Source organism: Coprococcus sp. AF102-57 (genome assembly GCF_027686195.1).
In the GTDB taxonomy this organism is placed as follows: domain Bacteria; phylum Bacillota; class Clostridia; order Lachnospirales; family Lachnospiraceae; genus Allocoprococcus; species Allocoprococcus comes.
In genome coordinates, this window is the sequence record NZ_JAQCSY010000021.1 from 1 (window position 1) to 57671 (window position 57671).

General features: G+C 41.7%; 54 protein-coding genes (1 of these 54 running past the window's edge). 50 read left to right on the plus strand and 4 right to left on the minus strand.

From position 1 onward, the window contains the following. Window positions 1-224 precede the first annotated feature (224 nt). The 8 genes from PGZ10_RS12680 to PGZ10_RS12715 all read left to right on the plus strand — a co-directional run bounded on the left by PGZ10_RS12680 (window position 225) and on the right by PGZ10_RS12715 (window position 8041). On the plus strand, window positions 225-1253 hold the full coding sequence (locus PGZ10_RS12680) for a zinc-dependent alcohol dehydrogenase (protein ID WP_270541570.1): 1029 nt from the start codon (window positions 225-227) through the stop codon (window positions 1251-1253). 9 nt (window positions 1254-1262) lie between these two features. Further along, complete coding sequence (locus tag PGZ10_RS12685) at window positions 1263-1655, plus strand: VOC family protein (protein WP_021652508.1); 393 nt, start codon at window positions 1263-1265, stop codon at window positions 1653-1655. Window positions 1656-1673: 18 nt separating this feature from the next. After that, window positions 1674-3038 carry an MFS transporter gene (locus PGZ10_RS12690; RefSeq protein WP_118199219.1) on the plus strand — a complete coding sequence of 455 codons (1365 nt, stop codon included), beginning with the start codon at window positions 1674-1676 and terminating at the stop codon, window positions 3036-3038. Next, window positions 3022-4002, plus strand: coding sequence for a carbohydrate kinase family protein (locus tag PGZ10_RS12695; protein ID WP_270247526.1), 981 nt, complete (start codon window positions 3022-3024; stop codon window positions 4000-4002). The genes PGZ10_RS12690 and PGZ10_RS12695 overlap by 17 nt, the downstream gene beginning before the upstream one ends. Before the next feature lie 263 nt (window positions 4003-4265). Then, window positions 4266-4439, plus strand: coding sequence for a hypothetical protein (locus PGZ10_RS12700; protein WP_270541571.1), 174 nt, complete (start codon window positions 4266-4268; stop codon window positions 4437-4439). A 218-nt stretch (window positions 4440-4657) separates the two neighbouring features. Further along, complete coding sequence (locus PGZ10_RS12705) at window positions 4658-5656, plus strand: aldo/keto reductase (RefSeq protein ID WP_117556454.1); 999 nt, start codon at window positions 4658-4660, stop codon at window positions 5654-5656. An 84-nt stretch (window positions 5657-5740) separates the two neighbouring features. Further along, window positions 5741-6688 (plus strand): hypothetical protein, encoded by a 948-nt coding sequence (locus tag PGZ10_RS12710; RefSeq protein ID WP_270247528.1) that lies wholly within the window; start codon window positions 5741-5743, stop codon window positions 6686-6688. Between the two features lie 30 nt (window positions 6689-6718). Beyond that, window positions 6719-8041 (plus strand): MATE family efflux transporter, encoded by a 1323-nt coding sequence (locus PGZ10_RS12715; RefSeq protein WP_117823773.1) that lies wholly within the window; start codon window positions 6719-6721, stop codon window positions 8039-8041. A 40-nt stretch (window positions 8042-8081) separates the two neighbouring features. Here the strand turns inward: PGZ10_RS12715 and PGZ10_RS12720 are convergent, their stop codons facing one another. Next, window positions 8082-8972, minus strand: coding sequence for an AraC family transcriptional regulator (locus PGZ10_RS12720; RefSeq protein WP_008369393.1), 891 nt, complete (start codon window positions 8970-8972; stop codon window positions 8082-8084). Window positions 8973-9130: 158 nt separating this feature from the next. Here PGZ10_RS12720 and PGZ10_RS12725 point away from each other — a divergent pair, with 158 nt between their 5' ends. Beyond that, a complete protein-coding gene (locus PGZ10_RS12725) occupies window positions 9131-10816 on the plus strand; it encodes an alpha-glucosidase (RefSeq protein ID WP_118219720.1) in 1686 nt (561 codons plus the stop codon). Here the strand turns inward: PGZ10_RS12725 and PGZ10_RS12730 are convergent, their stop codons facing one another. Beyond that, complete coding sequence (locus tag PGZ10_RS12730) at window positions 10817-11098, minus strand: hypothetical protein (protein ID WP_270247529.1); 282 nt, start codon at window positions 11096-11098, stop codon at window positions 10817-10819. It abuts the gene before it with no gap. A gap of 267 nt (window positions 11099-11365) precedes the next feature. On the opposite strand from PGZ10_RS12730, the gene PGZ10_RS12735 reads away from it, so the two are divergent. The 10 genes from PGZ10_RS12735 to PGZ10_RS12785 all read left to right on the plus strand — a co-directional run bounded on the left by PGZ10_RS12735 (window position 11366) and on the right by PGZ10_RS12785 (window position 22655). Beyond that, a complete protein-coding gene (locus tag PGZ10_RS12735) occupies window positions 11366-12355 on the plus strand; it encodes a guanosine polyphosphate pyrophosphohydrolase (RefSeq protein ID WP_118199213.1) in 990 nt (329 codons plus the stop codon). Window positions 12356-12489: 134 nt separating this feature from the next. Beyond that, the gene (gene rlmD / locus PGZ10_RS12740) at window positions 12490-13653 is read left to right on the plus strand and encodes a 23S rRNA (uracil(1939)-C(5))-methyltransferase RlmD (RefSeq protein WP_117556469.1); all 1164 of its coding nucleotides are present in this window, start codon (window positions 12490-12492) and stop codon (window positions 13651-13653) included. A gap of 310 nt (window positions 13654-13963) precedes the next feature. Beyond that, complete coding sequence (locus PGZ10_RS12745; RefSeq protein WP_270247531.1) at window positions 13964-15886, plus strand: ABC transporter substrate-binding protein; 1923 nt, start codon at window positions 13964-13966, stop codon at window positions 15884-15886. Window positions 15887-16090: 204 nt separating this feature from the next. Then, on the plus strand, window positions 16091-17071 hold the full coding sequence (locus tag PGZ10_RS12750) for an ABC transporter permease (protein ID WP_008369366.1): 981 nt from the start codon (window positions 16091-16093) through the stop codon (window positions 17069-17071). Window positions 17072-17082: 11 nt separating this feature from the next. Further along, window positions 17083-18840 (plus strand): ABC transporter permease subunit, encoded by a 1758-nt coding sequence (locus tag PGZ10_RS12755; protein WP_117556473.1) that lies wholly within the window; start codon window positions 17083-17085, stop codon window positions 18838-18840. A gap of 8 nt (window positions 18841-18848) precedes the next feature. Beyond that, window positions 18849-19844, plus strand: a complete 996-nt coding sequence (locus tag PGZ10_RS12760; protein WP_008369363.1) for an ABC transporter ATP-binding protein — start codon at window positions 18849-18851, stop codon at window positions 19842-19844. After that, on the plus strand, window positions 19834-21306 hold the full coding sequence (locus PGZ10_RS16635; protein WP_117823777.1) for an ABC transporter ATP-binding protein: 1473 nt from the start codon (window positions 19834-19836) through the stop codon (window positions 21304-21306). The genes PGZ10_RS12760 and PGZ10_RS16635 overlap by 11 nt, the downstream gene beginning before the upstream one ends. Window positions 21307-21324: 18 nt before the next feature. Then, window positions 21325-21537 (plus strand): hypothetical protein, encoded by a 213-nt coding sequence (locus PGZ10_RS12775; protein ID WP_008369357.1) that lies wholly within the window; start codon window positions 21325-21327, stop codon window positions 21535-21537. Window positions 21538-21568: 31 nt separating this feature from the next. Beyond that, a complete protein-coding gene (locus PGZ10_RS12780; protein ID WP_117556479.1) occupies window positions 21569-22246 on the plus strand; it encodes a GntR family transcriptional regulator in 678 nt (225 codons plus the stop codon). Window positions 22247-22412: 166 nt separating this feature from the next. Beyond that, a complete protein-coding gene (locus PGZ10_RS12785; RefSeq protein ID WP_008369354.1) occupies window positions 22413-22655 on the plus strand; it encodes a hypothetical protein in 243 nt (80 codons plus the stop codon). Window positions 22656-22849: 194 nt separating this feature from the next. Here PGZ10_RS12785 and PGZ10_RS12790 read toward each other — a convergent pair whose 3' ends face one another. After that, window positions 22850-23473 (minus strand): HAD family hydrolase, encoded by a 624-nt coding sequence (locus PGZ10_RS12790; protein WP_270247532.1) that lies wholly within the window; start codon window positions 23471-23473, stop codon window positions 22850-22852. A 117-nt stretch (window positions 23474-23590) separates the two neighbouring features. Between PGZ10_RS12790 and PGZ10_RS12795 the strand changes: the two genes are divergently transcribed. The 9 genes from PGZ10_RS12795 to PGZ10_RS12835 all read left to right on the plus strand — a co-directional run bounded on the left by PGZ10_RS12795 (window position 23591) and on the right by PGZ10_RS12835 (window position 33912). Continuing rightward, window positions 23591-24649 (plus strand): LacI family DNA-binding transcriptional regulator, encoded by a 1059-nt coding sequence (locus PGZ10_RS12795; RefSeq protein ID WP_270541574.1) that lies wholly within the window; start codon window positions 23591-23593, stop codon window positions 24647-24649. A 112-nt stretch (window positions 24650-24761) separates the two neighbouring features. Beyond that, a complete protein-coding gene (gene ilvN, locus PGZ10_RS12800; protein ID WP_270203887.1) occupies window positions 24762-25262 on the plus strand; it encodes an acetolactate synthase small subunit in 501 nt (166 codons plus the stop codon). Between the two features lie 137 nt (window positions 25263-25399). Then, window positions 25400-26419: a ketol-acid reductoisomerase gene (ilvC, locus tag PGZ10_RS12805; RefSeq protein ID WP_008369340.1), complete on the plus strand. Its 1020-nt coding sequence runs from the start codon at window positions 25400-25402 to the stop codon at window positions 26417-26419. 773 nt (window positions 26420-27192) lie between these two features. Further along, window positions 27193-27351: a hypothetical protein gene (locus PGZ10_RS12810; RefSeq protein ID WP_270247535.1), complete on the plus strand. Its 159-nt coding sequence runs from the start codon at window positions 27193-27195 to the stop codon at window positions 27349-27351. A 106-nt stretch (window positions 27352-27457) separates the two neighbouring features. Then, a complete protein-coding gene (locus PGZ10_RS12815) occupies window positions 27458-28723 on the plus strand; it encodes a radical SAM/SPASM domain-containing protein (protein WP_270541575.1) in 1266 nt (421 codons plus the stop codon). Window positions 28724-28771: 48 nt separating this feature from the next. Further along, window positions 28772-29734: a tetratricopeptide repeat protein gene (locus tag PGZ10_RS12820; RefSeq protein ID WP_270246143.1), complete on the plus strand. Its 963-nt coding sequence runs from the start codon at window positions 28772-28774 to the stop codon at window positions 29732-29734. Between the two features lie 9 nt (window positions 29735-29743). Continuing rightward, window positions 29744-31435, plus strand: coding sequence for an ATP-binding cassette domain-containing protein (locus PGZ10_RS12825; RefSeq protein WP_270246142.1), 1692 nt, complete (start codon window positions 29744-29746; stop codon window positions 31433-31435). After that, window positions 31425-33143: an ATP-binding cassette domain-containing protein gene (locus PGZ10_RS12830; RefSeq protein ID WP_270541576.1), complete on the plus strand. Its 1719-nt coding sequence runs from the start codon at window positions 31425-31427 to the stop codon at window positions 33141-33143. Before PGZ10_RS12825 ends, PGZ10_RS12830 begins: the two co-directional genes overlap by 11 nt. A gap of 127 nt (window positions 33144-33270) precedes the next feature. Then, window positions 33271-33912, plus strand: coding sequence for an orotate phosphoribosyltransferase (locus PGZ10_RS12835; RefSeq protein ID WP_118217719.1), 642 nt, complete (start codon window positions 33271-33273; stop codon window positions 33910-33912). Between the two features lie 149 nt (window positions 33913-34061). On the opposite strand, the gene rpsT is transcribed toward PGZ10_RS12835, so the two are convergent. Then, window positions 34062-34325 carry a 30S ribosomal protein S20 gene (rpsT, locus tag PGZ10_RS12840; RefSeq protein ID WP_008369333.1) on the minus strand — a complete coding sequence of 88 codons (264 nt, stop codon included), beginning with the start codon at window positions 34323-34325 and terminating at the stop codon, window positions 34062-34064. A 193-nt stretch (window positions 34326-34518) separates the two neighbouring features. Here rpsT and gpr point away from each other — a divergent pair, with 193 nt between their 5' ends. The 22 genes from gpr to PGZ10_RS12950 form a co-directional block, all read left to right on the plus strand. After that, on the plus strand, window positions 34519-35481 hold the full coding sequence (gene gpr, locus PGZ10_RS12845) for a GPR endopeptidase (RefSeq protein WP_270246141.1): 963 nt from the start codon (window positions 34519-34521) through the stop codon (window positions 35479-35481). Window positions 35482-35600: 119 nt separating this feature from the next. Next, entirely contained in the window at window positions 35601-36779 is a 1179-nt protein-coding gene (locus PGZ10_RS12850) for a stage II sporulation protein P (RefSeq protein WP_117556489.1), read from the plus strand. A 228-nt stretch (window positions 36780-37007) separates the two neighbouring features. Beyond that, window positions 37008-38927, plus strand: coding sequence for a DNA gyrase/topoisomerase IV subunit B (locus PGZ10_RS12855; RefSeq protein WP_118217721.1), 1920 nt, complete (start codon window positions 37008-37010; stop codon window positions 38925-38927). An 80-nt stretch (window positions 38928-39007) separates the two neighbouring features. Next, on the plus strand, window positions 39008-41248 hold the full coding sequence (locus PGZ10_RS12860) for a DNA gyrase/topoisomerase IV subunit A (RefSeq protein WP_270541578.1): 2241 nt from the start codon (window positions 39008-39010) through the stop codon (window positions 41246-41248). 9 nt (window positions 41249-41257) lie between these two features. Further along, complete coding sequence (locus PGZ10_RS12865; RefSeq protein WP_270541579.1) at window positions 41258-43009, plus strand: molecular chaperone HscC; 1752 nt, start codon at window positions 41258-41260, stop codon at window positions 43007-43009. Next, window positions 43009-43998 carry a DnaJ domain-containing protein gene (locus PGZ10_RS12870; protein ID WP_270541582.1) on the plus strand — a complete coding sequence of 330 codons (990 nt, stop codon included), beginning with the start codon at window positions 43009-43011 and terminating at the stop codon, window positions 43996-43998. The genes PGZ10_RS12865 and PGZ10_RS12870 overlap by 1 nt, the downstream gene beginning before the upstream one ends. A gap of 12 nt (window positions 43999-44010) precedes the next feature. Next, window positions 44011-44571 (plus strand): hypothetical protein, encoded by a 561-nt coding sequence (locus tag PGZ10_RS12875; protein WP_270541583.1) that lies wholly within the window; start codon window positions 44011-44013, stop codon window positions 44569-44571. A gap of 129 nt (window positions 44572-44700) precedes the next feature. Beyond that, complete coding sequence (gene rimP, locus PGZ10_RS12880; RefSeq protein ID WP_008369315.1) at window positions 44701-45168, plus strand: ribosome maturation factor RimP; 468 nt, start codon at window positions 44701-44703, stop codon at window positions 45166-45168. Between the two features lie 19 nt (window positions 45169-45187). Beyond that, window positions 45188-46369 carry a transcription termination factor NusA gene (gene nusA, locus PGZ10_RS12885; RefSeq protein ID WP_008369313.1) on the plus strand — a complete coding sequence of 394 codons (1182 nt, stop codon included), beginning with the start codon at window positions 45188-45190 and terminating at the stop codon, window positions 46367-46369. A 38-nt stretch (window positions 46370-46407) separates the two neighbouring features. Further along, window positions 46408-46662 carry an RNase P modulator RnpM gene (gene rnpM, locus PGZ10_RS12890; protein WP_334294126.1) on the plus strand — a complete coding sequence of 85 codons (255 nt, stop codon included), beginning with the start codon at window positions 46408-46410 and terminating at the stop codon, window positions 46660-46662. Window positions 46663-46672: 10 nt separating this feature from the next. Continuing rightward, complete coding sequence (locus tag PGZ10_RS12895; RefSeq protein ID WP_117823784.1) at window positions 46673-46963, plus strand: L7Ae/L30e/S12e/Gadd45 family ribosomal protein; 291 nt, start codon at window positions 46673-46675, stop codon at window positions 46961-46963. A gap of 27 nt (window positions 46964-46990) precedes the next feature. Next, the gene (infB, locus tag PGZ10_RS12900; RefSeq protein ID WP_117823785.1) at window positions 46991-49618 is read left to right on the plus strand and encodes a translation initiation factor IF-2; all 2628 of its coding nucleotides are present in this window, start codon (window positions 46991-46993) and stop codon (window positions 49616-49618) included. 13 nt (window positions 49619-49631) lie between these two features. Further along, window positions 49632-50003, plus strand: a complete 372-nt coding sequence (gene rbfA / locus PGZ10_RS12905; protein WP_008369305.1) for a 30S ribosome-binding factor RbfA — start codon at window positions 49632-49634, stop codon at window positions 50001-50003. A gap of 1 nt (window position 50004) precedes the next feature. Continuing rightward, window positions 50005-50967 carry a DHH family phosphoesterase gene (locus tag PGZ10_RS12910; protein WP_117556505.1) on the plus strand — a complete coding sequence of 321 codons (963 nt, stop codon included), beginning with the start codon at window positions 50005-50007 and terminating at the stop codon, window positions 50965-50967. Then, entirely contained in the window at window positions 50964-51890 is a 927-nt protein-coding gene (gene truB, locus PGZ10_RS12915) for a tRNA pseudouridine(55) synthase TruB (protein WP_117556507.1), read from the plus strand. The genes PGZ10_RS12910 and truB overlap by 4 nt, the downstream gene beginning before the upstream one ends. Window positions 51891-51906: 16 nt before the next feature. Then, entirely contained in the window at window positions 51907-52839 is a 933-nt protein-coding gene (locus PGZ10_RS12920; RefSeq protein ID WP_270541584.1) for a bifunctional riboflavin kinase/FAD synthetase, read from the plus strand. A gap of 220 nt (window positions 52840-53059) precedes the next feature. Continuing rightward, entirely contained in the window at window positions 53060-53326 is a 267-nt protein-coding gene (rpsO, locus tag PGZ10_RS12925; RefSeq protein ID WP_008369295.1) for a 30S ribosomal protein S15, read from the plus strand. Between the two features lie 329 nt (window positions 53327-53655). Then, window positions 53656-55743, plus strand: coding sequence for a polyribonucleotide nucleotidyltransferase (locus PGZ10_RS12930; RefSeq protein WP_008369294.1), 2088 nt, complete (start codon window positions 53656-53658; stop codon window positions 55741-55743). A gap of 104 nt (window positions 55744-55847) precedes the next feature. After that, window positions 55848-56765 carry a stage III sporulation protein AA gene (spoIIIAA, locus tag PGZ10_RS12935; protein WP_008369292.1) on the plus strand — a complete coding sequence of 306 codons (918 nt, stop codon included), beginning with the start codon at window positions 55848-55850 and terminating at the stop codon, window positions 56763-56765. Beyond that, window positions 56756-57274 carry a stage III sporulation protein AB gene (locus PGZ10_RS12940; RefSeq protein WP_117556511.1) on the plus strand — a complete coding sequence of 173 codons (519 nt, stop codon included), beginning with the start codon at window positions 56756-56758 and terminating at the stop codon, window positions 57272-57274. The genes spoIIIAA and PGZ10_RS12940 overlap by 10 nt, the downstream gene beginning before the upstream one ends. Before the next feature lie 13 nt (window positions 57275-57287). Continuing rightward, complete coding sequence (gene spoIIIAC, locus PGZ10_RS12945) at window positions 57288-57482, plus strand: stage III sporulation protein AC (protein WP_008369289.1); 195 nt, start codon at window positions 57288-57290, stop codon at window positions 57480-57482. Between the two features lie 12 nt (window positions 57483-57494). Next, a protein-coding gene (locus tag PGZ10_RS12950) for a SpoIIIAC/SpoIIIAD family protein (RefSeq protein ID WP_117556513.1) crosses the window boundary here: on the plus strand, window positions 57495-57671 show its beginning. Its footprint extends 207 nt past the window's final position; only the first 177 of its 384 coding nucleotides appear in the window; its start codon is at window positions 57495-57497; its stop codon lies beyond the right edge, outside the window.

Below are 57671 nucleotides of genomic sequence, written 5' to 3' on the forward strand. Positions count from 1 at the left end.
TGTCTACCTAAAAGGGAGCATATCACAGTAACTACGGTTTTCTTTCCGTTTTTTTGCGTGTTAATTGTGAAAAATATACAAAAAATGTGTTTTGAAATTATGAAATATATAAAAATATGAAAAAACATATTGACAAATTGTGTTTGTATGGCAATAATATAATTACTTTAATAAAACATTTTATAAAACATAAAACAAAACAACATGAAAGGGAGGAAACAATTATGTTACAGCAGGTAATGACAAATCCAGGAGAAATTATTTTCAGAGAGGTTCCGGTTCCGGAGGTAAAGGAAAATCAGGTGTTGGTAAAGATTATGAATATTGGTGTTTGTGGATCAGATATTCATGTTTATCATGGAAAACATCCATTTACAAAATATCCGGTAACACAGGGACATGAGGTTTCCGGTGAGATTACAGAACTTGGAAAAAATGTCACAGAGTTTCATGTGGGACAGAAGGTGACGATAGAGCCTCAGGTATATTGTGGACATTGCTATCCATGTCGTCATGGAAAGTATAATCTCTGTGAGGAATTAAAAGTAATGGGATTTCAGACGACAGGAACAGCATCTGAGTATTTTGCAGTGGATGCATCTAAAGTAACACCTATTCCAGAAGATATGTCCTATGAAGAAGGCGCTATGATCGAACCTCTTGCAGTGGCAGTTCATGGTGTAAAACAGATGGGCGATGTGGCTGGCATGAATATTGCAGTCCTTGGAGCAGGACCGATTGGAAATCTCGTGGCACAGGCAGCAAAAGGAATGGGGGCAGCGAAAGTGATGATCACAGATATTAGTGATCTTAGACTGGAAAAGGCAAAAGAATGCGGAATTGATGTGTGTGTGAATACCAAAAATAAAGACTTCGGTGAGGCAATGATCGAAGCATTTGGACCGGATAAGGCGGATGTAATCTACGACTGTGCCGGAAACAATATCACAATGGGACAGGCAATTAAATATGCAAGAAAAGGAAGCACGATTGTACTGGTGGCTGTTTTTGCAGGAATGGCAGAAGTAGATCTTGCAGTGGCAAATGACCACGAACTTGACATTAAGAGCACGATGATGTACCGCCATGATGATTACATAGATGGAATCAGATTGGTAAATGAGGGCAAAGTTCATTTGAAACCGCTCATCTCAAAGACATTTGCTTTTAAAGATTATCTGAAAGCATACCAGTATATTGATGATAACCGCGAGACAACGATGAAAGTAATTATCAACGTCAGTGAAAAGTAAGGAGTTCGTATGGAAAATAAATATGGAATTGTCGGAGTTGCCCATATCGGGCTTCCGACAAACGATTTACAGAAAACAGTTGAGTTTTATAAGAGTCTTGGATTTGAAGTGATTATGCAGTCTTATAATGAAAAAGCAGGGGAAAAAGTGGCATTTTTACAGATAAAAAATTACTGTATAGAGACTTTTGAAAATGGGCAGGCGGCAATGTCAGACGGTGCATACCAACATGTTGCACTTGATGTGGAAGACATTGAAAGTATGTATCAGAAAATCTGCAATGAAAAATACACAATTATTACAGACGGAATCGAAGAACTACCATTTTGGGAAAATGGTGTGAAGTTTTTTATGATTAAAGGACCAAATGAGGAAAGAATAGAGTTCTGTCAGAAACTCTGATAAAAATAGGAGGAACATATGGGAAGCGAAAACAAAAATGGAAAAGTATCGCTGATCAGTAAGATTGCATATGGGTTTGGTGATGTTGGATGTAATTTCAGCTGGATGTTTGTCAGTAATTTTCTGATGATATTTTATACAGACGTGTTCGGAATCAGTATGGCGGCTGTGTCAGCACTTATGCTTTTTTCAAGATTCTGGGATGCAATCAATGATCCAATCGTCGGGGGACTTACGGATAAAACAAAATCGAGATGGGGACGGTACCGTCCATGGCTGTTAGTAGCGGCACCAATTACAGCGATTCTTCTTGTTATGACATTCTGGGCAAGACCCGACTGGCCGCAGAATGGAAAGATCATTTATATGGTAATTACATATTGTCTGCTGGTTTTGGGGTATACCTGTGTGAATATTCCATATGGAACCTTGTGTGGTGCTATGACACAGGATATTGATGAACGTGCAAAAATAAATACATCCCGTTCGGTTGCAGCGATGATTGCAATTGGTGTGTTAAATATTATTACAGTTCCACTGCTCAGCAAATTCGGCAGTCATAGTGCAAAGACAGGATATCTGACGGTTGCGGTCATATATGGATGTATTTTTACAGCCTGTCATTTCTTCTGCTTTGCGAAGACGAAAGAGGCAGTGATTACTCCGGAAAAAGAAAAAATTTCTGTAAAGATACAGTTGAAAGCAGTCATGCAGAACAGACCATATCTTCTTGCATTGGCAGGACAGATATTATTTGGATTTACATTATATGGTAGAAACGCAGATATTCTGTATTATTTTACATATGTGGAAGGGAATGCCTCCTACTACACAACTTATTCAATGTGCATCATTATTCCTTCTATCATCGGGGCAGCCTGTTTTCAACCATTATTCCGCAAGTTGAATAACAAAGGAAGAACAGCATCTCTCTTTGCTTTATTTACAGGAATTTCCATGTTGTCTATGTTTTTCTTCAATGCCAAAGAATCACCGGCTATTTTTTATGCATTATCTGGTCTCACACAGTTTTTTTTCTCTGGATTTAATACCGCAATCTATGCAATTATTCCAGACTGTGTGGAATATGGGGAGTGGAAAACCGGACTTAGAAATGATGGTTTTCAGTATGCATTTATTTCACTTGGAAATAAAATCGGAATGGCAGTTGGAACAGCACTTTTAGCAGGATTACTTGGAAAATATGGTTATATCGCAAATCAGACACAAAATGCAATTGTACTTTCAATTATGAAACATGCATTTACGACGATTCCAGGTGTACTGTGGATTGTGACTGCGGTTGTATTATTTTTTTACCGGTTAAATAAAAAACGTTATAACGAGATTGTGGAGGAACTGAAAAATGGAAGAAAAAGTTGATATCGTGGCATTGGGTGAATTGTTGATTGATTTTACGGAAGCAGGACATAGTCAGGATGGGAGAAAATTGTTCGAACAGAATCCCGGCGGTGCTCCGGCAAATCTTCTAACCGTTGCAAGCCACTTTGGGTATCGCACATCTTTTATTGGAAAAGTTGGAAACGATATGCATGGTAAATTTTTAAAGAAGACATTGCAAAAGGAAGGAATCAATACAGATGCTATTGTTGAAGACTCGGGTTATTTTACAACGTTGGCATTTGTGGAAATCGGTGAAAATGGAGAACGGAATTTTTCTTTTGCAAGAAAACCGGGTGCAGATACACAGTTAAAAAAAGAAGAACTGGATCAGACATTAATTTCAGGTTGTAGAATTTTTCATTTTGGATCATTATCGTTGACAGATGAACCGGCAGAAAGTACAACGATTGAAGCGGTAAAAATGGCAAAAGCAGCGGGTGCACTTATTTCCTATGATCCAAATTATCGCCCGTCTCTTTGGAAGAACAAAGAGCATGCAGTGAAAAAAATGAGATCTGTCATAGAATTGGTAGATGTCATGAAGGTATCGGATGAAGAGAGTACTCTGTTGACAGAGGCGAAAAGTTATGAGCAGGCTGCAGATCAACTCCTTGCTATGGGACCAAAGCTGGTTGCCATTACATTGGGAGAACAGGGCGTTCTTATGGCAACAAAAAGCAGAAAAGAAATCATCAAAGCATTTCAGATACATGCGGTCGACACGACTGGGGCAGGTGATTCATTTTGGGGAGGCGTATTATGCAGTCTCCTTTCTATGAATAAGAATGTTGAAAAAATGGAATGGGAAGAAATCAAAAAGTGTGCTGTTTTGGGAAATGCAGTTGCTGGATTATGTGTGCAAAAGAGAGGTGGAATCCCTGCGATTCCGACGAAAGAGGCAGTGTTTGAATTTATGTTCAAAAAGCTTATCAGATGTTTGTAGACAATCTGAAGAAAAGTGCAACAACAAGAGCGTGCATATTTGCAAGCTTTTTTGAAAACTGTCGTTTGGTAAAATCTATTCTATTTTTAAAAGCTTTGCGATAAAATATGTTCTGTGAATCATTCACAGTATTGTATTTTGAGGAGACTTCATTCATGGTGAGTGAAGTCTCTTTTATTTTGCACTGTATAATGGAAAAAGTTTTGGTTGAACAGCAGTTGGAATAGTGAACGCATGCGTTCACATTTTATAACTAAGAAGTAATGGATTGGAAAGAAAATAATCAAGAACTTATTGTAGTATTATTAACCTTTGATACAGATGAAAAAGGTGGAGATGGTGGGTTGAATCCTAATGCTACATATACCAACTGGCAGTGGCATTTAGTGAAAACAAAAGATAAAAAGAATTGGGAAATAATCAGTTGGGGTTATTAATCGATTCCGGTTTGATGAATTCATGTGGCTTTTGAAATGGTAAAGTGATTTTATTTTACTTATTCCGGAGCGTGGTATATACTAATAGGTAGAGTAAGTAACGCACAGATGTGATAAAATTGTCTTTTTAAATATAGACAGCCTTGTGAGGGGAACGCTGTACGGTTAGGATACTGCATAAAAAGCAGGAAAGAATAACGAAAAACGGAGGAATTAAAATGAAATTTCAAAAGCTTGGCAACACGGACATCGATGTTTCTGTGGTTGCATTAGGTACTTGGGGGCTTGGCGGCGGAAGTGTCTGGACAGACGGAGATTCTACAGTTGAGGATACGAAGCGCCTGCTTGATATTTGTCATGAACATGGCGTGAATTACATCGATACCGCACCGGTATATGGTACAGGAGTAAGTGAGGAACTGCTTGGTAAGGCACTGAAAGGCAGAAGAAATGATTTTGTTTTGCAGACCAAATGCTCACTGAACTGGAGAAATGAGGGTGGTAATTTCCATTACGAACGAGACGGTTATACCGTTAACAATGACACCCGCGCATCAGCAGTGAAAAAAGACGTGGAAGACTCTCTGCGCAGAATGGGAACCGATTATCTGGATTCTGTTATTGTACATTATGTATGCGGCAGCTTTCCGGTGGAAGAAACTGTAGGAGCTTTGGAGAATCTGGTTCGTGAAGGAAAGATCCGCACCTATGGACTTTCTAACAGTCAGCCGGCAGATTTGGCTGCATATCAGGAAGCCGGCGGAAACGTATCTGTTGTACAGGAATTTTTCAGTATTCTCTCTCCTTTCCATGGCAGAGAATATTTTGATCTGTGTAAAAAGTATAACACGGTATTTCAGACCTATGGTGTGTTGGAAGAAGGATTTTTAACTTCTCCTGCCTTTATGGAACGGGAATTTGCAAAAACCGATATCCGATCCAGAATACCTTGGACAGATCCGGAGAAAAAAGAAGGACTTCGCAGGGCCTTTGAAATCTGGAAACCACTTTGTGAGGAATATCATTGCAGTTTTGCAACGCTGGTAGAAGCCTGGGCATTATCTCAGTACGACCGGATGAGTCTTCTGGTTGGAATGCGAAAAGCTTCCAGTGTAGAAGATACTGTAAAGTGCTTGGATATTAGGTTGCGTGCCGAGGACATCAAATGTATGGAGGAAGCAGTAAAGACAATTCAGGTTGCGGTTCTGGACAAATAGAAAACTGAAAAGGTGGAAAGGATCGGGAGCTTGTATCCGATCCTTTCTTTATCCGAGAATAGATAGCATGAAAGGAAAATAAGTATGAAAGAACCTATGATGGCAGACAGCCATGAAATCACAGTTAGAAACTATAAGCAACCGATGCGAAATCGTCTGATCATGATGCTGATCTGCATTGGGATTGCTCTTGCATCATTTTTTGTTGTTTCCAAATGGGCAACTTCTGTCGAATCGTACCGTTGGGTTATCAAAACGCTGAATGGATTGCAGAAAAAAGCACTTGGGCTTTCCGGAACAGCAACCGCTCTTGCAACAGGTGCTGCAGCAATACCGGGAGAAGCCGCAACTCCGATCGCCAATAAGCTGGCAGATGTCGCAGGCTATATGGTGATCGTTTATGCAGTGATCATTGTTGAAAAATATTTACTGACTATCACCGGGTATATTGCATTTAAAATCTTATTTCCTATCGGATGCGTGCTTCTGGCAGCAGGCAACTTTTTGAAAAACGGATGGAAAGAATTTATCTACAGAATCGGAATCAAGAGTATCATTCTGGGTGTTCTTTTGTGGGGACTGGTTCCTACCAGTGCATGGGTGACGAATATGGTAAATGAAACCTATGCAAAGTCCTATGAAGCTGATTTTACACTGGAAGATACGGAAGAATTATTAGATGAGGGAGATACCTCTGCAAACGCAGACAAGAAGGATGAAGCACAAGAAACGAAAGATAAAAAGTTTTCTCTCAGTGAATTTCTTAATAATGCGAAGAATAAGGTTGATGATGCGATTGATGCGGTAGGTGAAGTCGCTACAGAAAAACTCTCTGCTTTTGAGGATGGATTAAACAGAATTATAGAGGGCGTGGCAGTGCTGCTTGTGACAACCTGTGCCATTCCGGTTCTGGTCATGTTATCATTTACCTGGATTCTGAAGGGAATAATGGGTTTAAAAATTCCATCTATTACTCTTCAGTCAGTGCCAAGGGTTTCTGAAAGGAAAAGAAAGAAAACGGAAGAGAATTAATTTTAAATTTTACCGAAGGAGAGGAATGAGATGACAAAAGATCTGACAACCGGGAAAATCATGCCGATTCTTGTGAATTTCACTGTGCCGCTTGTTTTGGGAAATTTGTTTCAGCTGACTTATAATGCGGTGGACAGCATCATCGTAGGGCATTTTGTGGGGAAAGAAGCGCTGGCGGCAGTTGGTATCTGTAATCCGATCAGTACGCTTATGATACTGTTTTTAAATGGATTATGTATGGGGGCAAGTATCCTCATGGGAATTCAGTATGGGGCAAAGGATTATAAGACTTTGCACAGGCAGATCAGTACAACCATGTTGTCGGGAGTAGTTTTTTCTTTTTTTCTGACTTTATTTTGCGTGGTATTTGCTGTACCGATCCTGCATCTGTTGCAGGTAGATGCATCGATTATGGAGATGACGCGGCAGTATTTACGGATTATTTTTCTGGGATTAATGTTTACCTTTTTGTATAACTTTTTTTCCAGTACCTTAAGAGCTTTGGGAGACAGTGCATCGCCTTTGTATTTCTTAATTATCAGTGCAGTCCTGAATATATTCGGAGATCTGTTTTTTGTCATTGTACTAAAGGCAGGAAGCAATGGATGCGCCATTTCCACAGTGCTTAGTGAGGCACTGTGCTGCCTGTTCTGTATTATTTATATACAGAAAAAAGTACCGATTCTTCGTCTGGGTAAGAAATGGCTGGTATTCGATTCACGTTTGCTGAAGAAAACAATTGCTTACGGATGGGCATCCGCCATGCAGCAGGCCACCGTGCAAATGGGAAAAATTGCGATCCAGGCGCTGGTTAATACGATGGGAGTTTCCGTGGCTGCAGCTTTTGCGGTGGTCAATCGGATTGATGACTTTGCAATTACACCGGAACAGAATATTGCCCATGCCATGACGGCACTTATGGCGCAGAATAAGGGAGCCGGAAAAAATGACCGCATGCGGGAGGGATTTCGTTGTGGGATGATTCTGGAAATTGTTTATGGAGCAGCTGTTATGGTGATCTGCCAGGTATTTGCCGGAGAACTAATGGCACTTTTCGTAAAAGATGAGGAAGTAATAGGACATGGTGTCATTTATCTGCATCTGATTGCTGTGATGTATATTCTTCCGGCCGTTACGAATGCAATTCAAGGGTTCTTCCGTGGAATCGGAGACCTGAAGGTGACACTGATGAGCAGTTTTACCAATATGGCAGTCCGAGTCATTGCAGCAGCACCTATGATTTTGTTGTGGAACTTTGGAATTGAAGCGTTGCCATATTCCTATCTGGCAGGCTGGGTTGCCATGCTTTTGGTAGAAACGCCTTTGATGATTCGGATTTATCGTAAAAAATAACAGGATTTAAAGAAAATATAAAATCGCTCAGGGAATGAGCTTATACAGAATCCAGTTCTAATCTTTTTATAAAAGCCAGCGGTGTCATATGGTATTTTGCTTTGAATGCTCTGTAAAAATAAGAAAGATTATGAAAGCCAACAGATAAAGATACCTCTAATATGGAGGTGTTACCGTGTTCAAATAACTCTACCGCTTTTTCCAGTCTGATATTGTTAATATACTGAATGCAGGTCATATTCATGTGTTTTTTGAAAAAGCGCATAAAATGATACTCGCTGAAATAACATAGCTTTGCAAGTTCAGAAACCGACAGAGCTTCTGCATAATGCAGATCAATATGATCAAGTACAATTTTTAATTTGTCGGAAGAGTCTGATTCCGTGGAGAATCTTGTGCTACTGTACTGGAGCAGAAGAAAAAGTGTCTGCAGCAGATAAGATTTTATGGCGAGTTCATATCCAAACATCCGGGTATCGTAAAGGGAGGCAAGCTGTGCAAAAGACTTGCAAAGAGAATCATATGCAGGATGATCCGCGGTAATGAGACAGGGTAAAGATAATTCGTGGTTTACCATGGGCGTAAGGTAGCGGGTAGAACAGATGTCTGCAGTATTTCCTCCCAAAAGATTCATATGGAATACATAGGTTTCCGAACAGAAGTCCTGACTGCTTTTCAGGATAATGGAATGCAGCAGCAGGGGAGGAATAAACAGGATATCCCCGGTACTTGCTTCATATTCAACTAAATCGATCTGGTAGACACAGGAACCTTTTGTTATAAGGGTAAGCTCTGCTTCCTCGTGCCAGTGCATTGTTATGACAGGTGCTTCTTTTGTCAGCTTTGTAATATACTTCTGGATTGGAAAATAAACTTCTCCATGTTTGATATTTTCTTTTTGCTCCGGTATAAGTGAATGTGGCGTTTTCATTTTTTGTCCTCTCCATAATAGCAGTATTGTGTTATATAATGAAAAAATAATGCAAGATTTGTCAAAAATAAGATCTTATAATAGCAGTATAATACAGCCAAAGCAATAACGCAATGGCGAACAAATACTAAGATTATAGATGAAAGAGGTTGATAAAAATGGGAAAAAAGTGGTGGCATGACAAAGTAGCGTATCAGATTTACCCAAAGAGTTTTCTGGATACAAATGGAGACGGAATCGGAGATCTGAGAGGAATTATTTCTAAACTGGATTATCTGAAAAAATTAGGAATCGATATTATTTGGTTATCACCTATTTATAAATCACCATTTGTAGACCAGGGATATGATATTGCGGATTACTATGCAATTGCAGAAGAATTCGGAACAATGGAAGAATTTGATGAACTGCTGGCAGAAGCAAAAAAACGAGACATGCATATTATTATGGATCTGGTTATTAATCATTGCTCCGATAAACATGAGTGGTTTCAGAAAGCACTTGCTGATCCAGATGGAGCGTTTGCGGATTATTTTTATTTCCGCAAGGGAAAAAACGGCAATCCACCGAGCAATTACCGTTCCTATTTTGGAGGAAGCTGTTGGGAAAAGGTACCGGGAACGGACAAATATTATTTTCACATGTTTGCAAAGGAACAGCCGGATCTGAATTGGGAAAATCCGAAGTTACGGCAGGAACTGTACAAAATGATCAACTGGTGGCTGGAAAAAGGTCTCTCCGGTTTTCGAATCGATGCGATCATAAACATTAAGAAGGATCTGAACTTTCCTGATTTTGCACCGGATGGGAAAGATGGTCTGGCAAGCTGCTGGAAGATGGTTGAAAGTGTAGACGGAGTAGGGGAGCTGTTGGAAGATCTGAAAAAATCAACTTTTGAAAAGTATGATGCCTTTACAGTCGGAGAAGTATTTAACATGAAACCGGATGAATTACCGGAATTTATTGGAGAAACCGGTCATTTTTCAACGATATTTGATTTTAGCGCCCATACGCTCACTGATGGAGAACATGGATGGTATGATGCTCCGAAGCTGGAATTTGCGAAATGGAGAGCTGCGATCATTCAGGCACAATTAGAAACACAGAAGTATGGCTTTAAGGCGAATATCATTGAAAATCACGATGAGCCAAGAGGGGCATCCAGATTTTTGCCATCTTATGCTCAGACACCGGACGGAATCAAGATGCTTGGTACCATAAGCCTTCTCCTCAGAGGAATTCCTTTCATTTACCAGGGGCAGGAAATCGGTATGAGAAATGCCAAATGGAACAGCATGGAGGAATTTGATGATATCAGTACAAAAGACCAGTATCATACTGCCCGTGAAGCGGGATTATCTGATCAGGAAGCATTGGAAGTATGCAGCCGTATGAGCCGTGACAATGCAAGAACACCAATGCAATGGACGAACGGGGAAAATGGCGGTTTTACAAAAGGAACTCCATGGTTAAAGGTAAATCCTTTATTTAAAGACGTGAATGTGGAAGCTCAGGAACAGGATCCGGATTCAGTTTTGAATTATTATCGCAAACTGGTTGCACTGCGTAAATCGGATGAACTGAAAGAAGTATTTACCTATGGAAAATTTCTTCCGGAATATGAAAATGTGGACGGAGTCATGGCATTTTACCGTAAAGATGAATCCAAGTGCATTCTTGTGGCTGCTAATTTCGGAAAGGATGCTGCAACAATCAAACTGAAGAGCGAAATCGAAAAAGTATGGTTATCGAACCGTATAGATGGAACGGTAGATTGTGAAAAGGATTCATTGAATTTACGGAGCTGTGAAGTGGTTGTTCTGGAGCTGGAAAACCACAAGTAACTAACTATATAACTCCCGGATCTCTTTTTGAATCAGACGTCCAGCTGCTTTTGAAAGCTGATCAATCTGGCGGATCCTGGTAAATTCTTTTCCGTAAATCTGTTTAGCATTTGTCACTTCGCCATCGTTTCCCATAAAGACGGCGGATACATGAATTCCGTTTTTGCGAAGCGCTCTTACCTCTGCTGCAGTATCCTTGATGGCAGCATGTTCTTCGTAAGCAGATCCGAAAGGAGCATTTGATGTCGGATATTTGATTTTTGATTTGATTGCCGCTATCATTATCTCCTTTGGATGTTACACTCCGGTAACACTATTCAGTAAAACAAAACCAAAAGTAGATTACTGATGATTCTGAAGACATGTGCGTATATGTGGATCATTGCTATGGGGCTTCAGCTTTTATTTTAGAAATATGATAAATCAGGGATTGACCTTGCTGGATTATATGCAGCAGATCAATCCCTGCTTCTATTTAACAAAACGGTATCCAATCCAGCCAGATTCTGCTATACTGTATAAGAAAATCAAATAGAAAGGATGGAACGTATGATCACATTAAATGACTATTTATATTCAGGTGATACGATTTTTCGGATTTTAAGAAATTATACAGTGGATCTGAAGAAAGAAGCAAAGAAGAATCACAATGAAATAGATCTCATCCATTCCAATTTCCTGATCCAGTTCAGGGAACTGCTTGAACACAATGATTTCCTTACTGCACAGTCGCAGAAAATCAGGGATTTTTATAAATACATGGTACAGGAATATCCTCTGCTTGCTTTTACTTTTAAAGGAAGGATCAAGTCCCTGATCCGCGCAGAGGAAAAATTCAACGGGTATATTGTAGAATATATTTATGATTATTATGAAAAACATCATACCTATCCGCCGGTGCCTGATCTAAGGGAAAAACTGAGCTGCTTTCGGGATATTATCGCATACCGTCTGGTAATTTCTCTTCCAAAATGCCATATCAGGGATGACAAACTGCGAGAAGAAGAGGAAATCAAGTATTTATACAGGATCGCGAATGTTCTTCCGGGGTTTCTGGAGGAAAGAGGATTTACGGCAGAATCTGCAAAAGGGGTGCTTGAAAGTACATCTCCTTTTATGGATGAGGCGGTGAAACCTTATTATCGGGATTATATTTCCAATGGAAGCGGAGGCAGCTATCAATCACTCCACATCACGTTTTATGATAACTGTTCGAGAAGTTACATGGAAGTACAACTGCGGACAAAGAAGATGGATGATATAGCGGAGATTGGAGCGGCAAATCACCAGGCCTACGAGAAGGAACAGGAAAGAGTCAGGGCAAGAAGAGAAGCTATTCCGGAAGGAGAATGCATTTATTTTGATGAGGCATACGAAAGAGGAATGCGGCTTCTGGGGTTGGAACTGAAGGATCTGGAAGTCAATATGTTTGCTGCGGCAAATAATAGTCTCATCAATGACGGATGCGGATTATACAGGGGGAGACTGATCCTGCCGTATGAACATTTATCAAGATTCCAGACGGATCTGAATGATTAAAAGGATTATAATAAGAATGAATACATCAGATACAAAAAAAGCATATTACCATCTCCAGGTCAGAGAAGAGTTGTATCTGGATAATATGCCGGATCTCTTTTGAGAAAAGAATAAAAAAAGAAGAGAGGTAAAAAATGGAAGAAAAGAAAAAACAGACAGAACCGGAAGCCTGTAAAGTGGCAAAAAAATGCGGAGGATGCCAGTATCAGGGAGTGCCATATAAGGAGCAGCTGAAAAAGAAGCAGAAAATGGTGAACGCTCTGTTGTCAAAATACGGAAAAGTAGAACCGATCATCGGAATGGAGAATCCGTATTATTACAGAAATAAAGTACACGCCGTATTCGACAGAGACCGAAAGGGAAATATCGTATCCGGAACCTATGAAGCGAAGACACACCGGGTCGTTCCTGTTGAAAACTGTCTGATCGAAGACAAAAAGAGTCAGGAGATCATCCGGACGATCCGGGGACTTTTGAAATCTTTTAAGATCAAAACCTACGATGAAGATACAGGATATGGCTTGTTCCGTCATGTGCTGATCAGAAGAGGGTTTAAAAGCGGAGAGATTATGGTGGTTCTGGTGCTTGGATCACCAATCCTTCCATCGTCTAATAATTTCGTAAAAGCACTCAGAAAAGAGCATCCGGAGATTACAACGGTTGTCCTTAATATTAACGACAGAAAGACCAGTATGATCCTTGGGGAGAGAGAAAAAGTGTTATATGGGAAAGGATTTATCCGGGATGAACTCTGCGGGTGTACTTTCCGGATTTCACCAAAGTCCTTCTATCAAGTAAATCCGGTGCAGACGGAGATCCTTTATCAGAAAGCGATTGAATTTGCACATCTGACAGGGAAAGAAAGCGTGATCGATGCATATTGCGGAATCGGAACGATCGGTCTGATCGCATCGGGACATGCAAAAGAAGTAGTCGGTGTGGAACTTAATAAGGATGCCGTGAAGGATGCAATATTAAATGCAAAAGAGAATCAGATCCGGAATGTGAGATTTTTCCAGGGAGATGCCGGGGAGTTTATGGAGGCGATGGCAGCAGAGGGAAATAGTATGGATGTGCTGTTTATGGATCCGCCGAGAGCCGGAAGTGATGAAAAATTTATGGCATCTGCAGTGAAGATGGGACCGGAGAAGATCGTGTACATTTCCTGCAATCCGGAGACACTGGCAAGAGATCTGAAGTATCTGACAAAAAAAGGATATCAGGTAAAAAAGATACAGCCGGTGGAAATGTTTGCGTTTACGGAGCACGTTGAAACCGTCGTACTCTTATCGCGATAACAAAAAGATTGATGAAAAAAAGCAGAATAAGCGTTCTGCTTTTTTGTTTTTAGTCAAATGTCAACATTTAACAATTTGTTAAAAATGCACAAATTGTAGACTGTTAACAATCTGAATGTGTGTGAACGAAAAACAGATATCGTCCATATATGTAGTAAAATCCGTCCATGAAAGACTTGCTTTTTTGTATACAATAAAAATACGTCGTATTTAACAAAAATGCACAAAAACGAAAACGACAATAGATGTTTAATTGGTAAAATGTTATAATTGTCTTAACACAAAGTTTACATTTATGGAGGAATGCAAAATGAAAAAGAGAATGATAGCCCTCATGCTGGCTGGTATCATGGTATTCTCAGCCACAGCCTGTGGCGGTGGAGGAGCTTCCAGCAAGAACCAGAATAATCAGGATGATGGTGAAAGCAAACAGGTTGGAGTTGAGGTAACCGAAGATATGCAGAGTGCACCGCCGGAAGATGCACCTGTAGGAGGACAGGTTGTAGTTGCAATTTCACCAGGTACCTTATCACCGGATATGTACGGCGGATGGACAAATAGTGCAACGAACTCTGGATTTATCGGACTGATGAGTGGTTACGCCCTCGCTGATTACAATCGTGATTATGTTCTTGATTGGGACCCGGTTGTTGTTAAAGATCACGAAGTAATCGAAAACGATGACGGAAGCAAGACATACCGTTTTGAAATCAATGATAACCTGAAATGGAGTGACGGTTCTCCGATCACAGCAAAAGATTATGTATTCAGTCTTCTGCTTCATTCTTCTCCGGAATTTGCAGCCTGTGAAGGTGATGCAACATACGGATGGGCTTTAGTTGGATACAACGATCATGTACAGGGAACAACAAAAGAATTCGCAGGTGTTAACCTTCTTGGGGATTACGAATTTTCTATGACAATCAGTGCAGATCAGCTTCCGAACTACTATGAGATGGCAAATGTTGCCTATGGACCGGAACCGCTTGCAGCAATCGCTCCGGGATGCGACGTGAAGGATGATGGAAACGGAGCATACCTCACAGACGGATTTACAGAAGATCTCATCAGAGAAACCTTACTTGATCCGGATAAAGGATTCCGTTACAAAGCACCGGTTGTATGTGGACCTTACAAATTAAAGAGTGTTGACCTTACAACTGAAACTGTTGAACTTGAAATCAACGAAGAATACCTTGGAACATATGATGGAACAAAACCACATATCCAGACAATTATTTCCAAACCGGTTGCAGATGAAACAATCCGTGACGAATTTGAAAAAGGAACAATTGATTTCTACTCAGCAGGTACAGGAGAAAAGATCGAAGCTGCTTTAACAAAAGTAGAAGAAGGAAAATTAGATGCAAACTATGGTCTTGTACCGGGAACACGTATCAACGAGATGCGTTATATGTGTGACTTTGGACCGACACAGTTTGAAGAAGTAAGACGTGCAATCGCTTATATCGTAGACCGTGATGAAATCAACAAACAGTTAACAGGCGGATACGGTACAGTGGTAGATTGTTATGCAACAGATGCTACAACAGATTTTGCAGCAATCAAAGATGATATTGAATCTGAACTGATTCACTACTCATATGACCTTGATAAAGCAAAACAGGAACTCATCGATGGTGGTTGGACACTGAACGAAAAAGGTGAAGAGTACAAAGAAGGTACAGACAAATACCGTTATAAAGAAGTAGATGGTGAATTGATGAAATTAAAAGTTGAAGTAGCATGCTGCGAAGATGACTACTCAAAACTTTACAACACAGTAATCCCACCGGAAGCAGAAAAGATCGGTATGGAATACAAATACACATCTATGGACTTTGCACTTATGATCAACCATTTGAATCGCCAGGGTATCGATGAACCAGAATATAACATTTTCTACAGTAGTATCGGAATTCCGGAAATTCTCTTCTACTGGAACTGTTTCGATGACGATCCGAGTTTAATGGGAAGCTGGAATGTTAACTACATTTCCGATCCGGAATTAAAAGCAATCGGTAAAGAGATGCAGAAAGTTGATTCTGAAGACATTGACGGATTCAGAAAATTATATGGAGAATTCCAGCTGGCATACAACAAAAAACTTCCAAGTCTTCCAATGGGATCAGGAGTTTCTTATATGTTCTTCAATCCGAAGCTTAAGAATTTCGTTCCTAGAGCTCATGTGGGATGGGGAGCAATGGTATTAGATGCATACTTTGAAGAATAAGCATAAAGGATTCATCAGAATAGATCAATTCTATTAACTTTTGATATGCATGACAAAACAGGGAGGACAGAACAAAGGGAAATGTTCTGTCTTCCCGTATCTTTTCTTTATACGAAAACAAAATTATGGTAATGGTTCGGACAGAATCACATGTCATGAATAATTCAGGAATAACTATTTCATCCAGAAGGAGAAAACTACATTATGGCAAAATACATATTGAAAAGACTTGGTTATATTATTATAGTATTCTTCCTGCTTTCCATCTTACTGTTTGGTATTTTCAAAATGGTACCTGGTGACCCTGCCAGACTTATGGTCGAGGGACAAAAGCAGAGTGTTTCACCGGAACAGTATGAGATGCTTTATCAACAGGCAAGAGTACGTCTCGGACTTGATAAACCGATTCCGGTTCAGTATTTAAGCTGGATGGGAAATATCTTACAGGGAGATTTCGGTTACTCTACCGTATATCGTATTCCGGTTAAAGAACTGATCGGACCTCCGATGAAAAATACAATCGCCCTGAACGTTGTATATTATATTTTCCTTTTCGCAATCGGAATTCCGCTGGGAATCAAATGTGCGGTAAAAAAAGACACGGTGTTTGATACATCACTCCAGGTAGCAACTATGATCGGTATCAGTATTCCTTCATTTATTTCGGCACTGATCTTTATCTACCTGTTTGCAATTAAAATTCCGATCTTTCCAATCAGTGGAATGGTCACAACGGGTGCAAATTTTACAGGCTTCCGTGCATTCTTAGATTATTTATATCATATGGCACTTCCTATTATTGTATGTCTGACAGGTATCGGTGGTCTGATCCGTTATGTCAGAGGAGCTCTTCTTGATGCATTATCTATGGATTATGTAAGAACAGCCCGTGCCAAAGGTCTGAAAGAAAAAACTGTTATTTACAAACATGCGTTCCGTAACGCGATGATCCCGATCACAGGTTGGATCGTAGGCTCTATCGTAGGTATTTTTGGTGGAGCGGTTATCATTGAGACTCTGTTCTCATGGAAAGGTGTCGGAAAACTTCTGATCGATTCCTTGAACCAGCATGACTATACAGTCGCACTGTCCATGCAGATGTTTTACATTTTGTTAGGACTTGCTGCAAACCTGATCACAGACTTATGTTACTGTATCGTTGATCCAAGAATTAAACTCGATTAGGAGGAAGACAAATGTTATTTGGAAAGAAGAAAGAAAAAGAACAGCGTTCCGTTCTTGAAGAAGAACAGATGCAAAGTCCTTTTCGTACGATTATAAAAAATCTGCTGGAAAACAAACTGGCTATGGGAGGATTGATCGTATTTGTATCAATTTTTGCAATGTGCTTCATCCTTCCGATCTGGTTTCACCAGGATTTAAACTATCAGGATCCAACACAGAAAAATATCGCACCGGGATTTTCATTCCTTTCGGTTCCGTCAGATTTAAAAGACAATGCCGAAGTGATTGAATTTGGTCCGACATATGGTGTAGGAGTAGACAAAGACGGTTACGTTTATGAGTGGGGACAGTTAACGAAAAACCTGAAAAAAATTCCGGCTGATATGGGAAAAGTTGTTGATATCGCAGTTGGTCAGGACCACGTGCTGGCAATCAACGATAAAGGTAACTTATACACCTGGGGCTTCAACCGAATGGGTCTTAATGTGATTCCGCCGGAACTGAAAGGCAAAAAGATTGCTGACATTGAAGCAGGATATCAGGTATCCGTTGTTGTAACAGAAGACGGAAAAGTTGTTTCATGGGGAAATACAAGTGCAGTTGATATTTCTACAGCTAATGTAAAGGACGAAAAAGTCAAAGAAGTAAAAGCAAATATTCAGACAGCCATTGCCCTTACAAAGGATGGAAAAGTCATCTCGCTTGCAAAGAAAGAAACTGCTTTAGATAATGTACCGGAAGAGATTCAGGGAAAAGTAGAAAAAATCGCTTTAACAGATAAAGCAGCAGCAGCTGTATTAAAAGATGGTACTGTAAAAGTCTGGGGAAACAATCACGACCATATTTTCTCCGTACCGGAAGAAGTGCAGGGCAAAGCAGTGGATATTTCAGGTGGACGTAACCATCTTGTTGTTGTGACAGAAGATGGAAACGCAGTGGCCTGGGGCGGAAATGAAAACAATCAGGCAAAGGTTCCTGCTAAAGCAACCAATATTGCAAAATTAGCTTCCGGCTATTATCAGAACTGTATTATCAAAGAAGACGGCTCTGTTGTGACATGGGGACTGAAAGGTTACTTACTTGGAACAGATAATCTTGGAAGAAACGTATTCTACCGTATCTTAAAGGGTGGACAGATGACTATGACAGTCGGATTCATCGCTGTTATCATCCAGTTTGCGATCGGTATCTTAGTAGGGGGTATTTCCGGATACTACGGTGGAACTGTGGATATCCTTCTTATGCGTCTGGCAGAGGTTGTCGGATCCCTTCCGTTTATCCCGCTGGCACTGATTCTTTCAGCTTTGATCGGAAATAAAGTATCTGATGTCGGAAGAATCATCATGATCATGTTGATCCTCGGTTTCCTCGGATGGACCGGTATCGCAGGTCTTGTCCGTGCACAGGTGCTTGCAGAACGTAACAAAGAATTCGTTGTCGCTGCAAAAGCACTGGGTGTAAGAGAAAAGAATATTATTTTCCGTCATATCGTACCGAACGTAATGACGATCATTATCGTACAGGCAACAATCTCATTTGCAACCTGTATGCTGACAGAATCCGGATTATCATTCTTAGGATTCGGTGTTGCAGAGCCAATTCCTTCATGGGGAAATATGCTGAACAACTGTCGTTCTTCAGAAGTTATCTCACAGTACTGGTGGAGATGGGTATTCCCGTCAGTTGTATTAGGACTTTGTACTGTAAGTATCAACTTGTTTGGTGACGGACTTCGTAGAGCAGTTGACCCGAAAGCAAATGAAAGGTAGGAATAACGATGGCATATTTATTGGAAGTAGATGATCTACATACATTTTTTAAGACAAAAAAAGGAATTGTAAAAGCGGTCAACGGTGTTTCCTATCGAGTAGAGCCTGGGAAAACATTAGGTATCGTAGGAGAATCCGGAAGTGGAAAGAGTGTATCGGCAATGAGTATCTTAAAACTTTTGGATGGAAACGGATATATCGACAGCGGTACAATTACTTTCAAGGGAAGAAATCTTGCGGAGTGTACAATCAATGATATGTACCAGATTCGTGGAAATGAGATTTCCGTTATTTTCCAGGAACCGATGACAAGTTTGAACCCGGTATATACGATCGAAAAACAGTTAAATGAAGTTTATTTAACCCATCAGAAAATCACAAAAAAAGAAGCAAGTGAGAAATCACTTGAAATGTTAAAAGCTGTTAAGATCCCGAATCCGGAATCTGTTATGAAACAGTTCCCGCATCAGCTGTCAGGTGGAATGCGTCAGAGAGTTATGATCGCCATGGCTCTTGCCTGCGAACCAAGTCTTCTGATCGCTGACGAACCGACTACTGCTTTGGACGTTACCATTCAGGCACAGATCTTAAAGCTGATGAATGAACTGAAAAAGGAAAAAGGGACCTCTATTCTGTTCATTACACATGACCTTGGAGTTATCAACCAGATGGCAGATGAAGTGGCAGTTATGTATTGTGGTCAGGTTGTGGAAATGTGTAAAGCAAGAACTATCTTTGCAAAAGAGACAACCTGTTCACATCCATATACGGAAGGACTTATGACTTCAATTCCACGTCTGGATACACCGGTCGGAGCAAGACTTGAGGCAATTCCGGGAGCAGTACCTCATCCGCTCAATCTTCCGAAGGGATGTAAATTTGCTCCGCGTTGTAAATATGCAACAGAGAAATGTATGAATGAAGAACCAAAATTAGAGTTGGCAGAAGACAATCACTTGATTCGTTGTTTCTACCCGGATAAGGAGGCACGCCATGCCAAATAATGATGAAAAGAAAGTGCTTTTGAAGGTCACGGATCTGAAACAGTGGTTTCCACTTAAGAAAACAAAGTTATTCCAGAAAGAGCAGGAGTATGTAAGAGCCAATGACGGAATTACTTTGAATATTTACGAAGGAGAAACAGTTGGTCTTGTTGGAGAATCCGGATGTGGAAAATCAACATTTGGAAGAACTTTACTTCAGATCTACAAACAGACAGAAGGTAAGACAATGTATTACGGCAGAACTCTTACCGATATGGCACCGCTTTATGTAGACGAAACAATCAAAAATATTTCTTCTGGTAAAAAGAAAATTGCCGAATTAGAAGCGAAGGCAGAAGCATTAAAAGCGGAATATGAAAAAATGGAAGATTCTGCGGAAAAATTCCAGAAACAGGCTGAATGTGAAAATATCCAGAAGAAATGTAATATGGAATTCCTGAATCTTGTTCAGATCATTGGTGGATTCTATAGCTTAGATGACACAAAAGAAGCAGAACAGTTACTGCTTGAAAAATTCAAAGTTGCCAGAGTGATCAGTGGTTTAAATGAAGAAAACCAGATGGAAGGTGTCGATAAGACAAAAGAAATCGCAGAGAAGAAAGTGGAACTTGAAAAAGCGGAGAAGAAGTTAGAAGAACTCCGCAGTAAATATAAAAACGATGAAGCTTTTACAAAATACGAAGCATACCGTGATAATGGAGTAGATCTTGCGAGACTGAAAACACAAGAAATGCGTTTCCTACGTAAAGATATGCAGATGATCTTCCAGGATCCATACTCATCACTGAATCCGCGTATGACAGTTGGACAGATCATCGGAGAAGGTCTTCTTGCACATGGCATTTTTAAGAAAAATGATGAAAAAATGCAGGCGTATGTTATGGAAGTCATGGAAAAATGTGGACTTGCACCATATATGATCCATCGTTATCCACATCAGTTCTCTGGTGGACAGAGACAGAGAATCGGTATTGCACGTGCACTTGCATTGAAACCAAGATTTGTAGTCTGCGATGAGGCGGTTTCCGCACTTGACGTTTCCATTCAGTCGCAGATCGTCAACCTTCTGAAAGATCTCGGAAGCGAAGACAATCTTGCATACTTATTTATTTCACATGGTTTGAGTGTTGTAAAATATATCAGTGACCGAATTGGTGTTATGTACCTTGGAAACATCGTAGAGCTTGCAGAGTCACAGGAAATGTTTGATCATCCTACACATCCATATACAGAAGCGCTGCTATCAGCAATTCCGACGACAGACGTAGATTCTAACAGAGAGATGATCCCGCTTGAAGGAGATATCCCAAGTCCGGTTCATCCGCCGAAAGGATGTAAGTTCCATACAAGATGTAAATACTGTACAGAAATCTGTAAGCATATTACACCGGAACTTGTGGAAATGAGACCTGGACATTTTGTAGCCTGTCATAATCCACTCGGAGTAGAAAAGGATTCATAAAATCAGAAAGGAATTAGCATGAGCTTTTTTGGAGGATACAGCAAACGAGGAAGACAGTTGGAAGAACAGGATAAAAAGTTCCTGGAATTTAAAAAGCAGATGAGTGACCAGAACATTGTTTTTGAAAAGGGAGATTATCTGGCAATGGTTTTGGGGGCATTCTGGGCACTCTGGCCGGCTCTGGCAATTACACTGGCAGTAATTGTGGGGATCAGCCTGTTCTTTTTATAAAAAAACTGCAAAAATCTGAAAGGAAGAATGAATGGATTATACCAGGAAGGCATCAATACAAAGAAAAACTCTTTGGCAGCAAATCGCTGATGTGTTAAGAGAAGACATCATTCGGGGGAAGATCAAACCGGGGGAACGAATTGTAGAAGAAGATATTGCGGAGAAGTTTCATGTAAGCCGGGGACCGGTCAGAGAAGCCCTGCGTCATATCGGGGAGGAAGGATTTGTTGTTTATGAGTCTCATAAAGGCAGTACAGTAAAGACGATTTCCTATGAAGAAATGCAGGAAAAATATCTTGTCCGCTCTACCCTGGAAGTTCTGGCAATCAGGATCATTGCCGGAAAACTTCCGGAAGAAATCGAACGGGAAATGGATGAGTGTCTGGACCAGATGGAAAAAGCTGCGAAAGAAAAAGATGTGTACCACATTATGTGTTATGATGAACAGTTTCATTCATGCATTGTTCGAGCAGCAAAGTGCGAAACCTTATATAAAATATGGGCAATGCTCCGGGAAAGCAATTTGTGCGGATATTATACAATGGGTGTTGAATCCATCATCCCCTTTGATGTACTTCGCTACAATCATGAGATCCTTTTAAAAGGAATAAAAGAATTGCCTGTTGAAAAGACAGCAAAATTGATTGAGGAGCATTATATGATCGTTCCGGAAGTTCTGCATGAAAAACAGTGTAAGAAATCCGAATAGAACGAAGGATAATGTGATTTCAGTTGTTTTAGATCAGGTGGCTAAAAAGACCACCTGACAGCGGCGTTCTACTTCAAAGCTTCGTCACAAAACAGACTGTGTAAATACTTGCAATTACAAGAAAAAACGAATACAATATAGAAAAAGAGGCAGGTATCAAGCGGAAATGAGACAGATGGAATTTAAAATGGAGCGTCCGGGACTGGTTGAACCCGGACAGATTGTTGATGTGACAGAGGGCGTTGTAGCTGCGTATTTTTATTATACGATTGAGCCGGCTGTGGCAATGAGCGCCAATTATCGTTCATGGCAGAGACTTAAGTCAGGACAGGGAAAGGTGATTGACGTAAAGCAGACACCGCAGGGATATTATGTGGTGTGTGAATTTGATGAAGAGGATGTGGAATAAAGAAAAGGAAAAATCCACTGGAAAGAATTCAATATAAAAAGATCAGAGAATGATAAAAAATGTGATTATCAGACTCTGATCTTTTTATATTGTCATGTGTATGGAAGGAAACTACCGGTGGCAGACTCTGCAGATGCTGAATGATGGAAAAAACTGCTATATAATCCTGAACCAGGAACATAAACAGAGAAAATCTACAGTCCAAGAAGAGCAGGAAGTTCCCTGATTGCGCCAATCTGTCTTGGTGGATCCGGAATATCACCAAATCCATACGAAGCATAAATAAAAGGAACGTCTGCTTTCTGGCAGGCATCAAAATCACCTGAAGTATCTCCGACATAAACCACATCCTGCAGATGATTGCGCTCCATCAGAAGACGGATGGATTCATTTTTTGGAACCTGTGTCTGACCAAAGCATAAAAAATCTTTGATATATTTTCCGAGTCCCATCGTTTTTAGAAAAACTTCGATATATCCACACTGGCAGTTGCTGACGATATAAAGATCGATTTTCTGAGAAAGGCTTTCCAGTGTCCGTGCAACATCCGGGTAAAGAATACCATGATCGGTTTCAAGCAGCCGGTTTTCATAGTCAAAGCAAAGATAGCCGATCCGGTCACGTTCTTCTTTTGGGCAGGAAGGAAAGAGTGCAAGCGTGATCTCATCCATAGTTTTTCCGAAAAGTGACTTAAGCCCATCAGCTGTAAGTGAGAGGGAAAAATCCGTATTCTCATCTATCGCCTGATTCCAGGATCTGGCAACTGCTTCGGTTGAGTCCCAGAGTGTGCCGTCTACGTCAAATATAATACCATCCATAATTCAATCTCCTGTATCTGAAAAAAATATTTAACAGGTTAAGGATAGCACAAGGCGAGTATCCGGGCAATGATCTGCAAAATATTTTATCGAAAAGTTACAGGTGCTGTCGAAAAAATGCGAATTAGTAAGATAGAAGAAAAGAAGTGTAAGATAGTAGAAACAGAGAAAACAAAAGAAATAAGTGGGGGAAAAGAAATGGCTGAGGGGAAAATCAGGATCAAAGATATTGCAAAAATAGCCGGAGTGAGTGCAACAACTGTATCGAATGTGATCCATGGAAGAACGGAAAAGGTATCAAGAAAGACGAGAAAAAGGATAGAGGAGATCCTGGATGAACAGGAATATGCCCCAAGCATGGGAGCACGTATCCTTTCTGGAAAATCTTCCGGGATGATTGCTGTAGTTGTTGGAAAAAGGCAGGAATGGGAGCAGGAGAGTGAAAAATTAGAAGAAATACTGCGTGAGATCGAGAAGAGTCTGGATGAGAGAGAATACTATATGCTGCTGCATTTTGTAAAAACAGCAGAAGAATTTGTACGATATGCGGCGGTATGGAAACTGGATGGGGTTATCTGTATCTGGCTCAATGAAGAGGAGTGTACAAGAATCCGGCAGATGTGTGCAGTTCCGGTGGCTGCGATATACAGAACAGACCGGATTTACGGAAAAGCCGGTGAGGAAGTCGCAAGGTTTCTGTTTAAAAGAGAGGAACGGAGAATCTGGTTTCTGGATGGAACGGAAGAGTACGGAAAAGCGGTATGGCAGGGAATGCAGAAAATATTTTCAAAAAAAGGCTGCTGTCTTGAAGAAGAACAATATCTGGAAATTCCAAAAGACAGGGATCTGCGGAGAATGTTCTATAAAATCCGGCTGGCAGGGCTTGCTTTATCCGCAGATATGCTCGTATTTGCATCTGCCGTACAGGGAGCAGAGGCTGTCGGTTATCTGCATGATCTGGAAATCAAGGTGCCGAAGGAAATTGAAGTGATAGCGGTCGGAAAAGAAGAAACAGCACTTATTTGCCGCCCACAGCTGACAACAGTAGAGTTTGACAAAAAACGATTAGTCCGGCAGGCAATCGAAGAATTATATGTGCAGATAATAAAAGGATATATTTTGACAAAATCCGGAAAAATCAGTGTGAAAACGATAATTAGAGGTTCCTGTAATTGATAAAATCGAATTAAAGTGATAAAATTTTAGAAAGCTACTTGACAAAGGTGGTGTCAATTGCTACAATAAAAAAACAGAACGCACTCTGTTTTGTAAAGTAAAGGAGTATGTTATGAGAAAACAAGCTTATTCAATTTTGGTTTATAACAATCCGGGACTATTAAGCCGTATGGCAGGATTGTTCAGCAGACGGGGGTACAATATTGAAAGTATTACCGCAGGTACAACTGCAGATCCGAGATTTACAAGGATCACGATCGTAGCAAGTGGAGATGAACAGATTCTTTCACAGATCGAGAAGCAGGTTCGCAAGATGGAAGATGTGATTGAGGTGAAGCCGTTAAATGACAGCAATTCAGTATGCAGAGAACTGGTTATGATCAAGGTTCGTGCAAATGCATCTGAAAGAGCAGACCTTATTTCACTGGCAGATATTTTCCGTGCGAAGATCGTTGATGTTGAAAAAGACTGTCTGATGATTGAACTGACGGGAACCGAATCAAAGCTGAAAGCGTTTATGGAGCTTCTGGACGGATATGAGATCCTGGAGCTGGCAAGAACCGGTATTACCGGACTGAAGCGCGGAAGCGATGATGTGATCATGTTTGATTAAAGCAGAGAGACGTTTTGAAAAGAGCGACGAGCTCGAAAGTGGCACCTTCAGGGATGCAGCAGTAGTTACATAAGAAAGCTAGGGGCATGGAGCCTTTAACTCTATAGAATTCAATAAGTCATAGGAGGAAATTAAAAATGGCAGCAAGAATTTTTTATCAGGAAGACTGTAATTTATCAGTATTAGAAGGACAGACAATCGCTATCATCGGATATGGTAGCCAGGGACATGCACATGCACTGAACCTGAAAGATTCGGGATGCAATGTCATTATCGGTCTCTACGAAGGAAGCAAATCATGGGCAAAAGCAGAAGCTCAGGGATTTGAAGTATATACAGCAGCAGAAGCTGCAAAGAAAGCTGATATCATCATGATCCTTATCAACGATGAACTTCAGGCTGATATGTATAAGAAAGACATCGAACCAAACCTTGAGGAAGGTAACATGCTGATGTTCGCACACGGATTCAACATCCACTTCGGATGCATCACACCTCCGGCATACGTAGATGTAACAATGATCGCTCCAAAAGCACCGGGACATACAGTAAGAAGCGAATATCAGGCAGGAAAAGGAACACCATGTCTGATCGCAGTAGAACAGGATTACACAGGAAAAGCCTGGGACAGAGCACTTGCTTACGGTCTTGCAATCGGTGGAGCAAGAGCAGGACTTCTTGAAACAACATACAGAGTAGAGACAGAAACAGACCTCTTCGGAGAACAGGCTGTACTTTGCGGTGGTGTATGTGCCCTTATGCAGACAGGTTTCGAAACACTTTGCGAAGCAGGATACGATCCAAGAAACGCATACTTCGAATGCATCCATGAAATGAAACTTATCGTAGACCTGATCTACCAGAGCGGATTCGCTGGAATGAGATACTCAATCTCCAACACAGCAGAATACGGTGATTACATCACAGGACCAAAGATCATCACAGAAGATACAAAGAAAGCAATGAAGAAGATCCTCTCAGACATCCAGGACGGAACATTCGCAAAAGAATTCCTTCTCGACATGTCACCGGCAGGACGTCAGGTACACTTCAAAGCAATGAGAAAGAAAGCCGCAGAACATCCATCAGAAGTGGTTGGAGAAGAGATTAGAAAACTTTATAGCTGGAACGGTGAGGATAAATTGATCAATAACTAAGCGATAGGCAACAAGCCGGTCAGCTAAGCGGAAATAGAAGGAGTCCGGGAAAAACATGTTCGCATGCTTTTCCCGGACTCCTTCTATTTCTGATTAGTTAGTTGGCGCCGCCAACGGTCGAACAAGCTCTGCTTGTGAGACTCTGACCGGCTTGTATCGTAAATCATTCGACCCACAAACTCTAAAAACACAACCAGCGGAATCGCGCTTCCGCGCCAATTCCGCGTCCCCTCAAAACAAAAGTCCTGTCCTTCCACAAACACACCCAGCCAAATCGCGCTCCTGCGCCAGTTTGGCGTCCCCTCTAAACAAAAGTCCCGTCAAACCAATAATTTTCATCTCCAGCATCTCACTTACCTAAGTCGAAAAAAATAAGATTATATTACTGTGAGCAGAGTGGATGAAGAATGGACAAAAGAAATTGTATGATATTATAAAAGACAGTTGTAAAACAGATTTTTCTGTCATTTTTTAGTGATATTATATAAATGAGGCGTAAAACTATAATAAAGTTGCTTGAATTACTGTTTTTAACATTTTTTGCATAAAACTACAATATTGCTCTTTACAAAACGATACGCTTACATTATATAAAATAAAAACCGTTTTCTATCACAAATGTTCAATGATATATTTTAAATTGATTTGTCAAAAAAATAATAAAACAACAAAAAAGACTGAATATTATTCCTTGTATCAAGTAATATATTGATAATTATCCCATCTGTGATATAGTAAAGATAATAGGTGTCTTTATTGGAGAGGTGAATGAAATGAAAAATGATAAAAAAAATGATATTTTTGAAGTTATTAAAGATGCACGAACGAACCCGATTCAACAAATAGAAACTATGGCCAGTGAACTGCATAAAACAGAACATATTTCTCCACTAGATGCTTGCAAATGCACTGGAAATTGTGGTGCTATGTAAATTATGCAAATATAAAGCGTATTAAAATGTAGATATTTAGTGCAAGTAAAGACACCTATCTTGTAAATTACGAATTTCAGTAAAGATATAATGAGAGGGATTAATTATGAGATTTAGTAGTTATAATATGGTATGTAATATTGATAATAAGCGATATGTTTATAATTCTATATCAAAATCAGTTTTGCAATTACAAATAGGATGTGAGATTGATTTTGAGGATGATAATTTATGTGATGTTGAAAATTTATTTAACAAAAAACAATGTCTATCCCTTCAAAATAATGGTTTTATTATAGAGGATGATTTTGATGAACTTAAATCACTTGAATATATTTACAAAAAGAATTTTTTTGATTCGTCGGAGTTAACACTTATTTTAACACCGACTTTTGAATGCAACTTTTCATGTCCATATTGTTTTGAAGCTCCTCAAAGAAAAACTAAAACTTCAAAAAATTATTTTGATGTTTTAAAAAAATATGCATACAAAAATTTTAAAAATTACCGTCATGTAGAATTAAGTTTGTTTGGAGGAGAACCTCTTTTGTTATATAGTCAATTTAATGATATGCTAGAATATACAAAGAAACTATCAGGGCAATATGGTTTTGACTATTCTACTTCAATTGTAACAAATGGTTCTTTGATTACAGAAAATATTGTTGATTCACTAATAAAACATCATTGCAGGACATTACAAATTACTCTTGACGGTGGAAAAGAAAGCCATGATAAAACACGAAAATTTAAAAATAATAAACCTTCGTTTGATATGCTGATAAGAATAATTAATGAAAAATTAGAAAAGTATTTTGAGGATTCTAATTCTGAATTCTATTTAAGAATTAATTTAAATAATAACAGCGTTATGGAACTTAAGGAAACTTTATTGAAAATAAAAAAAGAACTAAGGAAATATATCATTGTATCAATTCGAGTCGTTTATAATACGGAAACTTATTCAAATAAAAATAAAAATACAATTGATGAATTGAAAGAATTTTATGATACTGCGGCATCTTTAGGTTATAAACTATCTAATAATAGATATTATAATCGATCTTGTGAAGCGTGTTGTGATGAAAAAGTGTTCTATATTACACCTGATTTAGGAATTTGGAAATGTATTAATACTATGTCACTTGAAAATGGTAAAATAGGCTACATTAATGAAAACGGTGATATGATAATTGATGCAAAAAGAATGCTTGAGTGGTATTCCGCAGCGGATTGTTTTGATGAAGAGACTTGTGTAAAATGTAAAAGACTTCCAGATTGTTTTGGAGGCTGCATTTTACATAAAAGTGTATATGGAAAACGAGCATGTACACCGTTTGATATGACATCTCTTTCATATTTTTATGATTAAATATTTTTTAATAATGGAAATATAATTGTAGGAGTGAGAGCATTATTTATGGAAATCGCCAAATGGTATAACGAAAAAAAATATTCATTAATTTTAGATTCATTTGAGCAAATTGTTTTAGAGAAAAATAATCAAAATTTTTATATTTTAGGTTTGGTATTGTTCGAATTAGGATATATAAAAGAAGCAGTTAAGATTCTTATGGAAATATTAAAACAAAATAATACAGAATATCCATTTGATACTTCGAGGGGGATTACTTATCTTGCACTTGGATTTTTTTCAATGGGAAAATATGATTTGGCAAAAAGTAATTTAGCAATTGCATCAAATATGAAAGGGGAATTTTCAGGAGAAAGTAAAAAATGGGATATATTATTACATTTATCTGATAAAGTGAAAAAATTTTATGAAAATGATTGTTTGAGATTTTACTTTGTTGATGATATTGATGCTTTAAGACAAAAAAAATTTATGGATGCGTACACTTATAAATATCAAATAATAATAAAATTTTTTGGAGTTATATTGCCTAAGAAAATAGATGTTTTTGTATATTCCTCTCATAGAGATGAATTAAATGGAGCTTTGAGCTATGCAAATCCTCCACTCGGTTCTGTTCATGTATATATATGGGAAGAGTGCGGACATGAACTTACACATGTTGTTTGTTTCTATTTAAAAGGGAGAATTAAAAGTAAAACAAAATTTATAAATGAAGGAGTTGCTGAATGTTTTAATAGTGTAAAATATAATAATCATTATATGTTAAATAAGCATGACATAGATATTTTTGAAATATGGAATAATTATGATAGTTATGATAGAAATTATTCTAATTTTATTGCTTGCAAATTTTGCACTAAGTTGTTGGAACAAGGTGGAAAAGATAATTTCTTAAAACTTATTTATGAACAAACTATTTCGAAAGCTGAAGAAATTTATGGAAGTCTCTTATATGATATAAAAAATGAGGTGGAAAGGGAAATCTTATTAGGAATTGATTGTTAGGACGATGAAATGAGAAACGAAAAAAAGTACAATAAAAGTATTTATTTTACAATGGTATTTGTACAGACAATAATACATCTTGTTGTTTTGTCTGAGATATTTTTAAAGCTTTTTTTAATTGACCATATTGTATATGATGCTTCTTCTAAAATTATTATAATGGATTTTATTTGGATCATTATATTGTTTTTACTAGAAAACATCTTACATATATTTAAACAGGCTGCGAAAATATGGATTACAAAACAATATAAAGACGTAATGCCGGAAAAGATTATGCATGTCTGTCAAAAACTTTCTCTTCAATTTTTAGAACAGCAAAATATACAGGAAATAATAAAACGATCCGATTCATATTTTGAAAAATCATTGGAATATACGGATGCATTAGTCAGTTGGCTCAGACTTGTTTTGTCTTCTATCGTTTTAGTCTGGTTTATGAGAAATACTTCATTTTTCGCAATACTTGTTATGAGCATACTCGTTTTAGTTGCTTTTGTGATTAATTTACGGACAACAAAAAATACCTTTGGTTTTTGGAAACGATATATGGAGACAGCACGTCGGTTTAATTATCTTTCTGATTTACAAATTAAACGGGAATATGCTTATGAGCGCCGGATTTATGACACATCGAAGGCTATGGATGAACGATTTTCAAAAGAATTTGATCAGGCTGCCAGGATAAATCGAAAGAGTGGTCATACTCGGTTTCGTGGACAAATATTGCTCGAGAGTATTTTGATAGGAATTACAGTTTTTGTAATGTTTTATTTTGCTTTGCCGAATACAATGGAGTCGATTACACTCGGAACTTATACCGCAATCACGGAAACCATTGCAAGAATGCTAGAGGAACTTTCACGGTGTGCAGAAAGCGTATTTCCAATTTGGGAGTTTCATGGTCTTCGCACAGAATTAATCCGATTTGTAGAAAATGATTTTTTGGAAAAAGGGTCAGCGAATAACTTCAGGGCAGAATCACCCAGAGAAAATGTATTGTCTTTGGACAATTTACAGTTTCGTTATTATGAAAATAATGAAGATACTTTGAAAGGGATCTGCTTTACTTTTGAAAAGGGAAAACACTATGGTCTTGTTGGAGTAAATGGGGCTGGAAAGACGACACTTGCAAAACTGTTGCTTGATCTTTATAAACCGACAAATGGCAGAATCTATGATGGAACTGAGAAAAAGACAGCGCTATTTCAGGATTTTCAGGTTTATCCGGTAACTGTAAGGGAATATCTTTTGATGGGAAATGATTCGAATCTTTCGAATGCCAGAGTGTCAGAGGTACTGGACATGCTAGAATGTTCAAATCTGAAGCAGGGGCTTGACACACCACTTACACTTTTGACAGAAGAAGGAACATTACTTTCAAAAGGACAATTGCAAAGACTGGCAATTGCCAGAGCTTTTCTTTCGGAGGCAGATTTCATTCTTTTGGATGAACCGACAGCCAGTCTTGATCCTATTTCTGAACGGGAAGTATATAGATTGAGTGAACATATATTTCAAGAAAAGACAACGTTATTTATCACGCACCGTCTCGGCGCTGTCAGTCAGATGGATGAAATTCTTGTATTGGATCATGGTCAGTTGGTAGAGCATGGGTGTCATGAAGAACTGATGCGCAAAAATGGAGTTTATCGAAAACTTTATCAAACACAGAAGGAGATGTATGTGGATGAAATTTAACTGTAAGCATACGGTTGTGGCGAAATGTCTCAAACTGGGTGCAGAAATGATGCCAAAACATTTTGCAGGGATGATATTCGTCCACCTATTTCTGGCTGTACTTCCAGTATTTGGTATTCAGATCAGTCGCCGAATCTATCAGCTTGCCGAAAAGTCTGTATTGTCAGACTATCAGGTATTAACATTGCTTCTTCCGGTTTTGCTCTATGGAGCGTATTTGTTTCTGATGAAAAGCTACACCATTTACTATGAGCGTGTGATTGTTCAGTTCGGAGGATTGCTGGAATTTGAGAAGAAAACAAAATTGATACTTCATGAAAAATGTGGAAAAATTGCGATGCGTTATTATGAGATGCCGTCCTTCTATAACAGACTATGGGAAGCGAAAGTTGCAAGTATCAATGTATATCGGGTAGTCGAATGCGTGATTACTTTATCTGGTGCGGTGCTGTCAATTGTTCTTCTTTCTGGATATGCATCTATTATCCATTCGTCTTTTTTTCTTCTTATTGTACTGGCTGCCATTCCAGCACTTTTTGGAAATGTCAGTGAAGCAATTTTAAAAAGTCGCAGGCGTACACAATTAGCGGCTCTTGCAAAAGAAGAAAAGGACCGAAAAGAATGTACAACTGATATCCGTTACACAAAAGAGCGGATTGTATATGAAAGCAGTGATTTTCTTATTCAGAAATGGAAAACTTCTTCCAGAAAACTGCGTGAAAAAGAATATGAAGTGGAAATGCAGGTGTTAAAGATTCGTACTTTTTTGATGTTTTTAAATGTTGCTGCAACAGCAGGTGTCTATGTACTGGCCGGCTATTTGTTTTTCCAGAGAAAAATTGATTATCCAGCGTTCATGGTAGCAGTTTCTGCAACATTTCAGCTTCAGAATCAGTATGCACAGTTGTTTTCAGACTTGGGAGCTTTTTCGCAGTTTTGTCTAATGGTAAAACCATTTTTCCTGTTTCTGGATACAGAGAACGAAACACAAAGAATCGCATCAACGGGTAAAATTGCATTCCATCATGCAGGATTTACGTACCCGACGGGAAAAGAACCGGTGCTTCATGATTTGAATTTTACAATACATGCCGGAGAGAAAATCGCTATAGTGGGGGTGAATGGTGCTGGGAAAACAACGCTTTCTAAATTACTGGCAGGATTACTGGTAGTTACAGAAGGGAAAAATGAAGGTGTTCTCGCTGATACACCTTCTGTTATGTTTCAGGAATATCAGCAATATGCATTAACGTTGCTGGAAAATCTTGCTCCCCAGGAATTGGAATTAAAAAATCCAGTACTTGCAGAAGAGCTTCTTACAGAACTAAACCTCAGTCAGATTGCAAAAAATGAAATTCTTGGACGGGAGTTTGGAAAAGTAGATTTGTCGGGAGGGCAATGGCAGAAATTGGCGATGGCGAGAGCATTTTACCACGGAGGGACTTTCTTTTTATTGGACGAACCTACATCAGCCATTGATCCGCTATATGAAAAAGAATTAAATGATCTTATTTTCAGACGTATAGGAAATGACAGTACGATTATCATTATTTCACATCGTCTTAGTATTGCAAAAATGGCTGACCGTGTACTGGTGCTGGATCATGGTACAATAGCAGAGCAGGGAAAACATGAAGAATTGTTAGCAAATTCAGATTCACTTTATCAAAAACTATGGAATGCACAACTAAGTTGGTACGGAGAATAGATTAGAAAAATTTTTAACTTGTTTCCTTTTCAAAACCTCACGAAATATACATATTGCACAATCTATCCCTCTGTGCTATACTAAAACCAGTCAAAACCACCAAAACAACTTAAAGGAGGAACTAGAAATGGATGAAAGACTGGAAGACCTTCGCTCCGCTAAAAACCCAAAGGCGCGAATTAAAATTTTAAAAGGACACTTTGCAACAAGTCATTCCCACATCAACACCTACATCGACATGTCAACGGTCAAATCCCGTCACAACAACGCCCGTGAAACTGCAAAAGTTCTTGCAGCAGCTTACCTTTCTAACACAACGGTAGATACCATCGTTTGCATGGAAGAGACAGAAGTGATCGGAACCTTCCTTGCCGAGCAGCTTGCCGATGAGAACCAGTACTCACTCAGCAAAGGAAACAACATTTCCATTATTACCCCGGAGATGTATCAGGATGGACAGATCCTGTTCCGTGACAACAAACAGAGAATGGTTGAGAACAAACAGGTTCTGATCCTTGCAGCGTCCATCACAACCGGTAAATCTGTCAAACAGGCAATCGAGTCCATTCTGTACTACGGCGGAAGAGTCTGCGGAATCAGCGCAATTTTCAGTTCAGTCAACAAGATTGCAGGAATGGAAGTCAATACGATCTTCACAAGCAGTGACCTTCCACATTACAGAGCATATTCTCCGGAAGATTGCCCGAAGTGCAGAGAAGGACAGCGGATCGAAGCTATCGTGAACAGCTACGGTTATTCTAAATTATAAGAGAAAATCAGAAGACAAAAAAAGTCTGTACCGAATACAAGCAGCATTTCAGTACAGACTCTTTTTTGAAAGATTTATGAAAACAAAAAAGACAGCCACTGACGGGATGGCTGCCTTTTTATCATTCATTATTTATCTCGAAACCGGAATTAAGCAATTTCGTTAACAGCTTTTGTTAAACGAGAGATCTTTCTTGCACAAGTATTTTTGTGGTAAACACCCTTGCTTCCTGCTTTGTTGATTACAGAGATTGCTTCTTTTAATGCAACCTTTGCAGCTTCAACGTCTTTCTTTTCAACAGCAGTTTCAACTTTCTTTACATAAGTTTTCACTTTAGATTTGATTGCTTTATTTCTAGCTGTCTTTGTCTCAGTTACTAAAATTCTCTTTTTTGCGGATTTAATATTAGCCATTTCCGACACCTCCAAATTATCATTTCATAAATTATATAATCATAATATTGAATTCGACGAAAAGTGACACGGAACATCCGTCGAACACACTTATTTATTTTAGGCGAAGAAAGATTGCTTGTCAATACATAATTCCAATTTTTTGCGAAAAACTAAGTGAATAAGACAGAAAATACAGAAATGGGAGAGGACTATGGTTGAAAAGTATAATATCAGGACGGATCTGGCGCTGGAAGAGAAGGAACGGTTTGAATCTGATCATGTTGAGGTCCAGGGTGTGATCTTGACGGAAGAGTATGATGAGGAAAATGAGATCCGCATCACGACCGTGAGGATTGAGACCGAAAACGGAGCAAAAGTGATGGGGAAACCGGTTGGCAGCTATATCACGATCGAGGCACCGGAAATGGCAGTTCCCGATGAAGGATATCATGAGGAGATTTCACAGCAGCTCCGGAAATTCATTGGAGAACTGCTTCCTAAAAGAAAGATGGAAAAGATCCTGGTGGTCGGTCTTGGCAACCGGCAGGTGACACCGGATGCACTTGGTCCTTATGTGGTAGACAACCTGCATATCACAAGGCATATCATTGAGGAGTACGGAAAGTATGCGGTAGGGGAAGATGAGGTCTGGTCGGTCAGCGCGATCGTGCCGGGGGTTATGGGGCAGACCGGAATGGAGACTGTGGAGGTGATCCGGGGGGTGGTGGCAGAGACAAAACCGGATATCCTTCTGGTGATCGATGCGTTGGCAGCGAGAAATTCAAAAAGGCTGAACCGGACGATCCAGATTGCGGATACGGGAATCAATCCGGGATCCGGGGTGGGAAATCACCGAAATGCAATCACGGAAAAGACAGTCGGGATCCCGGTGATTGCAATCGGTGTGCCGACTGTAGTGGATGCGGCAACCATTGTAGGCGATACGATGGATAATCTGCTCAGTGCAGTGGAAGTATCTGAATCTTTAAAAGGCATGGCAAGTGTGATCAAAGGATACAGTCCGGCAGAAAAATATGAGCTGATCAAAGAACTGATCGCGCCACATTTAAATGGAATGTTTGTAACACCAAAAGATATTGACGAGACCGTCAGGCGAATCAGTTATACGATTTCGGAGGCACTGAATATGCTTTTTGCAGCTTCAGCGACATAATCAGGCAGTGAGCTGCATATATTATGTCAATATGACACAAAAGGTCCGGGGCAGGATCCAGTCTGGAAAGATATGGTTTTGCTACAGCGATCTTCAGAAACTGGCAGGGAGGCGCGCAGATGAAAAAAGAACAGAGAATTTGTGTGCTTCTTGCCATTATGATTTTAGGAATCTGGGGACTGGAAGCAAAAAGCAGCGGTTCACTGATTCCGAAGTCCTGGAAGATTAGGATGATCCAGAGCGTTCAGGAGAATGCGGAGCGGCTTTATATGCCGGGAGTTACATATACGGAAAAAAAACAAGGGGAAATCCGGGTGACGGAGGCTGTTGTCCACATGGCATCTGCTCTGATTCCTCTTGGCAATTATGTGACTGAACGGGAGGCGGCAGAGCTTCTGACAGAAGATGAGGCTACCTATGCGATTCTTGCAAAAAAGCAGGCAGAAGAAGAGAATTCGGTGGATGAAAATGGACAGCTTATCGGGAAAGACAAAAGTGAAGAGACAAGGCAGGCGTCCGTACCGACGATGGATCTTTCGATGGAGCGGCTAAATGATTTTGAATATCTTGTGAGCAATTTTTATACGGTGGATAGCGTGACTTATATCAATCCTTCGGAATTGAACGCTTCGGAGCTGCTTGGAAAGGATTTGAGGATCGATCTGAGTACGGGCGGTTCGAAAATCCTGATCTATCACACCCATTCCCAGGAGACATTCGTAGATTCGGACAATGATCCGTCCACCTCAATTGTAGGGATCGGGCGTTATCTGACGGAGATTTTAAATAACAAATACAAGATTCCGACCATGCATCATGAGGGTGTATATGATCTGATCAATGGGAAACTGGACCGGAGCGAGGCCTATGAATTTGCCAAACCTGAGGTGGAACAGATCCTTGCGGAAAATCCGAGTATCGAAGTGGTGATCGATCTGCATAGAGACGGAGTGGCGGATACTACGCATCTGGTGACAGAGATAAATGGGAAACCGACGGCACAGATCATGTTTTTTAACGGACTGAGCCGGACACGGGTAAACGGAGACCTTGTCGGAATGGCCAATCCATATTTGCAGGATAATCTTGCATTTTCCCTGCAGATGAAGATTGCGGCAGAAACAAAATATCCGGGATTTGCAAGGAGAAACTATCTTCGCGGCTATAAATACAATATGGATCTGATGCCGCGGATGCTTCTTATTGAGGCGGGCGCGCAGACCAACACGGTAGAGGAAATGCGAAATGCCATGGAGGTGCTGGCAGACCTTTTAAATAGTGTGCTGACCGGACGATAGAGGGAGTATTCTTATGACAGAATGGAAACTACAGAAGTTTAATGATATAAAATATGTTATAATGGCAGGGAGGGTCAATTTGGCTTGACAAGAGGATTGAAATTGAGATAGAATTTTTCTTACTGAATTGAAGAAACAGATCAGGGAATCCGGGAAATTGTAAGGAGGCTGCTGCCGCAGGATTTTACCTGGATATTTTAGGATAGATCATAAGAGGAGAGAAAGAAAATGGCAAAAAAGACTACATATGACGCGGAGAGTATTACCATTCTGGAAGGACTTGAAGCCGTCCGGAAAAGACCGGGAATGTATATTGGAAGCGTCAGTACCAAGGGGCTTAACCACCTGGTGTACGAAATTGTAGATAATGCGGTAGATGAGCATCTGGCAGGATTTTGTTCACAGATAGAGGTGACACTGGAAAAGGACGGTTCTGCAACGGTAACAGATAATGGACGCGGTGTGCCGGTAGGTATGCATGCAAAAGGAGTATCGGCGGCCAGAATCGTATATACCACCCTACATGCGGGAGGTAAGTTCGATGATTCGGCATACAAGACAAGTGGCGGTCTGCACGGAGTAGGTTCTTCGGTTGTTAATGCACTATCTACTTATATGGATGTAAAGATCAGCCGTGACGGTGCGGTCCACCACGACCGTTATGAGAGAGGAATTCCGGTGGTAGAACTGGAGGATGGGCTTCTTCCGGTGATCGGGAAGACCAAAAAGACCGGAACCTGTGTCAATTTTCTTCCAGATCCGACAATTTTCGAGAAGACGAGATTTAAAGAGGAAGAGATCAAGAGCCGACTGCATGAGACAGCCTACCTGAATCCGGAACTGACGATTATATTTACAGATAAAAGAAAGACACAGGAAGAGAGGATCGAGTATCATGAACCAGATGGGATCATTGGATTTATCAAGGATCTGAATTCCAAAAAAGAAGTGATCCACGATCCGGTTTACTATAAAGGAGAAGCAGAAGGTATCGAAGTGGAAGTTGCATTCCAGTATGTGAATGAATTTCATGAAAATGTACTAGGTTTCTGCAACAATATTTATAATGCGGAAGGGGGAACCCATCTGACCGGGTTCAAGACGACATTTACGACGATCATGAACCAGTATGCCCGTGAAATTGGTGTGTTAAAGGATAAGGATGCCAACTTTACCGGTGCGGATGTACGGAACGGAATGACGGCGATCGTATCGATCAAGCACCCGGATCCGAGATTTGAGGGACAGACCAAGACAAAGCTGGACAACCAGGATGCGGCAAAAGCGACCGGAAAGGTGACCAGTGATGAGATCCCGCGTTTCTTTGACCGGAATCTGGAGACACTGAAAAAGGTTCTTTCCTGTGCAGAAAAAGCAGCAAAGATCCGTAAGACCGAGGAAAAGGCAAAGACGAATCTTCTGACCAGGCAGAAATATTCTTTTGACAGTAACGGTAAGCTTGCCAACTGTGAGAGCAGGGATGCATCCAAATGTGAAATCTTCATCGTTGAGGGAGATTCTGCGGGAGGAAGCGCAAAGACTGCCCGCGACAGAATGTATCAGGCAATCCTGCCGATCCGTGGAAAGATCCTGAACGTGGAAAAAGCAAGCATCGATAAGGTTCTGGCAAATGCCGAGATCAAGACCATGATCAATGCATTCGGATGTGGATTTTCAGAGGGATACGGTAATGACTTTGATATCACAAAGCTGCGGTATGACAAGATTATCATCATGGCGGATGCGGATGTGGATGGAGCGCATATTTCCACACTGTTGCTGACCTTATTCTACCGGTTTATGCCGGAACTGATATACGAAGGTCATGTCTACGTGGCAATGCCGCCGCTTTATAAGGCAATGCCGAAAAAGGGAGAAGAAGAGTACCTTTACGATGATAAGGCACTGGAGAAATATAGAAAGACACATTCCGACTTTACCCTGCAGCGATACAAAGGTCTGGGTGAAATGGATGCAGAGCAGCTCTGGGAGACAACCCTCAACCCGGAAACTCGAATGATGAAACGGATCGAGATCGAGGATGCACGTATGGCATCCGGTGTAACAGAGATGCTGATGGGAACAGAAGTTCCGCCGCGCCGCGCATTTATTTATGAAAATGCGACAGAGGCAGAACTGGATATTTAAAAACAGATCGGAAAGGCATGGATTTTCAAAAGGGGAAAGTCTGTGTATCAGAAAACATAAACTAGAAGAGGTAAGAGAAAATGGAAGAGTCACAGATCATCCGGACGGAATATTCGGAGCTGATGAAAAAATCATATATTGACTATGCCATGAGTGTTATCATTTCCAGAGCCCTCCCGGATGTCAGGGATGGTTTGAAACCGGTACAGAGAAGAACACTCTATGACATGTATGAGCTGGGAATCCGTTATGACAGACCATACCGTAAATGTGCGCGTATTGTCGGGGATACCATGGGTAAATATCATCCACATGGAGACAGCTCGATCTATGAAGCGCTGGTTGTTATGGCACAGGAATTCAAAAAAGGAATGATCCTGGTAGATGGTCATGGAAACTTCGGCTCCATTGAAGGAGACGGGGCTGCAGCCATGCGTTATACTGAAGCAAGACTGGCGAAAATCACACAGGAGGCATATCTTGCCGATCTGGACAAAGATATCATTGATTTTGTACCGAATTTTGATGAGACAGAAAAAGAGCCGGCAGTTCTTCCGGTAAGAATTCCGAACCTTCTGCTGAACGGTGCGGAAGGAATCGCAGTTGGTATGGCAACCAGTATTCCGACACATAACCTGGGCGAGATTGTGGATGCGGTTAAGGCATACATGAAGAACAATGACATCACGACAAAACAGTTGATGAAGTACATCAAAGGACCGGATTTTCCGACAGGCGGGATCGTTGTCAATAAAGATGATCTGGCAGAAATTTATGAGACTGGAACCGGAAAGATCAAGATTCGTGGAAAAGTAGATGTGGAAGAGATAAAAGGCGGACGGAAGAAGATCGTTATTTCCGAAATCCCGTACACCATGATCGGAGCCGGAATCGGTAAATTTCTGAACGATGTCTGCAATCTGGTGGAGACAAAGAAGACCAGTGACATCGTAGACATTTCCAATCAGTCTTCCAAGGAAGGAATCCGTATTGTAATTGAAGTGAAGCGTGATGCAGATGTGGACAACCTGATCAACATGCTTTATAAAAAAACCAGACTGGAGGATACTTTTGGTGTCAATATGCTTGCGGTAGCCGATGGCAGACCGGAAGTACTGGGACTCAAACGTATCATCGAACATCATGTAGATTTCCAGTTTGAACTTGCAACCAGAAAATATAAGACGCTGCTGAAAAAAGAGCAGGATAAAAAAGAAATCCAGGAGGGTTTGATCAAGGCGTGTGACGTGATCGACCTGATCATTGAGATCCTGCGTGGAAGCTCGTCCATCAGGGATGCAAAAGAATGTCTGACAACAGGTGCGACAGAGAAAATCAAGTTTAAGTCGAAAAGATCTGAGAAGATGGCATCCATGCTCCGGTTTACCGACCGGCAGGCACAGGCAATTCTGGAGATGCGTCTGTACAAGCTGATCGGTCTGGAAATCGAGGCGCTGATGAAGGAACATGAGACAACGCTTGCAAATATTGCAAAATATGAGGATATTCTGAATAATTATGATTCTATGGCGAAGGTGATCATTGATGATCTGGATGCGCTGAAAAAAGAATATGCCGTGAAGCGTAAAACGAAGATCGAGAATGCAGAAGAAGCTGTGTTTGAGGAAAATAAAGTACAGGAGCAGGAGGTTGTCCTTCTGATGGACCGCTTTGGTTATGCTAAGACGGTAGATGTATCCGTCTATGAACGTAACCGGGAAGCGGCAGATAAGGAGAATAAGTATATTCTGTGCTGTATGAATACCGGCAAGCTGTGTCTTTTTACATCGGATGGCAAGATGCATCAGATCAAAGTGATGGATCTCCCTTATGGAAAGTTCAGGGACAAAGGATTTCCAATCGACAATGTAAGTAATTTTGACAGTACAAAAGAAGAAATCGTATATCTGTGTGATGACAGAGAACTCTTTTTCTCAAAATTCCTGTTTGCCACGAAGCAGGGAATGATCAAAAAGGTGGCAGGAAGTGAATTCCAGGTAACTAAGCGGACAATCGCGGCAACGAAACTGCAGGATGAAGATGCACTGGTAAGTATCCAGCCGATCCGGGATGTGCAGGATGTAGTTCTGATGACGGAGAATGGATTTGTGCTCCGTTTCCCTGCAGAAGAAGTTTCGGAGAAGAAAAAGGGTGCAGTTGGTGTACGCGGTATGAAATTACAGAAAAATGACAGTGTAGAAGAGGTATATCTGTTTGAAGAAGGAACGGAGAGCAAGGTAATCTTCCACGAAAAAGAAGTGACACTGAACCGTTTGAAACGGGCAAAAAGAGATGGAACAGGAACACGAATGAGAAAGTAGGTCGGTCATATGGCAACGGTAGGAATTGATCTTGGAACAACAAACAGTCTGGTAAGCGTATGGCAGGATGATAAATGCACGTTGATTCCAAATAATCTGGGAGAATATTTAACACCGTCGGTAGTAGGAATTGATGAGAACGGTGAAATGCTGGTGGGAAAAACCGCGAAAGAGCGGCTGATCTCCCATCCGGAAAGTACAGTGGCAAGCTTCAAGCGTTTTATGGGGACGGAGAAGACATTTATGCTTGGAAACAGGCAATTTACAGCGGCAGATCTGTCATCCATGGTCCTGCGGCAGCTGAAAGAAGATGCGGAAAAATACCTGGGTGAGCCGGTTGAAGAGGCAGTCATCAGTGTTCCGGCGTATTTTAATGATTTTCAGAGAAATGCGACGAAGATGGCAGGAGAGCTTGCCGGACTTACTGTGGAGCGTCTGGTCAATGAGCCGTCGGCGGCAGCACTTGCCTATCGCTTTGGAAAGACGGAGGAGGATCAGACCTTTCTGGTGTTTGACTTTGGCGGAGGAACTCTGGATATCTCGATCGTGGATGCATTTGACAGTGTGATCGAGATTGTGGCAGTTGCCGGGGACAATCATCTCGGCGGAGATGACGTGAACCGTGCAATTGCAGAGAAATTCCTGAGTGTCAACCAGATCGATGAGGGCAGGATCACCAATGAAGAGAGAGCCAGCCTGATCCGTGAGAGTGAAAAGCTGAAACGGACGCTGACAAGTGAGCCGGAGGGCGAGATGGAGGTTGTGATCGGCGGACAGGTTTACCAGATGAAGCTGGATGCGAAAGGACTCCTTGAAGTGTCCTCAAAGCTGCTTGAAGGAATCGGAATTCCGCTCAAGCGGGCGATGGATGACAGCGGTTATGGCTGGGAGGATATTGACGAGATCATTATGATCGGTGGATCCGGTAAGATGAAGATCGTGCAGAATTATCTGCAGTTTTTGAGCGGCAAAAGACCGCGGTGTGAGATCGATCCGGATGTTGCGGTTGCGGTCGGCGCCGGAATGTATGCCGGAATCAAGGAGCGGCAGCAGGCAGTGCGGGATGTACTTCTTACAGATATATGTCCGTTTACACTCGGAACCGAGATCATTCACGGGGATCCGAAAGGACCGGCGATCATGTCTCCGATCATTGAGCGAAATTCGGTTCTTCCGATCAGCCGGGTGGAGCGATACTGGACGGTACATCAGTTCCAGGAATACTGTGATATCACGATTTTACAGGGCGAGCACCGCTATGCAGACCAGAATCTGGAGCTCGGGCGGATCCGTGTGCCGGTGCCGCTGGCAAGAAGAGAGGATCAGAGGGAAGCGGTGGATGTCCGATTTACCTATGACATTAACGGAATTCTGGAAGTGGATGTGACCGTGGTGAGCACCAAGGAGCATTTCAGTAAGGTGATCGTCAACAAAGATATCCATCTGACACCTGAGCAGATCGAGGAAAGAAGAAAAGAGCTGCAGAAAATAAAGATCCACCCAAGAGAGCAGGAAAAGAACCGGCTTCTGATGGAGAGAGGAGACCGTCTTTACGAAGAAAACACTGGAGAAATCCGAAAATATCTAGACAAGATCCTGGCAGATTTTTCAGTTGCATTAAATGCACAGGATCTGCGGACGATCGAGAAGGCGTATATAAGGACAAGTGAGCTTCTGGACATTGTGGAGAATACACCGAAGAGATCGGTGCCGGTCAAGATAGAAGCTTATCTGTATGATGAGTGGAGGAGGCAGCAGTGATGAACTGTTTTACGGTACTTGGGATTGAACCAACAACGGAAAAGAAAAAGATAAAGAGAGCATATGCGGCAATGTCCAGGGAATTCCACCCGGAAGAACATCCGGAGGAATTCCAGAGGATCCACGATGCCTATGAAGAGGCGCTTGCGTGGGCGGAGCGCAATGCGGGAAGAGGGGAAGAGCCACAGATGCCGGAAGAGCCGCGGCGGATGGAGATGGGAGCCGCGGAGCAGGAAAAAGCAGCGGAATCTGAAACATGGAATTATGCAGAGCCGGAGAGAAATCCGGAAGAGGCTTACATGGAAAATCCTCAGAAAGAAGATGCACAGTCAGAAGAATCTTCTGCGCAGTATGAAGAACTTCCTGTGCATTCTGACGAAGATTCTGAGGAAAGTTTCCGGGAAGAAGAGGCAGGAGAGCTACCTGTACAGTTAGAGGAAGATTTCCAGACATGGGACAGTGACTGGACCCGTCAGTTCCAGAATATGGCGGATGCTTCTGAGCGACAAGGCGCGGATGACCGTGAGGTCCGGAAAATCATGGAGCAGTGCATCAGTCTGTATTTGAATGAAAAGGAACGGAATAAGCTGTATCACTGGAAGGATATTCTGGAGGAACCGGCGTATAGAGAATATTTCCGAACAAAAACCTTTGTGGAATCCTGGTATCATTTTCTGGATACCCACCGGATGTTTGATGCGGCGATCTGGCAGTATTTTCAGTGGATTGATGGAAAATTATTTTCAGCTCTTGAAGCAGATGTGATGCCGTTTGCCTATCCGACACAAGAAGAAATCGAAAGAATGCCGCGGCAGGAGACACCGGAACAGACGCAGGAGAGGCGAACACCGGAGCCTGGTCCGGCACTTCCAAAGGTGAAAAAGGAGAAATCCAAAGCGGTGAAGGTACTCTTATATCTTGCGGCGCTTGTGGGAACCGGGATCGGCGGAATGATCCTTGGAATTATAGCAGGTACGATATTAGGGTAAGGAGGACGGAAGATGAAAAAGAAAAAATTCGGAAAAAGAATTTTTGCAATCGTTCTTCTTGTTGTGATTGGAATTGGCGGTTTTTACTTTGGATATGATATCGGAAGAATGGATCACGATGAGGAGAGGATTCGGGCAGAGCTGAAAAAGACGACTGCTGATTCAGAAATATCCATCCGCCCGGTTGCAAAGGGTGGTACTGGAAAAACGGAGATCGAAATCCTGACAGAATGTCTGGAGGATGCGAAGGACAGCCTGGAGAATCTGGAAAAATATAATGAACAGCTGCAGGCACTCGATGGAAAGACACCGGATACAGAAACCGTTGTTTTGATACAGGATCTGGATGATAAGAATGAAAAAGCATATGAAGTACTGAAAGATCTTACGGAAAACCCGGCGGGATACATTGCAGAAAAAGCAGCGGCGCGTGGCGAAGGTGATGAAGTCTGGGCAGATGACTGGGCGGCAGATATCCAGGTTGTAAAATGGCTGAAAGAGAACGACGGAAAGCGTCTTTACAAAGAGAATCAGGCATATATTTTAAAAATCCTTGCATTTCAGGAAAAGTAGTGCTATACTGTATGCAGTTACATAAGAAATCTGGCAGAAGAGTGGACGAAAGTTCACTCTTCTTTTTGCCAGTCATACAACCAAAATCGGACAGATTTTTGGAGCCTGATTAAGAAAGGAAGTTGCAGATTGTCAAAAAAAGAAGTATATGAACAGAAAACAGAAGAGATTCTGAACCCAATCGTGGAAAAGCATGGATTTGATCTCTGGGATGTAGAATATGTAAAAGAGGGCGGAAACTGGTACCTGCGTGCTTATATTGATAAGCCGGGAGGAATTATGGTCGATGACTGTGAGGTTGTAAGCCGGGAACTTTCAGACATTCTGGATGAGAAGGATTTTATCGATGAAGCGTATATTCTGGAAGTGAGTTCGCCGGGACTTGGCAGACCGCTGAAGAAAGAAAAAGACTTTGCAAGAAGCCTGGGAGAAGAAGTAGAGGTTCGTACTTACCGGGCAATCGACAGACAGAAAGAGTTTATTGGAATCTTAAAAGATTATGATAAAGATACAGTTACCATTGAATATGAAGACGGCGAGACGATGACATTTGATAAAGCAGACATCGCACTGATCCGTCTGGCGTTCGATTTCTAGTGACAGGAGGAAGAAGGAAATGAATACCGAATTATTAGAAGCACTTACAATTCTTGAAGAGGAAAAAGATATCAGCAGAGATACTCTGATGGATGCCATTGAGAATTCACTGATCAATGCATGTAAGAATCATTTCGGAAAAGCAGACAATATCAAAGTAATTATGGATAAGGAGACATGCGATTACACTCTGATCCAGGAGAAAACCGTTGTAGAAGAAGTAGAGGACAAAGTAGAACAGATCAGTCTTGCAGATGCGAAGATGATCGATCCTTCTTATGAGATCGGTGACATCGTACAGATCCCGGTTGAGTCCAAATCTTTCGGACGTATCGCAACACAGAATGCAAAGAACCTGATTCTTCAGAAGATCCGCGAAGAAGAAAGAAAAGTTGTATATGATCAGTACTTTGAAAAAGAAAAAGATATCGTGACAGGTGTGGTTCAGAGATATATTGGCAAGAATGTCAGTGTAAACCTTGGAAAAGCAGATGCGATCCTTACTGAGAATGAGCAGGTAAAAGGTGAGAAATTCGAGCCGACAGAGCGTATCAAACTTTACGTTGTAGAGGTGAAGAACACGACAAAAGGACCAAAGATCCTTGTATCAAGAACACATCCGGAACTGGTTAAGCGTCTTTTTGAGGCGGAAGTAACCGAGGTGCGTGATGGTATTGTAGAGATCAAGAGCATTGCAAGAGAAGCAGGTTCCCGTACCAAGATCGCAGTATGGTCTAACGACCCGGATGTAGATCCGGTTGGAGCATGCGTTGGTATGAACGGTGCCAGAGTCGGAGCCGTTGTAAATGAACTCCGCGGTGAAAAGATTGATATCATCAACTGGAGTGATAACCCGGCAATCCTGATCGAGAATGCACTCAGCCCGGCGAAGGTTATTTCTGTAATGGCTGATCCGGATGAGAGAACAGCAAGTGTAATTGTACCGGATTACCAGCTTTCACTTGCAATCGGTAAAGAAGGTCAGAATGCACGTCTTGCAGCAAGACTGACCGGATATAAGATCGATATCAAGAACGAAACACAGGCGATCGAGTCTGGCGAACTTCCGGCAGATTATATGAATATGGCTGAGAATTATGAAGATGATTATCAGGAGGAAGAGTATTCAGACGAAGAATATTCTGCTGATGAAGAATCAGAGGAAGAAGTAGCAGATGATCTTGATCTGTATGAAGAATAGACAGAGGTGATTATTTGAGTACGACCAAAAAGATCCCGATGCGTAAATGCGTGGGATGTCAGGAAATGAAGAATAAAAAAGAAATGCTGCGTGTTCTGAAAACAGCAGAAGGCGAATTCATTCTGGACGCAACCGGACGTAAGAACGGGCGCGGGGCATATCTGTGCTTTTCCGGAAAATGTTTGCAGGAAGCAATAAAGAATAAAGGACTGGAACGTTCTTTCAAACAGGCGATACCAAAAGAGATATACGAAAATCTGGAAAAGGAGCTGGAGCAGCTTGAACATAAATAGAGCATTATCGATGATCAGTCTGGCGACCAAAGCCGGCAAGACAAAGAGCGGGGAATTCATGACAGAAAAAGAAGTCAAGGAAGGACGCGCGCATCTGGTGATTGTGGCAGACGACGCATCGGACAATACAAAAAAGAAATTTCAGAACATGTGTGATTTTTATAAAGTGCCAATATACTTTTTTGAAGATAAAGATACCCTGGGCCATGCGATGGGAAAAGAGTTCCGCGCTTCGCTTGCAGTAACAGATGCAGGGTTTGCAAAAGGAATCAGAAAACATCTGGATATGGAAGAAGAATAATAGGAACTGTATACAGGAGGTAGATTTATGGCAAAATTAAGAGTATATGAACTGGCAGAACAGATGAATAAGACAAATAAAGAAATACTCTCTATATTAAAAGATAAAGGAATTGAGGTGGCAAGTCATATGAGTACACTTTCAGATGAACAGATTGATGCAGTAAAAAGTGAAAAATCTTCTGAAGATACCCCGAAGAAGAAAAATATCGTTCAGGTTTTCAGACCGCAGAACTCACAGGGCGGCGGAAGAGGCCGTAATGGTCAGGGACGCCCGCAGGGCAGTCGAAACGGACAGCGCCCGCAAGGCAATGGAAATGGCCAGGGACGCTCACAGGGCAATGGAAACAGACAGGAACGTCCACAGAATGGTAACAGCCAGGGACGCCCTCAGGGAAATGGTCAGGGACGTCCGCAGAACGGAAACAGACAGGAACGCCCGCAGGGTAATGGAAATGGCCAGGGACGTCCACAGAACGGAAACAGACAGGATCGTCCGCAGGGAGAAAACCGTGATAACAGACAGCGCAGAAATCCAAACGGACCAAGAAACGGTCAGGATCAGAGACAGGGACGCCCGGGTGATGGAAGAAGAGATGGCGGATTCCAGAACCGCGGAGACAGAAGAGATAATCGAGATAACCGTGATAACAGAGACGGAAGAGAGATGCGTGATGGCGGACGCCGTGACGACAGAAGAAAATCTAGCCCGTCTATTCCGGCACCTGCAATCGCAGAACAGAAACCAAGCCGCAACAAACCAAAAGATGCGCACAAGAAGAAAGAATATAACAGAAATGAAGAGAACGAAGACAGACTGCAGAAAGGCAAAAAGGGCAAAAACAATAACGCTCAGCCGAAAATGGTAAAACCACAGCCGAAGAAAGAGGTTGTGGAGGAGCAGATCAAGCAGATCACAATTCCGGAAGTACTTACAATCCAGGAACTTGCAGATGCAATGAAGATCCAGCCATCCGTAATCGTTAAGAAACTCTTCATGCAGGGCAAGATTGTAACAGTCAACCAGGAAATTGATTACGAGACAGCTGAAGAAATCGCTCTGGAATTCGATGTACTCTGTGAAAAAGAAGAAGTAGTCGATGTGATCGAAGAACTTCTGAAAGAAGACGAAGAAGACGAAAAGAAAATGAAGAAACGTCCGCCGGTAGTCTGCGTTATGGGACACGTTGACCACGGTAAAACCTCTCTTCTTGACAAGATCCGTGATACTCATGTCATCGCAGGAGAAGCAGGTGGAATCACACAGCATATCGGTGCTTCAGTTGTGGAAATCAACGGTGAGAAAATCACCTTCCTCGATACACCGGGACATGAAGCATTTACCGCAATGCGTATGCGTGGTGCAAATTCTACCGATATTGCAATCCTGGTTGTTGCAGCAGATGACGGTGTCATGCCGCAGACTGTAGAAGCGATCAACCATGCAAAGGCAGCAGGGATCGAGATCGTAGTTGCGATCAACAAGATTGACAAGCCAAGTGCCAATATCGACCGTGTAAAACAGGAACTGACCGAATATGAACTGATTCCGGAAGACTGGGGCGGAAGCACTATCTGTGTACCGGTATCTGCTCATACAGGAGAAGGAATCAAAGAGCTTCTGGAAATGGTTCTTCTTACCGCAGAAGTGATGGAACTGAAAGCAAATCCGAACCGCCGCGCAAGAGGTCTTGTAATTGAGGCTGAGCTTGACAAAGGAAAAGGACCGGTTGCAACCGTTCTTGTACAGAAGGGTACACTCCGTGTCGGAGATCCGATCGCAGCAGGTTCTGCATATGGTAAAGTACGTGCCATGATGGATGACCAGGGACGCCGTGTAAAAGAAGCAGGTCCTTCTATGCCGGTTGAGATCCTCGGTCTTAATGATGTGCCGAATGCAGGTGAAGTATTTGTTGGCTGCAAGAATGATAAAGATGCAAGAAGCTTTGCAGAGACATTCATCAGTCAGAACAAGATCAAGAAACTGGAAGAAACCAAGTCCAAGATGTCTCTGGATGATCTGTTCAACCAGATCCAGGAAGGCAACTTAAAAGAACTTGGAATCGTTGTAAAAGCAGACGTACAGGGATCTGTAGAAGCGATCAAGCAGAGCCTTGTCAAACTTTCCAATGAAGAAGTCGTTGTTAAGATCATCCATGGTGGTGTTGGTGCGATCAATGAATCTGACGTTACGCTTGCAGCAGCATCCAATGCGATCATTATCGGATTCAATGTACGTCCGGACGCAACTGCAAAGGAAACGGCAGAACGTGAAGGCGTTGATGTGAGACTGTACCGTGTCATCTACAATGCGATCGAAGACGTTGAAGCAGCCATGAAGGGTATGCTTGAGCCTGTATTTGAAGAAAAGGTACTTGGCCATGCCGAAGTACGTCAGACATTCAAGGCTTCCGGAGTCGGAACAATTGCAGGATCTTATGTCCTTGATGGTACATTTGAACGTGACTGCCAGGCAAGAATCGTTCGTGACGGCGTTGTGATCTATGATGGAAAGCTTGCTTCATTAAAGCGTTTCAAAGATGATGTGAAGGAAGTTAAAGCCGGATATGAATGTGGTTTCGTATTTGAACGTTTCAACGATGTCAAAGAAGGAGACCAGGTAGAAGCATTCAAGATGGTGGAAGTTCCTAGATAAAGAAGGGTAGAAAATGAGAAAAAACAGCATTAAGAATACAAGAGTAAACGCAGAGGTACAGCGTGAACTTAGTACTATTCTGCGTGGAGGGATCAAGGATCCGCGTGTTGCACCGATGACTTCGGTTGTAGCGGTAGAGGTTGCTCCGGATCTTAAAACCTGCAAAGCATATATCAGTGTCCTGGGCGATGAAAAAGCCCAGGCTGATACCCTGAAGGGATTACAGAGCGCAGAAGGCTATATCCGCCGCGAACTTGCTCATACACTGAATATGCGTAACACACCGGAGATCAAGTTCGTACTGGATCAGTCCATTGAATATGGTGTCCGGATGTCAAAGAAAATTGATGATGTAACAAGAGATTTACGGGAAGAGGATGATTAGTATGTTATTAGATGCAATTTCAAAAGCCGGGACGATCGCACTTGGCGGACATGTCCGCCCGGATGGGGACTGTGCTGGTTCCTGCATGGGATTGTATAACTATGTCAGAGAGAATTTTCCTGAAAAAGAGATCGATGTTTATCTGGAAGAGCTTCCGAATACACTGAAGTTCATGAAAAATACAGATAAGATCCGGCATGAAGTGACGGAAGAAAAAACCTATGATCTGTTTATCGCACTGGATTGTGGGGATATGGGAAGACTTGGATTTTCGGCAGTCCTTTTCAAAAAAGCGGCAGTAAGATTCTGTGTAGATCATCATGTGAGCAACCAGAGTTTTGCAGACCAGAACTATATCATGCCAGATGCAAGCTCGACAAGTGAGCTGATCTACGATCTGCTGGATTATGGGAAGATGTCTGTGGAGACTGCCGAGTGCCTTTACACAGGAATGGTGCATGATACCGGTGTGTTCCGTTATTCCTGTACCCATCCGTCGACCATGCGCGCAGCAGCAGCACTGATGGAAAAAGGGATCGATTTTACAAAAATAATTACAGAGACTTTTGATGAAAAGACCTATGCACAGAACCAGGTTCTGGGGCGTGCATTGTTGGAAAGCTTTCTTTTTATGGACGGAAGATGTATTGTATCTTACGTTACAAAAGAAGAGATGGATTTCTACCAGGTAAAAGCGAAACATCTGGATGGAATCGTAAGCCAGCTGAAACTCACAAAAGGTATCGATGTTGCAATTTTTATGTATGAGCTTGAACATGGAACTTTTAAGGTAAGTCTGCGATCCAGTGAAAAGATAGATGTAAGTGTAGTTGCAAGCTATTTTGGCGGCGGCGGACACGCAAGAGCAGCCGGATTCTCCATGACTGCCACACCACATGATATCATCAACAATCTGGCAAGAAGACTGGAACTTCAGTTTAACAGTGGGAGCGAAGCGGAATGATACATGGCGTACTGAATGTATATAAAGAAAAAGGCTATACGTCCCATGATGTGGTTGCAAAGCTGCGCGGGATCGTAAAGCAGAAAAAGATCGGGCATACCGGAACCCTTGATCCGGATGCCGAAGGAGTACTTCCGGTCTGCTTTGGGAAAGCAACAAAGCTTTGTGACCTGCTGACAGATAAAGATAAAACCTATCAGGCGGTTCTTCTTCTCGGTCAGGTGACGGATACACAGGATACTTCCGGTCAGGTTCTGGAAAAACATAGCACAGAAGATCTGACCAATGAAAAAGTAGAAAATGTGATCCGCAGCTTTGAGGGAGAATACGATCAGATTCCGCCGATGTATTCGGCACTCAAAGTTAACGGGAAAAAGCTTTATGAGCTTGCCAGAGAGGGCCAAGAAGTAGAGCGGAAAGCACGAAGAATTACGATTCATGAGATCCGGATCCTGGAGATCAATCTTCCGGAGGTAAAACTGGAAGTGACCTGTTCAAAGGGAACGTATATCCGTACACTGTGTCATGATATCGGTCAGAAGCTTGGCTGTGGCGGATGCATGAAAGAGCTTTTGAGAACACGTGTAGAGCGGTTTGGACTTGAAGACAGTATCCGGCTCGGTGAAATTGCACAGCTTCAGAAAGAAGGGATTCTGGAGGAGAAGATCATCGCGATAGATGAAATGTTTCCAACGTATGCACAGGTCGTACTGCCACCGAAAACGGCCGCGGCAGTACGGAACGGGAATAGTTTCAGAAAAAGAGATATTTCACAGGAAACAGCATTAAAGGAGTATGAGAACGATGAGAGAGTCCGCGTGTACGATGAATCGCATCAGTTTATTGCGATTTACTGTTACTGCAGGAAAGACGATCTCTTCAAGATTGTAAAAATGTTTTTTGATGGAAATGAAAAAAAGTAATTAAAGAGGAAAGAACATGGACTATATCAGAGGGCTGGAAGCCTATCAGGATTCCAGAGAGGCAGCAATCACACTCGGCAAATTTGATGGAGTTCACAGAGGACATCAGAAGCTGATCAAAAAAGTATGTCAGCTGAAGGCGAAAAAAGGCGTTCGTTCTGTTGTGTTTGCATTTGATATGAATCCGCTTTATGAAAAGCTTGGAAAATCAAGAGAAGGGATCATGTCCAATGAGGAGCGCAGATGTCTTCTGGACGAGAAAGTAGATGTACTGCTGGAATGCCCGTTTTCCGAAGATGTCACAAGTATGCCGGCAGAGGATTTCATCCGGAAGATTCTGATTGAGAAAATTCATGCCCGGTATATTGTGATCGGAACGGATTTCCACTTTGGGCATGACAAGCGTGGTGATGCAAAAATGCTTGCAGAATATGCCGATGTGTATGGATATGAACTTTTTGTGATTGAAAAAGAGATGTACGGAAAACGGGAGATCAGCAGCAGCTATGTCAGGGAAGAACTTCGGAAGGGAAATATGGAAGCTGTGAATGATATGCTGGGGTATGCATATACTGTACGGGGAAAAGTAGAGCATGGCAGGCAGCTGGGCAGAAAACTGGGATTTCCGACACTTAATGTACATCCGTCAAGGGATAAACTTCTTCCACCGAACGGAGTTTATCTGGATAGTGTGAGGATTGATGGAATCTGGTACAACGGAATCGGTAATGTCGGGTTTAAGCCAACGGTATCCGATGAGAAGAGGATGCTGATCGAGAGCAATCTGCTGGATTACAGTGGTGATGCCTACGGAAAAGAGGTAGAGATCCAGCTTTATCATTTTAAGAGACCGGAGCAGAAGTTTGAATCGATAGAAATGATGAAGGCTCAGATCGATCAGGATATTGCTTACGCAAAAGAATTTTTCCGTTATCATCATAAGAAATAACAGAGCCGGTGAAAAAGCTTCGGAAATGCGGTTATTTACAGGCAGCCTGTGAACAGGAATATGAAAACCTGCCAGATGCGGGAAAGATAAAATCCTTCTTGACAGGATTCGGGGCATATGGTACACTAGGCAAGTATGAAAAACCGATGTTCGGCAGATGGAATCTCCAACCACTGCTTAATATCAGGCAATTAACAGTATATTTAGGAGGTAGTGACAAATGATCACAAAAGAAATGAAAGAACAGATTATCAAAGAATACGGAAGAACAGAAGGAGATACAGGATCTCCGGAAGTACAGGTAGCTCTTCTTACAGCAAGAATCAATGATCTTACAGATCACTTCAAAGCTAATCCGAAGGATCACCACTCAAGAAGAGGACTTCTTAAGATGGTTGGACAGAGAAGAGGACTTCTTGCATACCTTAAGAAGAATGACATTGAAAGATATCGTTCACTGATCGAAAGATTAGGTTTAAGAAAGTAAGACGTATTTTACAGGGAGCGAAAGGCATCAGCTGGATGTCTTCGCTCCCTGTTTGTTTACGCAAACAATGAGCCGAACCGGTACAACATGCATCATCCATGCCAATCAGCATAGTGATTGACATGGGAGTGACCAATAACCGTGTTTTGCCACATTTTAAAGTTAGTTATATAGAATCTTGCAAGAGATGTAAGGATATGATATAATACAAAAGATTGTGGGTAGAGATTGCGTCCGAGACCACTGAAAAGTATATTTTGAGAAGTGTATTTTTCAGTAGTTTCGGAGATTTTACCCGTCAGATAAACAGATAAAAAAGGAGAACATTTATGTACAAAAAGTTTGAAATGGAACTGGCAGGCCGTACACTCCGCGTAGATGTTGGAAGAGTTGCCAAACAGGCGAACGGCGCAGTACTTATGCATTATGGTGATACAGTTGTGCTTTCAACAGCAACTGCATCCGACAAACCAAGAGAAGGAATTGACTTCTTCCCGCTCAGCGTTGAATACAATGAGAAGCTTTATGCAGTAGGAAAGATCCCGGGAGGATTTAACAAGAGAGAAGGAAAAGCATCAGAAAATGCTGTTCTTACCTGCCGTGTGATCGACCGTCCGATGAGACCGCTTTTCCCGAAGGATTACAGAAATGATGTAACTTTGGAGAACCTGGTTCTCTCTGTTGAACAGGACTGCTCACCGGAGCTTACCGCTATGCTTGGATCAGCGATTGCAACTGCTATTTCTGATATCCCGTTCGATGGTCCGACAGCTTCTACCCAGGTAGGACTTGTTGACGGAGAACTGGTATTCAATCCAACCGCAGAGCAGAAAGAAAAGTCCGACCTTGCACTGACTGTTGCATCTACAAGAGAAAAGGTAATCATGATTGAAGCCGGAGCAAATGAAGTACCGGAAGCTAAGATGCTCGAAGCCATCTTCGCGGCGCATGAAGTGAATCAGAAAGTCATCGCATTCATCGACCAGATCGTTGCAGAATGTGGAAAACCAAAACATGATTATGTAAGCTTTGCAGTACCGGAAGAACTTTTTGAAGCGATTCAGAAGATCGTAACACCGGAAGAGATGGAAGTTGCAGTATTCACAGATGACAAGCAGACAAGAGAAGAAAACATCCGTAAGATCACAGAAAAGCTGGAAGAAGCTTTTGCTGATAACGAAGAATGGCTTGCCAAACTTGGTGAAGCTGTATATCAGTACCAGAAGAAGGTTGTCCGCAAGATGATCCTCAAAGACCACAAGCGTCCGGACGGTCGTGCAATCGAAGAAATCCGTCCACTTGCCGCAGAAATTGACCTGATCCCGAGAGTACATGGTTCTGCTATGTTTACACGTGGACAGACACAGATCTGTACCATCACCACACTGGCTCCGCTTTCAGAAGCACAGAAGGTAGACGGACTGGATGAATCTGAGACATCCAAGAGATATATGCATCACTATAACTTCCCGTCATACTCTGTAGGTGAGACAAGACCTTCCAGAGGACCGGGACGTCGTGAGATCGGACATGGAGCCCTTGCTGAGAGAGCACTGGTACCGGTACTTCCGTCAGAGGAAGAATTTCCGTATGCGATCCGTACCGTATCTGAGACATTTGAATCTAACGGTTCTACTTCTCAGGCAAGTGTATGTGCATCTTCTATGTCACTTATGGCAGCCGGTGTACCAATCAAATCTGCAGTTGCAGGTATCTCATGTGGTCTGGTAACAGGTGCTACTGACGATGATTACCTGGTACTTACAGATATTCAGGGGCTGGAAGATTTCTTCGGAGATATGGACTTCAAGGTAGCAGGTACACATAAAGGTATCACAGCGATCCAGATGGATATTAAGATCCATGGACTGACAAGACCGATCATCGAAGAAGCAATTGCACGTACAAGAAAAGCAAGAGTTTACATTCTGGATGAAGTTATGGCTAAGACAATCGCTGAGCCAAGAGCACAGGTTGGCAAGTATGCACCGAAGATCATTCAGATGAATATTGATCCGGCTAAGATTGGTGAAGTTGTAGGTCAGAGAGGAAAGACCATCAACGCAATCATCGAAAAGACAGGCGTTAAGATTGATATCACAGATGAAGGAAGTGTATCTATCTGTGGCGTAGATGCAGACAGCATGGAACAGGCAAGAAAGATGATCGCTACCATCGTAACAGACTTCGAGGCAGGAATGGTTCTTGAAGGTGATGTTGTAAGCATCAAAGAATTCGGCGCATTCATCGAATTTGCACCGGGCAAAGAAGGAATGGTACACATTTCCAAAATCGCTAAGCAGAGAATCGATCATGTAGAAGATGTTCTTTCTATCGGAGATCACGTCAAAGTGGTTTGCCTTGGAAAAGACAAGATGGGACGTTTGAGCTTCAGCATCAAAGATGTTGCAGAATAAAGTTTTATAAAATCAGAAGGACTTTACCAGTATCGGTAGAGTCCTTTTTTAGTTCTATTTTTCTCCTGCCTTCCATATACATTTTTTAAAGAGAGGTGGACAAGATGAGAAGAGAAAAGAAAGATCAAATTCTGGCGGTGCTTCCGGAGAAAATCCGAGGGATCCTGTTGAATCATGGACTGGATTTTGAGAAGATCCAGGAGATCCGGCTTCGGGAAGAACAGCCGCTTGCAGTGAAAAAAGAGGGAAAGGAAGAACTTTTTACCCATCGGGTGACAAAAGAAGAACTGCGTGAAACGATGGAATATGTATCCAATTATTCCCTGTATGCCTATGAAAATGAACTGCGCCAGGGGTTTCTGACGATTGAAGGAGGGCATCGGGTCGGAATTTCCGGGAAAATTATTTCGGAAAAGGAACAGATCCGGAATTTTCAGTATATTACATCGATCAATATCCGAATCTGCCATGAGATTACAGGTTGTGCGAATAAACTGTTTCCTGTGATCCTTGAAAAAGGAAGACTTTGCCATACCATGATCATTTCCCCACCAGGTGGAGGAAAGACTACACTTTTGCGGGATCTGGTGCGGCAGATTTCGGATGGGAACCGCTGGGTGGAAGGAAGAAATGTGGGTGTGGTGGATGAACGTTCAGAGATTGGAGGATGCTATCGTGGCGTGCCACAGAACCAGCTTGGGATGCGGACAGATATTCTGGACAACTGCCCGAAAGCAGAAGGAATGATGATGCTGGTGCGGTCTATGGCGCCGGAGGTGATCGCGGCAGATGAGATCGGGACAGCGAAGGATGTAGAGGCGATCGAGTACGCCATGCACTGTGGGGCAACCATGCTGACGACGGTGCATGGTTCCGGTATGGATGAGATCCGTGAAAAGCCACTGGTCAGCAATCTGGTAAAGGAAAGATGCTTTGCCAGATATGTTGTGATGAAATCCGGGAAACATGTAGGAGAAATTGAAGGGATTTATAACGAACGGGGAGAAAAACTGTGTATCTGAAAATGGTCGGATGCCTGGGAATTGTGGCGGCGACATCCGGCTATGGATACAGCAGGGGAATGGAATATCAGAGGCAGATCACGGATACCGGAGAGCTGCAAAGAGTGATAAGGCAGCTTGCGGGAGAAATGGAGTATACTTATGCACCACTCGCCCAGGTATGCGCTTCTGTTTCCCGAAGATGCAGTCAGAACTACAGGATCTGGTTGGAACATCTGGCAAAAGAATTGGAGATGCCGTCAAGAAGTCTTGCAATAATCTGGGAGAGGTGCTGCGAAAGTGATCTTGAATGTCTGCTCCTTGGCAGGGAGGAAAGGGTACGTCTGCATGAGCTTGGTATACAGCTTGGCAGCCTGGATAAGAAGCAGGAAATGCAGATTTTCTTGCAGTATGCAGAATTTCTGGAAGAAAAAAGAGGCGGTCTTTTAAAAGAAATTCAGGAAAAACGGAGGCTTTGCAATCTGCTGGGTGTTACAGCAGGGCTTTTCCTGACAATTTTGATTCTGTAAATAGGAGCGAAACATGAGTGTAAATCTGATATTTAAAATTGCGGCAGTCGGGATTCTGGTTTCTGTCCTGGGACAGGTGCTGAAACACAGCGGAAGAGAAGAACAGGCATTTCTCACAAGCCTTGCAGGACTGCTCCTGGTTTTATTCTGGATCCTTCCTTATATTTCAGATCTGTTTGACGATATCAGACGGCTCTTTGCTCTGTAAAGGAGGGAAAAGATGAGTATCCTTAAGGCAGCCTGCATCGGGATTGCAGGAACTTTTCTGGCATTACAATTTCAAAATACCAGAAAAGAGTATGGGATCTATCTGGGGATTGCGGTCAGCATTTTCCTTTTTCTCGGAATGAGCCGGAATCTGTCGGTGATCCGGGAAACTTTGGAATTGGTTGGCAGC

What these genes read in the sequence shown, in the direction of transcription:
- PGZ10_RS12680 (WP_270541570.1), top strand. Translation starts at nt 225, where the DNA reads ATGTTACAGCAGGTAATGACAAATCCAGGAGAAATTATTTTCAGAGAG.
- PGZ10_RS12685 (WP_021652508.1), top strand. Translation starts at nt 1,263, where the DNA reads ATGGAAAATAAATATGGAATTGTCGGAGTTGCCCATATCGGGCTTCCG.
- PGZ10_RS12690 (WP_118199219.1), top strand. Translation starts at nt 1,674, where the DNA reads ATGGGAAGCGAAAACAAAAATGGAAAAGTATCGCTGATCAGTAAGATT.
- PGZ10_RS12695 (WP_270247526.1), top strand. Translation starts at nt 3,022, where the DNA reads ATGGAAGAAAAAGTTGATATCGTGGCATTGGGTGAATTGTTGATTGAT.
- PGZ10_RS12700 (WP_270541571.1), top strand. Translation starts at nt 4,266, where the DNA reads ATGGATTGGAAAGAAAATAATCAAGAACTTATTGTAGTATTATTAACC.
- PGZ10_RS12705 (WP_117556454.1), top strand. Translation starts at nt 4,658, where the DNA reads ATGAAATTTCAAAAGCTTGGCAACACGGACATCGATGTTTCTGTGGTT.
- PGZ10_RS12710 (WP_270247528.1), top strand. Translation starts at nt 5,741, where the DNA reads ATGAAAGAACCTATGATGGCAGACAGCCATGAAATCACAGTTAGAAAC.
- PGZ10_RS12715 (WP_117823773.1), top strand. Translation starts at nt 6,719, where the DNA reads ATGACAAAAGATCTGACAACCGGGAAAATCATGCCGATTCTTGTGAAT.
- PGZ10_RS12720 (WP_008369393.1), bottom strand. Translation starts at nt 8,972, where the DNA reads ATGAAAACGCCACATTCACTTATACCGGAGCAAAAAGAAAATATCAAA.
- PGZ10_RS12725 (WP_118219720.1), top strand. Translation starts at nt 9,131, where the DNA reads ATGGGAAAAAAGTGGTGGCATGACAAAGTAGCGTATCAGATTTACCCA.
- PGZ10_RS12730 (WP_270247529.1), bottom strand. Translation starts at nt 11,098, where the DNA reads ATGATAGCGGCAATCAAATCAAAAATCAAATATCCGACATCAAATGCT.
- PGZ10_RS12735 (WP_118199213.1), top strand. Translation starts at nt 11,366, where the DNA reads ATGATCACATTAAATGACTATTTATATTCAGGTGATACGATTTTTCGG.
- rlmD (WP_117556469.1), top strand. Translation starts at nt 12,490, where the DNA reads ATGGAAGAAAAGAAAAAACAGACAGAACCGGAAGCCTGTAAAGTGGCA.
- PGZ10_RS12745 (WP_270247531.1), top strand. Translation starts at nt 13,964, where the DNA reads ATGAAAAAGAGAATGATAGCCCTCATGCTGGCTGGTATCATGGTATTC.
- PGZ10_RS12750 (WP_008369366.1), top strand. Translation starts at nt 16,091, where the DNA reads ATGGCAAAATACATATTGAAAAGACTTGGTTATATTATTATAGTATTC.
- PGZ10_RS12755 (WP_117556473.1), top strand. Translation starts at nt 17,083, where the DNA reads ATGTTATTTGGAAAGAAGAAAGAAAAAGAACAGCGTTCCGTTCTTGAA.
- PGZ10_RS12760 (WP_008369363.1), top strand. Translation starts at nt 18,849, where the DNA reads ATGGCATATTTATTGGAAGTAGATGATCTACATACATTTTTTAAGACA.
- PGZ10_RS16635 (WP_117823777.1), top strand. Translation starts at nt 19,834, where the DNA reads ATGCCAAATAATGATGAAAAGAAAGTGCTTTTGAAGGTCACGGATCTG.
- PGZ10_RS12775 (WP_008369357.1), top strand. Translation starts at nt 21,325, where the DNA reads ATGAGCTTTTTTGGAGGATACAGCAAACGAGGAAGACAGTTGGAAGAA.
- PGZ10_RS12780 (WP_117556479.1), top strand. Translation starts at nt 21,569, where the DNA reads ATGGATTATACCAGGAAGGCATCAATACAAAGAAAAACTCTTTGGCAG.
- PGZ10_RS12785 (WP_008369354.1), top strand. Translation starts at nt 22,413, where the DNA reads ATGAGACAGATGGAATTTAAAATGGAGCGTCCGGGACTGGTTGAACCC.
- PGZ10_RS12790 (WP_270247532.1), bottom strand. Translation starts at nt 23,473, where the DNA reads ATGGATGGTATTATATTTGACGTAGACGGCACACTCTGGGACTCAACC.
- PGZ10_RS12795 (WP_270541574.1), top strand. Translation starts at nt 23,591, where the DNA reads ATGCGAATTAGTAAGATAGAAGAAAAGAAGTGTAAGATAGTAGAAACA.
- ilvN (WP_270203887.1), top strand. Translation starts at nt 24,762, where the DNA reads ATGAGAAAACAAGCTTATTCAATTTTGGTTTATAACAATCCGGGACTA.
- ilvC (WP_008369340.1), top strand. Translation starts at nt 25,400, where the DNA reads ATGGCAGCAAGAATTTTTTATCAGGAAGACTGTAATTTATCAGTATTA.
- PGZ10_RS12810 (WP_270247535.1), top strand. Translation starts at nt 27,193, where the DNA reads ATGAAAAATGATAAAAAAAATGATATTTTTGAAGTTATTAAAGATGCA.
- PGZ10_RS12815 (WP_270541575.1), top strand. Translation starts at nt 27,458, where the DNA reads ATGAGATTTAGTAGTTATAATATGGTATGTAATATTGATAATAAGCGA.
- PGZ10_RS12820 (WP_270246143.1), top strand. Translation starts at nt 28,772, where the DNA reads ATGGAAATCGCCAAATGGTATAACGAAAAAAAATATTCATTAATTTTA.
- PGZ10_RS12825 (WP_270246142.1), top strand. Translation starts at nt 29,744, where the DNA reads ATGAGAAACGAAAAAAAGTACAATAAAAGTATTTATTTTACAATGGTA.
- PGZ10_RS12830 (WP_270541576.1), top strand. Translation starts at nt 31,425, where the DNA reads ATGAAATTTAACTGTAAGCATACGGTTGTGGCGAAATGTCTCAAACTG.
- PGZ10_RS12835 (WP_118217719.1), top strand. Translation starts at nt 33,271, where the DNA reads ATGGATGAAAGACTGGAAGACCTTCGCTCCGCTAAAAACCCAAAGGCG.
- rpsT (WP_008369333.1), bottom strand. Translation starts at nt 34,325, where the DNA reads ATGGCTAATATTAAATCCGCAAAAAAGAGAATTTTAGTAACTGAGACA.
- gpr (WP_270246141.1), top strand. Translation starts at nt 34,519, where the DNA reads ATGGTTGAAAAGTATAATATCAGGACGGATCTGGCGCTGGAAGAGAAG.
- PGZ10_RS12850 (WP_117556489.1), top strand. Translation starts at nt 35,601, where the DNA reads ATGAAAAAAGAACAGAGAATTTGTGTGCTTCTTGCCATTATGATTTTA.
- PGZ10_RS12855 (WP_118217721.1), top strand. Translation starts at nt 37,008, where the DNA reads ATGGCAAAAAAGACTACATATGACGCGGAGAGTATTACCATTCTGGAA.
- PGZ10_RS12860 (WP_270541578.1), top strand. Translation starts at nt 39,008, where the DNA reads ATGGAAGAGTCACAGATCATCCGGACGGAATATTCGGAGCTGATGAAA.
- PGZ10_RS12865 (WP_270541579.1), top strand. Translation starts at nt 41,258, where the DNA reads ATGGCAACGGTAGGAATTGATCTTGGAACAACAAACAGTCTGGTAAGC.
- PGZ10_RS12870 (WP_270541582.1), top strand. Translation starts at nt 43,009, where the DNA reads ATGAACTGTTTTACGGTACTTGGGATTGAACCAACAACGGAAAAGAAA.
- PGZ10_RS12875 (WP_270541583.1), top strand. Translation starts at nt 44,011, where the DNA reads ATGAAAAAGAAAAAATTCGGAAAAAGAATTTTTGCAATCGTTCTTCTT.
- nusA (WP_008369313.1), top strand. Translation starts at nt 45,188, where the DNA reads ATGAATACCGAATTATTAGAAGCACTTACAATTCTTGAAGAGGAAAAA.
- rnpM (WP_334294126.1), top strand. Translation starts at nt 46,408, where the DNA reads ATGCGTAAATGCGTGGGATGTCAGGAAATGAAGAATAAAAAAGAAATG.
- PGZ10_RS12895 (WP_117823784.1), top strand. Translation starts at nt 46,673, where the DNA reads ATGATCAGTCTGGCGACCAAAGCCGGCAAGACAAAGAGCGGGGAATTC.
- infB (WP_117823785.1), top strand. Translation starts at nt 46,991, where the DNA reads ATGGCAAAATTAAGAGTATATGAACTGGCAGAACAGATGAATAAGACA.
- rbfA (WP_008369305.1), top strand. Translation starts at nt 49,632, where the DNA reads ATGAGAAAAAACAGCATTAAGAATACAAGAGTAAACGCAGAGGTACAG.
- PGZ10_RS12910 (WP_117556505.1), top strand. Translation starts at nt 50,005, where the DNA reads ATGTTATTAGATGCAATTTCAAAAGCCGGGACGATCGCACTTGGCGGA.
- truB (WP_117556507.1), top strand. Translation starts at nt 50,964, where the DNA reads ATGATACATGGCGTACTGAATGTATATAAAGAAAAAGGCTATACGTCC.
- PGZ10_RS12920 (WP_270541584.1), top strand. Translation starts at nt 51,907, where the DNA reads ATGGACTATATCAGAGGGCTGGAAGCCTATCAGGATTCCAGAGAGGCA.
- rpsO (WP_008369295.1), top strand. Translation starts at nt 53,060, where the DNA reads ATGATCACAAAAGAAATGAAAGAACAGATTATCAAAGAATACGGAAGA.
- PGZ10_RS12930 (WP_008369294.1), top strand. Translation starts at nt 53,656, where the DNA reads ATGTACAAAAAGTTTGAAATGGAACTGGCAGGCCGTACACTCCGCGTA.
- spoIIIAA (WP_008369292.1), top strand. Translation starts at nt 55,848, where the DNA reads ATGAGAAGAGAAAAGAAAGATCAAATTCTGGCGGTGCTTCCGGAGAAA.
- spoIIIAC (WP_008369289.1), top strand. Translation starts at nt 57,288, where the DNA reads ATGAGTGTAAATCTGATATTTAAAATTGCGGCAGTCGGGATTCTGGTT.